A 57,671-nucleotide genomic window follows, 5' to 3' on the forward strand; every position below is an offset into this window, starting at 1 on the left:
CAGAATCTCTTTGGCGGTCTCTTCGTTGTATGTATGCACTGTTCGATTTCGGTCCTGCAACATCGCCAACCAGGTATGACCGTCTGAGATCAACTCACGCTTAAAGCCTTCTCGGATTGCATCGCGGGAACCCGATATCGTCTCAATCCCCTGCCAAACCAGAAAGTCCCGTAGTACGTTCCACGCCAGCTCATAGGTGAATTCGAAAGCCTGAATCGCACCTTGCTTTTCGATATTACTCAGCTCACGGGCAGCCATCAGATCCAGAGCTTCCTGCAGCTGACTGTATGCTTTTTTGAAGTGGTTAAAACGCTGAGACCAGCGAACATCTGTCATAACAGGCCTATTTTTAGTTGGGGTAACGATGTGTAGAGTCTATCAGATTTGGGATCGTCCAAGTGAGTTGCAAGGACTGGAGCGATGTAGTTTGATTGTCGCAATTATCAGATAGACAGGGATGACTATGAATTGGTCTAAAGCAATGGCAGTGGGTTATGTTGCATCAATCGTTCTTGGTGCCGTTATCGGAGGTTCATTTGCACCGGCGTGGTCTGGCTATGTTGTACTTACTGGTTTAGCTTTGCTGCCCCTCATTATTTTCCTCAAGCCCGAAGCACTACAATCAATGTCACGCCATCACTTTGCTGAAAAATTCAAAATGGCTTTTGGTGGAATTTCAGCTTGGCTATGGGGAATTGTCATATTTTCCACAGCAGGCTCAGTATTACTTGCTGTAACGGATACAGAAAAAAGCGGGACTCATGAGTTGGTAACACCTATTCTCCAGTCTATCGTGGCTGCATTTGTTTTCTATGTAATTGATGTGAACTATAGTCGAAACCAAAAGCAAAAACATGCCTATAAGCTGTCATACAGATTCCTAAGAAACATCACTCATCACGCAAAATCCCTTATCGTTCACCTTTGCGAGATCCAAGAATTTCCAATTGAAATTTACGATGGGTATCTAAAAAACAAACTAATCTGGAAGCCTGAATTTGATATTTTTTTCTCTATACTTGATGGCGCTAAAGAGCATAGATACTGCGCTTACGACCGAACCGTGACCCCGCACAAAATGTGTAATACTCAAGAACTTCTCTGGCGGCACTATCAGTCAATCCAAAAGAATATCGCTAAATCAAATCGCTGGTATGGTAGTGTCATTGGCGATGAATATATTCAAGTGCTGATGGAAATAGATTCATGCTACTTGATACAAGAATATATTCCGACGTTTTGCGACCCCGAAAGCCCATATAGAATCCCCCCAGAAAAAAGCAACCCGTCAATTCCACAATACTTTTGCGAATACATCATACTTTGCCAGAAGCTAGAGCAGCTTTTAGATAAAGATATTGTTGATTAATCCCTCTAATAATAAAAACCCGCTGCGATCTCTCACAGCGGGCTTTTAAGGTTCTGCATCTTAGCTAGGCTATTAGTCCAGCTGAGACAGATCCCGTACTGCGCCTTTGTCGGCGGAGGTGGCGAGCAACGCGTAGGCTTTCAGCGCGGCAGAAACTTTACGCGGACGATCTTCAGCCGGTTTCCAGCCCAGTTTGTCCTGTTCGGCGCGGCGTTTTGCCAGCTCTTCATCGGATACCAGCACGTCGATGGTGCGGTTCGGGATGTCGATGCGGATCATATCGCCATTGCGTACCAGACCGATAGCACCGCCAGCGGCTGCTTCCGGTGAACAGTGGCCGATAGACAGACCAGAAGTACCACCGGAGAAGCGACCATCGGTCAGCAGAGCACAGGCTTTACCCAGACCTTTCGATTTAATGTACGACGTTGGGTACAGCATCTCCTGCATACCGGGGCCGCCTTTAGGGCCTTCGTAGCGAACAATAACGACTTCTCCCGCAACGACTTTGTCATCCAGGATATTAGCTACGGCTTCGTCCTGAGATTCTGTCACATGGGCCGGGCCTTCAAACACCAGAATAGATTCATCCACACCGGCGGATTTCACCACACAGCCATCCTGTGCGATGTTACCGTAAAGTACTGCCAGGCCACCCTCCAGCGAGAAAGCGTTTTCCAGCGAGCGGATACAGCCGTTTTCACGGTCACCATCCAGTGTCGGCCAGCGGGTCGCCTGACTGAAGGCGGTCTGGGTCGGGATTCCGGCTGGGCCTGCTTTGTAAAGCTCGACCACCTCTTCCGACGGGTTACGCATGATATCCCACTCGTCCAGAGCGTCTTTCATAGTGTCGCTATGAACGGTTGGTGTGTCGGTGTGTAGCTTACCGGCACGATCCAGCTCACCCAGAATACCCATGATGCCACCGGCGCGATGCACATCTTCAATATGGTATTTCTGAGTATTAGGCGCGACTTTACATAGCTGCGGGATCTCCCGGGATAAGCGATCAATATCCTTCATGGTGAAGTCGATTTCCGCTTCCTGAGCGATGGCCAGCAGGTGCAGAATGGTATTGGTGGAACCGCCCATAGCGATATCCAGCGCGATAGCGTTTTCAAACGCTTTAAAGCCTACAGAGCGCGGCAGAACACGTTCATTCTCCTGCTCATAGTATTCGCGGGCCATCTCAACGATGCGGTGACCGGCGCGCTGGAACAGTTTTTCACGATCAGCATGGGTTGCCAGCACCGTTCCGTTACCCGGCAGCGCCAGACCCAGAGCTTCAGCCAGGCAGTTCATGGAATTGGCGGTAAACATACCGGAGCAGGAACCACAGGTGGGGCAGGCAGAACGCTCAACGGCATCAACCATCTCATCAGTGGCGGTCGGGTCTGCAGCCAGTACCATGGCATCCACCAGATCCAGCTTATGTTCAGCCAGCTTGGTTTTACCGGCTTCCATTGGGCCACCGGAAACAAAGATCACCGGAATATTCAGGCGCATAGCCGCCATCAGCATCCCCGGAGTGATCTTGTCACAGTTAGAGATACAAACCATGGCGTCAGCGCAGTGGGCGTTAACCATGTACTCCACAGAGTCAGCGATGATGTCCCGGGATGGCAGTGAGTAAAGCATGCCATCATGCCCCATGGCGATGCCGTCATCGATAGCGATAGTATTAAACTCTTTAGCAACACCACCGGCTTCTTCAATCTGACGGGCAACCAGCTGGCCCATATCTTTCAGGTGAACATGGCCCGGCACAAACTGGGTAAAGGAGTTGACAACCGCAATAATCGGTTTCTGAAAGTCATCATCTTTCATACCGGTGGCGCGCCACAGGGCACGGGCGCCAGCCATATTGCGGCCTGCGGTGGAGGTCTTGGAACGATACACGGGCATGGGTAGTCCTCAGCAACTTGGTGCGGGTAAAAGCCTTATCAGAACAGGGGGTTTACCCTTCTTCATAGGTTAACTCTTGCAAGCCACTTTTTTACCATTGTGACGCCGGTATGGCTAGGCATAGAGGATGGAAAAACGGACTTAAAACAGAAATTTTCACTACAAAGCCTGTTCTATACTGGTAATAACAGACTATTTATATTGGATTTTACTGGCAGAGCCTTGTTTTTCAGAATCCAAAACCGGGTTTTGGTTCTTAGCAGCGCCTTTTCTCCTTTTGGCATCAGGGAAACTGTCGGTCAACCTGAGCAGAGCGTACAAGGAGCATCTTATGCTTATCGGCGTACCAAAAGAGATCAAAAATCAGGAATATCGCGTAGGAATAACACCAGCAGGTGTCAGCGAACTAACCTGTACCGGTCATCAGGTGATGATTGAGCACAATGCGGGGGAATCGATCGGTTTCCCTGATAGCGCCTATCAGGCAGCGGGGGCCAGCATTGAGACCGATGTTGCTGTTCTCTTCGATAAAGCCGAGATGATTGTAAAGGTAAAAGAACCTCAACCGGCAGAGTATGCCCGCCTTAAGCCTGGTCAGCTATTGTTTACCTATCTTCATCTGGCACCGGACCCTGAACAGACTAAAGGACTGATCAAATCCGGCTGCACCGCCATCGCCTATGAGACCGTCACGGATACTCACGGTGGCCTGCCTTTATTAGCTCCCATGAGTGAAGTAGCCGGTAAACTTTCCGTGCAGGCCGGTGCCCGCTGCCTGGAAAAATCCATGGGAGGCCGAGGTGTTCTGCTCGGCGGAGTACCTGGGGTGGAACCAGGCCACGTTACCATCATCGGTGGTGGTGTCGTTGGTGAAAATGCAGCTCGGGTGGCGATGGGTTTAGGTGCAGAGGTGACCATTCTGGATCGCTCTGTCCCTCGCCTTCGGGAGCTGGAAGCCCGCTACGCCGGTCGCCTGAAAACACTCTACTCAACTCAGGAAGGGCTGCTCAACTGTATTCGCCGTAGCGACCTGGTGGTGGGTGCCGTGCTGATTCCGGGGGCCGCAGCGCCTAAACTGATCACCCGTGAGATGCTGAAAGAGATGCATAAAGGCAGTGTACTGGTGGATGTGGCTATCGATCAGGGCGGTTGTTTTGAAACCAGTCGGGCAACAACTCACGACAAACCTGTGTTTATCGAAGAGAGTATTGTGCACTACTGCGTCGCCAATATGCCTGGGGCTGTTGCCCGCACGGCAACGCTGGCACTAACCCATGCAACCCTGCCCTTTGTACTTGCACTGGCTAATAAAGGTTGGCAGCAGGCGATAAAAGACGATATCCATCTGATGAGAGGACTAAATATCCATGCAGGACAGGTCACAAATCAGGCCGTAGCAGAAGCGCTGAATTATGCTTACATCAAGCCAAGTGGCCTGATCGGGTGATTCAGGCCCTTGCTTAGAGTCTTATACGCAGGCAAGGCGGGAGCTTCCTCGGAGCTAAGAAAGCCCTGCCTTTTCCAACAGCCTCAGTTAAAGCGCCTTCACAAATACCTTAGAGTTACGCTGCCAGTTGTACAACTCCTGGCGGGCCCGAGGTAAAGCATCAACATCGGCAGGCTCAAAGCCTCGCTCACGGAACCAGTGAGCAGTATGGGTTGTTAAAACAAACAGGCGATTTAAACCAATACGGTTAGCGCGTTTCTCAATATGCTGCAAAATCAGATCACCCCGCTGCCCACCCTGATATTGCCGATGCACCGCGACACAAGCCAGTTCGCCGATACCTTCTTCCCCAAAAGGGTACAAGGCGGCGCAGCCGATCATCATGCCATCCAGTTCCACCACGGTGAACAGATCAATCTCATTTTCTAAACGCTCCCGTGAACGTCTTACCAGTACACCCTGCTCTTCAAGGGGTCGGATCAGCTCCAGAATACCACCGACATCTTCAATGGTGGCATCCCGTACCTGCTCATACAGCTCTTGGGTGATCATGGTGCCGCCGCCATTGCGGGTGAACAGCTCCTCGATCAATGCACCATCCTGCTGATAACTGATCAGGTGAGCACGATTGACACCAAAGCGACTGGTTTGCCATGCCGCATGAAGCGCAGCATAACCGCCGGAGGTCTCATCCAGCGTTTCAAGCCGACGACCAGCCTCACGGGGCGGCATCACCCGAATCACCTCTCCGGTATCATCCAGCAAGCCCTGCCTCTCACTGAAGACCACCAACTTATCGGCTTTCAGCTCAATGGCAGCGCGGGTGGCCACCTCCTCGACACTTAACGAGAACACCTCTCCGGTAGGCGAAAAACCTAGCGGAGGTAGCAAGACAATAGCTCGATCATCCAACTGACGATTAATCGCGTCACAATCTACCTTACGCACCTGTCCGGTATGGCCAAAATCTTTGCCATCGATCACACCAACGGGGCGCGCCGTTATCATATTGCCTGTCGCGACACGAAGTGAAGCTCCATGCATCGGAGAGTTTGGCAGCCCCATGGATAAACGGGACTGAATATCGATACCCGCTGAACCTGCCGCATCTTTGACCGCTTCCAAAACCTCATTGGTGATCACCGGACGAGCACCGGCATACTCCAGCGATAAGCCCCGTCGCTCCAGTCGCTCCATGATCTGAGGGCGGGCACCATAAGCCAGCACCAGACGTACCCCCAGGCTATTCAGCAAGGCGAGGTCGTTGATGATATTGGCAAAGTTAGGGTGCTGAATCCCCTGTCCATCCAGCAGAACAACAAAGGTTCTGCCCCGGTGGGCATTGATATAAGGCGAAGAGTTGCGAAAACTGCGTACATAGTCACTAGTGGCCTGAAGACAGTCACGGGTGGATTTCAGGCAGTCATTTGTCGGTTGAGCAGTTGAGTCCAAGGTCGCTAATCCCAGCAGATCAGAAAGGTAGAGTATGCTCTGGCTGATAACTGCAAACCAGAGTCAGGCGGTACAAACGATTGTAGTCGGGCAGCACGCCAGAGAAAAGAGATGAAACTTAAACGATTGAAATCACGGATAGCAGAAACAACAATGGCCGCAAAAAGCGACCATTGTGAACGGAGTTGTCTGAAATCTCTGCCTAGCCAAAAATTCCCTTCAGCATAAAGAAGAAGAAAATCGACAGTGCCGCACCCGCAGGTAGTGTAATAATCCAGGACATAAAGATCGTTTTAACGATATTCATATTCAAAGCGGCCATGCCACGGGCCAGACCAACACCCAGAACAGCACCAACCAGAGTATGTGTTGTGGAGATCGGCAGCCCTGTGCCTGAGGCGATCACAACCGTCGCAGCCGCCGCCAGCGTTGCGGCAAAACCACGACTTGGCGTCAGTTCCGTAATATTCGTACCAACCGTTGCGATAACCTTATGGCCATACATAATCAGACCAGCAACAATACCGCCGCCGCCCAGCAGCAAAATCCATGCAGGCATAACCGATTTACCAGCGACAATACCGCCACTTTCAACAACGGCAACAACCGCGGCCAACGGACCGACAGCATTTGCCACATCGTTGGAACCGTGTGCAAATGCCATGGCGCAGGCGGTAAACATCATCAGAACGCCAAATACTTTTTCGACACTGGAGAAGTGAAACTCTTTATCTGCCTTCTCGTCCCGCTTAACCGACTTCAGCATCCAGACACCGATTAGCAGCACACCAATACCCACAGCAACCGACCATAGGGTCGCTTCAGGAAAGCTCAGGTGCAGGCCCACATGCTTGAGCCCTTTCAGCAGCGTCACCATCGCGATGATAAAGCCCACCAGAAACATATAGAAAGGGACATAACGTTTTGCATTTGCAAAAGGGTCATCCTTTTCAAGAATCAGCCCCTGAACACTACGGAACAGTGCAAAGGCGATCGTACCGGCCAATAGCGGAGAAACAACCCAGCTGGCTGCAATCTTACCGACTTTGCCCCAGCTAACGGCATCCATAGAGATACCCACCGCAGCAAAACCGACAATCGCCCCTACAATGGAGTGTGTGGTGGAAACCGGCCAACCAAAATGAGTGGCCACCAGCAGCCAGATACCAGCCGCCAACAGAGAGGCCAGCATACCGTACACCAGTAGTTCCGGTGTCCCGGAGAGCAGACCGGGATCGATAATGCCTTTGCGGATCGTTGCTGTCACTTCACCACCGGCAAGATAAGCACCGGCAAATTCAAACAGAATCGCAATCACAATCGCCTGCTTAATCGTAATTGCTTTAGAGCCAACAGAAGTACCCATGGCATTCGCCACATCGTTGGCACCTACGCCCCAGGCCATAAAAAAACCGAAGACACAGGCCAGGATAATAAATACATCAGTGTACTGAGCTAGAATCGACATAAAATAACCATTGGTTGTCTGATATTAAGTGGTTACAACAGGCATTATTTCGCCAGCAGAATCTGTAAGCGGCTACCCACACGCTCAGCCCGATCAGATACATCACCAATCCAATCGATGATCTTATACATAAAGATCGCATCAACCGGTGGTAACTCGGTTTCGAGACTGAACAGCTGGGCACGCAGCGTAACCTGCAGTTTGTCAGCTTCGTGTTCGCAAACATCAATCTTGTGGATCTTCCTCTTCACCTGTTCAGATTCATGGCGACCAAAACCGGTTTCAATTAACTCATCGATCTCATGCAGCGCACGACTGGCATATTCTGCGGCTTTAACCGCTTTTTCGACATAGGTCATCATGGCGTCAGCTAATGAGGCAGGAATCCGCATACGGCGACCCAGCATGATACCGGCGATGTCTTTTGTCTTATTGGCGATTTTGTCCTGAACCGTCAGCAGTTCCAGCAGATCGGAACGAGGCACAGGCATAAAAAGACTCTCCGGCATATTCATGCGGATCGCTGTTTTCATATCATCAGCTTCGTTCTCCAGGACAGCGATCCTTTGCTGCAGTTTTTCAGCGTGTTCCCAATCTTCTGCTAATACCGCCTGAAAAAATGGAATCAACTGTTCAGCACAGTTGAAGGACTTGGACATATGATCCTGCATCGGACCAAAGGGGGAGCGCCCAAAGAGCTTGGAAAATGGATTACTCATGTGGGTATCTGCCTTGGAGTATGAATTTGCGCGAAAGTATAAGAGCTGTTTTTCGCCGTGTCATAAAAAAATCTCAGTTTTGTCATCTTTATTTGACTTAACTGTCACGATTTCTTGGTAGGAGCAATTTATATGTCAGTTATATTACAGCTTTATGACACAGAGACCGACGTTAGCCTTTTTATGCAAACCGGTAATGCTAAAAGCTCCTGAGGGGCTGGTATACTCGTACAATGCGCCATATCCTGAGCGGAAACCAGGTATCTCACATCTCTGATAAGAGAAGCATCATTAAATCATTCGTCACGAGGAAGCTATGGCCAAGGAAATTGAACTGAAACTGGCGATCCCCATGCAGGCCGGAACCTTGCTTCGCGAGCACGTCGCTCTTGGTCAGGCCGTAAGCTTTGACAGCAGGCTTCTGCAAAACATCTACTACGACACCAAAGACCTGCTGCTGAATCAAGCCCGGGTTGCATTACGCATCCGTAAAGTCGGTGATCATTTTATCCAGACGTTAAAAACCAGTGGCAGCGGCAGCGGAGGGCTTCATGAGCGGGGCGAGTGGGAATGGGAGCTGAGTAAACCTGAGCTGGATCTCAGCCTGATCGACGACACCCTTCTGCCGGACACACTGAACCTGACAGAGCTGAAAACAACGCTGGAGCCCGCATTCGAAACGAACTTTACCCGCCAACGCTGGCTGCTGAATGTCCAGCATGAACATCTGAAAGCAGAGATAGAGCTGGTACATGATCAGGGGAATGTGGTCGCACAGGGTCAGAAAGACCCCATTAGTGAAATTGAACTGGAGCTTAAGTCCGGCGATACAGACCTGCTGTTTAAAGTTGCCCATGATCTTTCAGACACGGTTCCCCTCCTGGTAAGTAATATCAGTAAGGGGCAGCGCGGCTTCCGGCTTTTTGCCCCTAAAAAAGCCGGGCTTATACCTGATCGTGTCCCGGCATTTGATCATCTGCACGGCCTCATTCGCGCCGCTCAAAACGAGCTGGACCACTTTATTGCTGCCCGGGATCAACTGGCATTCAACCGTAGCTGGGCTCTGCTGGAAAAACTGTATAACAGCCTGCGCCAGCTACGCTGGTGCCTTTTACACCTGAGTCGCCTGGCGGATATTCCTGAGGCACTGCGTTTACCGACAGCCCTGCGCTATAAGCTACGCATGTTCAGCTATGCGCTGGAACATTTGGTCACGCTATACCAGCAGAAAGTAAGCTGGGAGCGTTTGGAAAGCTGCCCACCGGCACTGCGCAACTGCGCTGATTTCGCCGTACTGAATGAGCAATATCAACGCCTGATGGCTGCCCCCTGGGTTGGTCAGACACTATTGGAGGTGATGCAATGGCTTTATCTGATGAACCGCGAAATGCCGGAACGCCAAATAATCGACAGTGAATCTGTATTTCAGTCTTTATTAAGCCGAGTACACCTTCCCCGCTACCCCACCGACAAGGTACTCTGGTTGCGTCAGCTGGCTCCTCTTCTTCATTTGACTCGCTGGATTCACTATCAGCATCCTAACCCGGCGCTGGGGATTCAGAAACTTCAGCAGCAAGCCATAACGATACAGTCCTGCATTTTGCGACTTAGCGGGCTCATGTCTGAAGAGGTCACTCTGATAAGACTGCAGCAAGAGGATGAGCTCAAAGAGTATGAATCCCTGCTGAAACGTAACCAGGATGATCAATATGAGCAGGTGCTGGAGCTGGGTCGTCATGAGCTCAGCTTCAATAGTCTGCAACAAAACCTGCAGAGCTGAGGTTCAATGCAGGAAGTGACATCACTCAAGAATATCCGACACAGCGTCATACGGGAGCGATCTCCCGCTGACGTTCAAGACTGATGATGCAGAAACCATTGTAAATGAATACGGATAACAACAAAGCCCATAACACAGATGCGGACAACAGTGCCGTACCGGAAACCCTGAAACAGAAGATCTATCACATCATCTTCGAAGCCAGCACACCGATGGCAAAAGGGTTTGATCTGTCTCTTATTGTACTGATTCTGCTTAGTGTCGCGCTGGTGATGCTGGACAGTGTTCAGGCAATACATGAACAGTGGCATCGCGAGCTCTATATTATCGAATGGGGCTTCACCATTATCTTTACCATTGAGTATCTGCTGCGGCTTTACAGTATTGGCAAACCTCTGAAGTACGCCACCAGCTTTTTTGGACTCGTGGATCTGCTTTGTATTATCCCCACCTATCTCAGTTTGTTTATCGTCGGTGCAGAAGTGTTTCTGGTGGTTCGACTGCTGCGGGTCCTGCGGGTATTCCGCATATTGCGACTACTGCATTACGTAGGAGAGGCCACAGCATTGGCCAAAGCGATGCAGGCCAGTCGTCGTAAAATCACCGTATTTATTCTCACCGTACTGACAATGGTTACTGTTTTTGGCTCGCTGATGTATCTGGTGGAAGGGCCGGAAGGAGGCTATACCAGTATCCCACGCAGCATCTATTGGGCCATTGTCACCCTTACCACTGTGGGCTACGGCGATATCACACCACAAACAAACTTTGGCCAGTTTCTCTCTTCCATCGTAATGATCATGGGTTACGCCGTAATCGCCGTACCCACAGGTATCGTTACTGTAGAGCTGTCCAATACCATGAGACGCCACATGCACTTGGTTTGTCACGGCTGTGGCGAAGAGGGGCATGATGCCGATGCGGATTACTGCAAACTCTGTGGGACAGAGCTTAGCCGTAGGGATGGCCGTAGCCGTCACCTGAAACCTATGCCGCTACCGGACCGGCAGAATTCGCAGCCGGATGAGGAAAGCGGTGAAAATAATCCAGATGCGGCCTCCAAAGATGAGCCACCCACGACTCAGAAGCCTGTTTGAGCAAAGCGCTAAAAGCGCCGGCACAGACTGTGCCTTTTAAGCTTCAGGCCATCTATACTCTGTAGAATTTCTTGTGTCCGGGCTGTCCCGGGTTTACCGACCGTCATAACAGATCCGGCTCCAGTAAAAATACCGTTTTAATCCGCATACCGTTTGGCGACGGCTTCGATAAATTCCGGTTGAAGATCTATTAACGCTTCTTCTTTAAGGGGCTCAGACAAACCTTCAATAAACACATCCCGCTCTTTAACCAGCTCAGAGTGACCGTATTCATTGCTTTCCAGGTAATAGACCTGCATCAGACCTTCATAGTAAAAGCGTAAAATACGCTGGGCATCGTTATCATCTGCCTCAGCGCCTTTTTTCAGCTTGTGCATCCGATTCGTCGTTCGCGCCAGCATCCTCTTCAGGCGAAAGACATAGAGCAGATCCGTAAGACGCGGGTCATTCTTATAAAATGAAAACAGCGCCCCGGAGATCAGAACCCCTATGATCACGCCGGAAAGATTCAGATAAAAATTACCACCCTCAGGGTTTCCCCACATAACAACCATAAACTGACCACTGAGCATCGCGGTAACCGCAAAACAAACCATCAGTACAACACTGACTTTTCGGCTCAGCTTTAAATAATGCTGCTTATCAACTTCTTGTATCTGCATGTTTCCCTCTGAAACCCGTAAATAGCCACCCCGTGTTCTGCCATGCTATTTTAGCCCTAATTTGTAGCCTTACCCAGCAAAGGTTTCTCAAGCTGATAAACATCAACGCTTTAAAAGGGTATAGATATTGATGACCCCGGAAAATCTGATGCACCTGCTGTCCAACGACCAGGCATCTCATATCCTGCTGGAACAGCTGACAAATGCCTGCCAGGGATCTTTAGTGATTGACCGGGAGTGTCGAATCGTCTGGATCAGCGAAGCCTACAGAAAGCTTCTGGCGTTATCGGAGACATTCGATGCCACCGGTTTACCCGTAGAGCGGCTGCTCCCAACATCTCAAATGCCCAGAGTCGTCCAGACCGGCAAACCTATGTTTGTTGACCTGATGGAAATCAACAATCACTGGTGCGTGGTGAACCGCCTGCCGCTGCGTAACGAAGCCGGTGACGTTGTCGGTGCTTTGGGGCTTATTTTCCATAATGACCTGGATGAACTTCAGCCCCTGTTTGATAAGTTTGCACGGCTCCGACGCCGCTTTGAACAGGAGAACCTGCTACGTACCAGTCGATACCAGCTGGATGATATTATTGGCCAGTCACCTCAGATAACTCAGATGAAGCGTCAGGCGCAGCGGGCTGCTCAGCTGGATACCACATTACTGCTGTTAGGCGAAACAGGAACAGGTAAAGAGTTGCTGGCACAGGGGATTCATCAGGCATCTCCCAGGAGTAATGCTCCTTTTGTTGGTATTAATATGGCTGCGCTACCGGAGCCATTGGCTGAAGCAGAGCTATTCGGCACCGCCGCAGGGGCATACACAGGTGCGGACAGAAAAGGGCGTATTGGCAAGATACAGCTGGCCGATGGAGGTACTTTATTTCTCGACGAAATCGCCGAAATGCCCCTGGCAATGCAGGCAAAATTGCTTAGGGTGCTCCAGGAGCGGGAAGTGGAAGCACTGGGCTCTAACCGCCTGATCAGTGTTGATGTGCGCATCATCGCCGCCACCTCAAAAAACCTGGCTGATCTGGTAGAGCGAGGGCTATTCCGTGCCGACCTCTATTATCGGCTGCACGTACTGCCCATCCACCTACCGCCTCTGCGCGCGCGCCAGGGGGATATCGCCTTACTGGCAGAGCACCTGTTACAGACGATTCAGCGCCAGACCCATCTGCCAGCACTTAAGCTTTCCGGTGCGGCGCTGGATTGGCTGAATGCTTACCACTGGCCGGGCAATGTCCGTGAATTACGTAACCGCCTTGAACGGGCTTGCGTCATGGCCGAAGGAGAACAGATCGGCCCCATGGATTTAGGTTCAGAAGACCCGATCTCAACCCTGAACAAGCTGAGCCTTGCATCAGCTCAACCTGATAAAGCGCCTGTATCGAAAACAGAAACCGTCTCAGCTTCTGATCTGAAAACCCTGCGACAACGCCATGAGTGCCAGCTTTTGGAAGAAGCACTGCATCAGCACCAGGGCAATCGTACCGCCGCAGCAAAGAGCCTTGGTATCTCCAGAGCAACTTTCTACAATCGTATCCGGCGCTGTAGAACCGACTAGAGCTGTCTAAAAAAAGACAACGTATAATTATTTAGACAAAAACACATAAATCTTAGACAGCATTGATATCAATCTGGACATTTACCTGACAAAGAAACCCATCAAAAACCTACAACCTATTGTTTTATAAGCAATTAATCAAACTGGCCCAAACCTTGTACTACCTCTCTCAAATATGGCCCCAAAGCAGCCTGCAATTTCTGAAAATAAAAATAATCTGAGAGTTCTGACAATGGACAAGTTAATCAGCGCCGAACAGGCAGCTAACCTCATCGATGACAATGCCACGCTTTCCACCGGTGGTTTTATCGGTATCGGTTTTGCAGAAACCCTGGCCAAAGCTATCGAGAAACGTTTTCTGGCAACAGGCCACCCCCGTAACCTCTCACTGGTTTACGCTGCAGGCCAAGGCGATGCCCAAACCCGGGGACTGAATCACTTTGCCCATAAAGGCCTCATAAAAAAAGTATTAGGTGGCCACTGGGGTCTTGCTCCGGGACTTGGCCGCATGGCGATGGATAATGAGATCGCCGCTTACAACCTGCCCCAGGGTGTTATCTGTCACCTATATCGTGATATCGCCGCCGGAAAGCCCGGCACACTGACCCGTGTTGGCCTGCACACCTTTGTTGATCCCCGTCAGGATGGTGGCAAGGTAAATAGTGTCAGCGAAGAAGATCACGTTCAGCTGATGCCCCTTAATGGTGAAGAATACCTATTCTATAAAAGCTTTCCCCTCGATGTTGCGCTGTTACGTGGTACCACCGCAGATGCAGAAGGCAATATATCCATGGAACGGGAAGCCCTACCTCTTGACGGACTGGTTATCGCCCAGGCGGTCCGTAATAGTGGCGGCAAAGTTTTTGTTCAGGTTGAACGCCTGACAGAACGACATCAACTGACCCCGGACCGGGTACGTATTCCGGCAAGTCTTGTAGATTACGTTATTGTCGCGCCAGCTGAAGATCACCCTCAGACCTTTGCAGAGCACTATAACCCGGCCTATACCGGAGAGGTCCATGCTCATCAGAAAGAGACCAACACCATCGATCTTGATGCCCGTAAGGTAATCGGACGACGGGCACTGCTGGAACTGAAAAAAGGCGGCGTGATTAACCTAGGCATCGGTATGCCAGAGATGGTGTCTCAGGTTGCGGCTGAGGAAGGCCTGCTGAACAGCTTTACCCTCAGCGTGGAACCTGGCGGAATTGGTGGCCAGCCTGCCAGTGGGCTAAGCTTTGGCGCTGTAACCAATGCCACGTCCGTTATTGATCAACCGGCTCAGTTTGACTTCTACGATGGCGGCGGACTGGATCAGGCTTTTCTGGGGCTGGCAGAAACCTGTCCTCAAGGGCATGTGAATGTTAGTCGCTTCGGACCGAAGCTTGCCGGGGCCGGTGGCTTCATCAATATTACCCAGAATACGCAACAGATTTTCTTTCTGGGAACCTTTACTTCCGGCAAACAGGAACAGACCTTCGAAGGGGAATCACTGCAGATTCTGAGTAACGGCAAACAGAAGAAATTCTGTCAGGCCGTACAACAGATCACATTTAATGGTGAATATGCTATCCAAAAAGGGCAGGAAATTACTTTCATTACCGAGCGCGCCGTATTCCGGCTGACGGAAAACGGACTTTTACTGGAAGAAATTGCACCCGGTGTAGATCTTGAACAGGATATTCTGGCCCAAATGGACTTCACACCGGAAATTGCAGAGAATCTGATTGAGATGGATCATAGGCTGTTTAGAAAAGGGCCAATGAATATCCGACATCCCGGAAGTGTTCCGGTAAAGCAACTACGCTCGATATTTCAAGGCGTCGCATCTTATCAGGCAGAGGCCAGGCCCACACATGATGGGCCGTCGCAAAACGCGGCACTGGTCGGCTAACACGACCCAAAAACATATTAACGCTACTCAAAAACATAAAGGCTGGTTAAAGCTTCTCATGATGAGATAGCCACCAGCCTTTATTGTTTAAAACGTTAAATTATATCCAATGCAGGCTCTGCCTTGCAGATATTAATGTGTCGTATCGCCTTGCAGAGGCTGACCCGTCATTAGCTTGGTCACATACTCCGCACGGCTACTGCTGTTAACTGTGCGCTCTTTTTCATGGCACCAGCTGATCAACTCTTCAACATCCACCGGAACCTTCACCACATCAATTCCCTTGGCGGAAAATGTTTCAATCATCTCCTCGGTCTTTCTCACCCAGTCATGCCAGTCATTTTCCAGCATGTCGGCATCCTCGGTAACCTCCAGAAAACGCTGCCACTGATCTTCTTTAATCCAACAAATACCCGCCTGATGCTGTATCGCCATAATCCTGTCCTGTTATGCGCAAGGTAACTGAAACGCGCCCTGCAGCACAGCGGTGCCGCAGATCATAAACGCAAAATGAATACCAGACCCTAACACAGTTTAATCCGCGATTTCAGTGACCCTGTCCAGTCTTTCTGCACAGAGACTCTCTCAGAGCGCGACTCCGTACGACAATCAGCACAACAACCTGATACCTTGCTTTAATCGCTGTTTTGGCATTATCACTTTTTGAGGCACAATAGCAGGACATGATAAGAGAGCCATTATGAAATCAGAGACTCTGGAACCAACCCATCTGAAAGAATTGCTCACTCGCTGCCAACAGCAAGACCCCAAAGCACTGAAGTCGTTATATAAAGCAACGTCTTCGCATCTGTTTGCGGTTTTGCTGCGTATCTTACGCAATGAGAGCCACGCGGAAGATTGTCTGCAGCAAGTGTTCCTGAAAGTCTGGAATAATGCAGGGCAGTACAATCCCGACATTGCTCGTCCAATGACTTGGATGAATACGATCGCCCGTAATCAGGCCCTGGACTGGCTGCGCCGTTATAAAAATGACCAGCTGAACGACAGCGATGATGTATTGCTACAGCAGGCTGATCCTGCCAGGCAAACAGACTCACTGGCTCAGCAATGGCAAAATTCAGACAAGGTGCACCACTGCCTTAAGGAGCTGAAAGATGCCCAGCGCCAATGTATCGAGCTGGCTTATTTTGAAGGCCATAGTCATCAGGAACTATCCGAACGGCTGGACCAGCCGCTTGGCACTGTAAAAACCTGGATTCGTCGCGGTCTTGAGAGGTTGAAATCATGTCTGACCCCCATCATATAACCGAGCCTTATGACCTGACTCTGCCAGAGCAACGTCATCTTGCTGCCGGGGAATATGTACTCAATACCCTATCTCCTAAAGAGAAAGCCTCTTTTGAAGCTCTGATGGCCTTCAGTCCGGATCTGCAGGCTGATGTGCAGCAGTGGCGGGAGCAGCTGCAGGTTCTGGACACCAGTTTAAAACCAGTCCAGCCGCCAGCTCATCTGTGGAAAAAGATAGAACAGCAAATTAAGCCATCCAAGGCTGGTTTCAGCCTGAAATTCTGGCAACTATCTGCCATGGTTTCCTTCTCATTCTCCCTAGCATTGGCAACGGTTCTTTTAATTAAGCCGCCGATGATGAATGCAGACACGGCAGACCATCTTTATGTCGTAAACTCCCCTGAACAAAAACCGGCATGGCTGGTAAACACCAGCATGGACCGCAGTCATCTTATGGTACAGACCGTCAAACCTGCGTCTTTACCCGATGGCAAAGTATGCAAGCTCTGGCTTAAAGTTGGTGATCAGTACGCCATGGTCGGTGTTTTGCCCCATTCAGGCCTGAGTAAGCTGAGTGTTCCCCAGTGGATGCAAAATCAACTGGTTAATGCCCAGATTATTGTCAGTGTCGATCCGATGGATAGTGATAACAATCCGGATGAAATGGGACCGGTTGTGAATAAAGGCGGCTTTACGCCACTGGAGGGGTCCTTACGAAGGTTCTGACAGTCCTGGACGACCACAAAAAACGTATGATAAACGGTGCTGATAGCACCGTTTTTTTTGTTATTCAGAATCTGTTTTTATATGGCGCCAAAAACTGCCTCAGAGCAATTTTCTAACATTACACCAACCTGTTGAAACATGTAATGCAACAGAAAGTTTAAGGGTTCATTGCTAAAATGAGTGATTAACATCATAAGCCCAAATGCTTGCATATAGCATACGGCCAACAGCAACTGTATCCATCTGAGTATAGCCCAAAGAGAGTGTTATGAATCTTCAGGAATTTACAGTAAAGGCCCGCCTTTACTTTCTTATAGGACTGGCAGTGACGGCAATGGCCATCCTTGAGTTTATGTCCCTGCAAAACCAGCGTGATGCACTGTTTGAGAATTCCAACCAGAAAGTTAAAGCACTGGTGGAGTCAGCTCATACTTTGATTGAAGGGTATGCCAGCCTGGCAAAGACAGGGGAGATGACAGAAACCGAAGCTAAACTTGCCGCAAAACGCTCCCTGGAAAATATGAGCTATGCCAACGGTGAGTACTTTTTTATTCTTGATTACAACGCAGTCGTCGTTGCCCATGGTGTAGATGCCGACATCATTGGCCGGAATCTTTCCGACGTAAAAACAGAGGATGGGCAACGCGTATTTAAGGATATCGCCAGCCTGGGCCGTCAGGGTAAAACAGATGGTTTCTTCTCCTACCGCTGGCCGAAATCTGGTTTCGACGAGCCTAAAATGAAAACCACCTACGTTAAAACACTGCCTGAATGGCAGTGGGTTATTGCCAGCGGTGACTATGTTTTCGAAATTGAAGATATGTTTATCGAAGGGCTGGTTCACGCCGTCATTCAGCTACTGGTAATTCTTGCCATTATGATAGCGGTAGCCATCACCATCACACGCTCTATCATTAACCCTTTAGACCAGGTTAGCAAAACCATGGATCAGGTAGCTAAAGGTGATTTAAGGGTGCGAGTGAATATGAAGGGCAAAGATGAACTGAGCCGCATGTCCCGCTCCGTCGATCATACCCTGCAGACCTTTCAGGACCTTATATTCCTGCTGACCAGTTCTGCAAATCAGCTACAGGGTGCTGCAGAAGAGTTGGCAGCCACAGCCGAGCAAACCAGCACAGGTATTCGCCGCCAGTCTGAAGAGACTGATCTGCTCTCAACTGCCATGAATGAGATGTCAGCCACCGTTCAGGAGGTCGCACACAATGCCAGCGCCAGCGCCCAGGCGACGAATGCCGCGGATGAAGAAGCAGACAAAGGCAATCATGAGGTTGAAGATACGGTTAATAAAATTACTCACCTAAGCCATGAGGTTGAAGAAGCCTCCAGCGTAATCCGCGCTCTGGAAAGCGATACTGAAGAGATCGGCACTGTACTGGAAGTTATTCAGGGAATCTCAGAACAAACCAACCTATTAGCCCTTAATGCAGCCATTGAAGCTGCCCGTGCCGGTGAAACGGGCCGCGGCTTTGCCGTTGTTGCCGACGAGGTACGCCAGCTTGCCCAGCGTACTCAGGACTCTACCAAAGAGATTCGGGATATGAATGACCGCTTGCGCAGCGGTGCCCGCAACGCTGTGGAGGTTATGGAACGCAGCCGCAAGCAGGCGGAAGAGTCTGTCGCCGCAGCAACCCACGCCGGCGAAGAGTTAAAAATGATTGTGGAACAGATGCAAACAGTGCGGGATATGACGGCTCAGGTCGCAACCGCCACCGAGGAACAGAGCGCTGTAGCAGAAGAGATGAACCGCAATCTGGTGAATATTGTGAATGTCTCTGCTGAGGCCGCTACCGGCTCCGATATGGTTGCAGCCAGCAGTGAAGAGCTTTCACGGCTAGCCGTTCAGCTACAACAGAACATCGCCAAGTTCAAATGCTGATCAACTGACGGGTCTTCCGGTAACCGGAAGACCTGCCTAAATAACAAAGCCCCGCTTCAGAGCTCCATTCAGTGCTATAAAGCGGGGCTTTTATCTCTTACATCCGGCCTTACAAGTCAGCAATCAGTCTTTACTCAATAGCTGAGAATCCAGACCCTTTGGTTTTTCGTTTGGCCAATGCTGATGTCGGTTAAAATAACGCTCCAACAGGCGGAATATAAATATAATCAAGGCACTGATCATCAGATACATAACACCGGCCGCCAGGAAGATCTCCAAAGGCGTATAGGTACGGGCGATCACAGTACGGGCCATACCGGTCAGATCCAGCAGAGTTATCGTAGACGCCAATGCACTCCCCTTCAGCATCAGAATCACCTCGTTACCGTAAGATGGCATCATAATGCCAAAAGCCCGGGGCAAGGTGATACGACGCAACATCTTCGGATAGCTCATACCCAGCGCTTTAGCGGCTTCAATCTCACCTCTTGGGATAGATTGAATAGCACCCCGCAACAGTTCCGCGATATAAGCGGCAGTATGTAAGCCAAACGTGATAACAGCACACCAGTATGGTTCACGCAGAATAGGCCAAAGAGACGATTCCTTAACCCACTCAAACTGAGAAGCACCGTAATACACCAGAAAAATCTGGATCAGAAGCGGTGTTCCACGAAAGAAAAAGATATAAGCATACGGCAAGGCACGCACCCAGATATTGCCGGATACACGCAACAGAGCCAAAGGAATAGCCAGTAAAACACCGATTAAACCAGAGAAAAATACCAGCTCCAGCGTCAGCAGTGCACCATCCATCAGTTTTGGCAGATTCTGCCAGATAACCGTCCAATCCCAATTCATGAGCGAGCCCCCTGATAACCACGATTAGCGAAGCGTTCCAGATAATACAGGCCCGCCATTGAGATTGAGGTCAACAGCAGATAGACACAGGCAGCAGCCAGATAAAAGGTAAACGGCTCTTTGGTATAACCTACCGCCACAGCGGCCTGGCGCATCAACTCATTCAGGCCAATAACGGAGACCAGAGCAGTGTCTTTCAGCAATACCAAAAAGAGGTTTCCCAAACCCGGTAGGGCGATTCGCCACACCTGAGGAAGAGTCACTCGAATAAAAGTCTGATACTGGGTCATACCCAGAGCAACTGCAGCTTCCTTTTGCCCTTTAGGGATCTCCTGCAAGGCACTACGAAAAACTTCTGTGGCATAGGCACCAAAAGCGATACTCAGCGCCGTTACCCCGGCAACAAAAGGACTAAGCTCAATATACTCGTCATAACCAAATTGACTGGCAATAGCCATCAATACGACTGATGAGCCAAAGAAAATGGTCAGAACCAGCAGTAACTCCGGCATACCCCGGACAAAAAGGGTGTAACCATTACCGATTGCTCTGAGCGTTTTAGAAGAGGACACCTTGGCGGATGCACCCAACAAACCAAAAACCAGGCCAACCGCCAGACTGCATAATGCCAGTTGCAGCGTAACCCAGGCACCGCTGATAAGCAGATGACCAAAACCTTGCAGATCCATAGGAGATACCGATGACGTAAGGAGTAGGTTGAAAAAATAATGGCCGCATGGCGGCCATTACAGATCAGACGAAATACCCGGACTTAGTAGATAGAGAACGGGAAGTACTTCGCATTGATACGGTCATAAGTGCCGTTTTCTACAATTTCTTTCAAAGCTTTGTTCATTTTCTGGCGCAGCTTGTCATTTTTACGAACCGCGATACCGATCTTGTCATCAATATCAATCTTTTCGCCTTTGAACTCAAATGCCTGACCTGCATCTGAACGTAACCAGTCATAGGCCGGCAGCTGATCAGAAACAATAGCGTCCAGACGGCCAGAAGACAGATCCAGATAAGCATTATCCTGAGTGTCGTACAGTTTAACGCTTACTTTATCACCCAGGTTATCTTCCAGGTACTGGCCTGCAATTGTAGCTCGCTGAGCACCAATGGCTTTCCCTGATACGCTCTCCGGAGAAAAACTACCCTTCTTAGGAGCCACAAAAATCAGGCTATTGGAGTAGTAGGGGTCAGTAAAATCAACCACACGGCTACGCTCAGGAGTGATCGACATACTGGCAATAATCGCATCGTACTTACGCGCCATCAGGCCGGAGATAATGCCATCCCAATCCTGAGCAACGATAGTGCAATCCGCTTTCATTTGCTCGCACAGAGCGTTTGCGATATCAACGTCAAAACCTTTCAGCTCACCGGATTCATCGATGAAGTTAAAAGGCGCATAAGCACCTTCAGTAGCGATACGGACTTTATCCGCAGCCATAGAGAAAGGAGCAGCCAGGGTTGCTGCAACAAGGGCCACACCGGCCAGTGCATGTTTCAGATTCATTGTGGATTCCTCTTGGGATTTATTTTAATTATGACTGGATACCTGACCGGCTGTTAACCAAAGCAACAGGTACCCTTTTTAACGCCATGGTAAGGCACCATAAGCAGATAAAAACTTACAGATGGCTACTCAAAAATTCCCGACAACGGTCGGAGTCAGGGTTACCAAACACTTTATCCGGCGACCCTATCTCTTCAACCTGTCCCTGATGCAGAAACACAATCTGGGAAGACACATCCCGGGCAAAGCGCATCTCGTGGGTTACAATCAACATAGTTCGGCCTTCAGCAGCCAAATCACGCATCACGGCCAAAACCTCATTGACCAGCTCAGGATCAAGTGCTGACGTCGGCTCATCAAACAACAGAACCTGAGGATCCATCGCTAATGTTCGGGCAATTGCAATCCGCTGCTGCTGTCCACCAGAAAGCTGGCTTGGGTAATTGTGACGCTTATCAAATAGCCCTACTTTTTTTAACAAGCCTTCAGCACGGGCGATCGCTTCATCTTTAGTACGCTTTAGTACATGTATAGGCGCTTCGATGATATTTTCCAGCACAGTACGATGGGGCCAGAGGTTAAAATTCTGAAAAACAAAACCGATCTCTGAGCGCATACGTTCCAGCTGTTTCTGATCCGCCGCTTCAAGCTCGTTATCTTTGTTTTTCTTAAGTTTAAGGGATTCTCCGGCTACAGTGATTGTACCGGATGAAGGGGACTCCAACAGATTGATACAGCGCAGAAAAGTACTCTTTCCTGACCCGCTGGAACCCAGAATAGAAATGACGTCACCGTCACGGGCTTGCAGGGAAATACCTTTTAAAACTTCTAAGGAGCCATAACTTTTATGGAGATCTCTGATTTCCAGAGCAACAGGCGCGTCGGGCATGGGGTGCGCTTCCTGGTAACAAATGAATTGTGGATGTTTATTTTAATTTTTGTTCGGCGTATTAGACCAAGGTGTCATTTTTAAAGCAATCGTATGAAATTTTCCAGTCAATTTTCCTGACAGGTCCGCTGAGTGAAAGCTAAATATCGTAACTTCCCGAAAAAAGACAGGATAACCTTACTAAATTTAAGCGATCGGTCACAAACTCGACAATCAACAATCATCTGTAAATCATAGTTTACACGCGACGATAACTCGCCCGATAGACACCACAACCTCTGTGCCATAACCCTCATACTGCCAGGGATTTCACTCTTACGCCCGCGTTCTTTCTCTCCAGCCACCTCCCTTAAGAAAGGGATCATTTTGTTCTCTTTGCAGTCAAAGCTGTTAACAGATGTAAACCTATTGCCTCTTTGGCCGATAGAAGAGTAAGTAGGTTAAGGGCGTTACGTCAGAACAGGCCGCCAATATCAGCCTGTGTCAGGTTTAGGAGAGAGCTATGGTATTTGCAGTTTATGAACAAGGGATGCGTATCCACACACCACGGAAAACACTTCTCGGCCGCCGGGGAATTGATGCACTCCAGGAAACGCAAAATACCCGGCGACTGGCGGATACTGACAGTGACTCAAGCCATCTGGAGCGGATGGCTGAGCGCTCTTTTGAACAGGTTCAGAATGCCGCGGTAAAACGTCGTCTTGAGAATCTTCCGGAGCAGGAGCAGGACGAGCAAAACCCGGAGCAGGCGCAACAGGACAAATCAGATAGTCCGGTCGATATCTCTAAAAAAGCGCTCAAAGCATACTCCTCTACGGAGCAAAGCCATACTCATGGTGAGCGCCCTGCCGTCAGTGCAGCCATGATTATGTCGACGCCTATCGTATCTGCAGAGTTCGATCAGAATCTGCAGCAGGGTTGGAATATGATGCAGCAACATAAAGTACAGCACCTTCTGCTGCTTAACCGGAAAGGCGCCTTAATGGGGCTGGTATCGGATAAAGATATTCTGAAGGTCACGTCCGGTGTCGGTGATATTGAGCTTGAAGGGCGCACCGCAGCTGAAGTCATGCTGGGCGACCTGATCAGCCGCAAACTACTGACAGTGAATCCTGATGCCAGCTTACTGGATATTGCACATGCCATGCTGGAGCAAAACGTCTCCGCTATGCCAGTCGTCACAGACAATGATGAGCTTAAAGGCATCATCACAAGAACAGACCTGCTGCAGGCGATGATCAATGGACAATTAGAAACCTGGTACTAAACCAGGGCAACCTTGTGGCCTATTGTGAAAAACAGGTTTCACAGGTCGCATTAGTGAAAAAAATAACCCTCAATATCGGGTATCAGATTATTGAGGGTTATAGCTTTAACAGGAATTGTTAAACGTTAACTCAGGCTATTTCTTAGTCAAGAGCTGAGACAGCTTGCTGTTAAGCCGTTTTTTCTCTTCTTTTTCCCGAACTGCTTTCTCTTTCTGCAAACGCTGTTGGCGGATGCCCTCCAACTGCTCTTTTGCATGGCCAGCTTCTTCTTCCGTCACAAAACCGGCATTATTTCCCGACAGATCCATCCGTACAGCACCGGTTTTCAACACCCTCAGATAGCGGGGACTTCTGACATACCCGGCAAGAGCACGGCGAATCCAGTGATCAGGAAGAGCCTCATGCTCTGCCAGATCCTCATGGATGCCGATCTTAAGTGGCTGAATAGTAACCGTAGAAAAAGCCTTCGGATAACGCTCACTCCAATGTGCCAAAATAGCTTTGGCATCAAATTTTTCCATAACAGGCTCATGTGGTGCTTCATCCTGATCTGCAGTCTTCTCCGACAGCCATTCAGTAGGATCAAGAGTCTCACGAATTAACGCACGAACGGCATCAGAGCTTTCCAGCAAAGAACCATCCAGCAGATCTTTCAGGCGCTGCTGCAAACTGCCCAATTCCTGGCTAAGGGAGAGGTGATCTGTTTTCAGGGCGTCAAGCTCCGACACCAAGCGTTCATTGTCTGCTTCCAGTTCAGAAACACGCTCTGAGCCTTCATCCACACTCTGTTCTGCTGATGCTGGCTCTTCTGCCGCAGTCACATCAGCCCGAAGAGCAGCTTCCTGAGCAACACTCAGTTCTGCTTTGGTATTCTCAAGGGTGCGCTCCAGATAGTTACAGTGCTCCTGTAAACCCTGGTTTCTAACCTTAAGCTCACTGCAGAGCTGATTTAACTCTGTCATTCTCTTATGGTGACTTCTCAGAGTCTGAAAACTATTATCCGCACGCTCATTCAGTTCATTGAACAGGTGATCTAATGTATTGGCTGATGAATCACTTGGCATGGGCAATACCCTATCCTTCATAATCTACGGCGATCTTACCGGCAGTTACGCCATGTTACCCTGCTGGCTGATAAATATAAAAGCCATAATCATACTCACCGGTGCCTTCCTTCTTGCACTCTTCGCAGGAGACCTCCTGCCACTGGCTTTCATCATACTCAGGGAAAAAAGCATCTCCCTCAACGTCTGCGTGAACCTTAGTAATATAAAGTTTATTGGCATACGGCAGCGCCTGTTTATAGATCTCGGCCCCTCCCATAACAACAATCTCTTCACCACCATCAATCAGACATTGCTGATCTGCACGCTCCAGAGCATCCTCCAGCGAATGTACCACCACACAACCGGTTGCAGTGAAACTGGTATCACGGGTCATAATAATATTAGTACGTCCCGGCAGCGGACGCCCTATCGACTCGTGGGTTTTACGTCCCATAATCACAGGCTTCGCCCAAGTGCACTGTTTAAAGAATTGCAGATCCTTTGGTAAATACCAGGGCAGTTTATTATCAACACCGATAACACGATTTTCGGCCATCGCCCAGATCAGGGCAACCGGGGCATCCAATTCTAAAGACATAACTTGATCTCACTCACGCACAGGCCGGTCAGAACGCAGGCTCTCGCACCGGCAAAGAATTAAACCGAAAAAGGGTACTGAATCGCTTCATGGTACTGGTAGCCCGCCACATCAAAGTCATCCAGAGTAACCCAGGTTTCCAGATCTTCCAGGCTCTTAATTTCAGGATTAATCTTCAACTGCGGTGATGGGAAAGGCTCTCGCTTTAACTGAACATCACGCATCAGTTCCAGCTGATCTTCATAAATATGGGCGTTAACAATTTTGTGGTACGCCCTGCCCGGCTTGTGACCAGTGATCTGCGCCATTAGCGCCAGCAGGGTGAATACCTGTACCTGATTAAAGTTCAGACCTAAAGGAACATCACAGCTGCGCTGGGTACTGTTCAGATACAGCTTACCACCCAGTAACGAGAAATGATGGCTGTACATGCAGGGGCGTAAACAGCCCATCTCGAACTCGCCGGGATTATAAAAATTCAGAATCTCACCCCGGTCATCCAGTCCACGGCTCAGATCATCCACAATCTTTTTCAGCTGATCCAGATAAGTGCCATCGGGTTTCGCCCAACTCCGCCCCTGCACACCATACACGCGGCCCATATCGTCCTCTCCGTTACGGTGAGGGTTGTTCAGCCAGCTGGGGTTTTCATTGGCATTAGCATTCCAGGTGTTGCAGCCGATAGCACGGAACTCTGCAGCACTACTGTAACCCCGCAGATAGCCCAAAAGCTCAGCAATAGCGGCCTTCCAAAAGCTTTTTCGGGTGGTAATCAGCGGGAACTGATTATTTTCCACATCATATTCCAGGTCGGCATTGATAACCGTCAGGCAGCGCTTACCGGTACGTTCGTTATCAACCCAGATACCTTCTTCGACAATTCGACGGCTGAGATCAAGATACTGCTGCATGCGGGTTCCAAAGATTCAGAAATAAAAAGGTTGGCAGTTTACGCTACCAATAGGCCAATTGCAGCCAGAAGCGTCTAATAAATACAGCTCTGCTGAACCGCAGTATTAAGTTTTCTGATCAGTTTTTAACCTGATCAAAGCACGCCTGCTTTCTGCCCCAGGCGACCAGCACCAGACCAGCCAGAATCATCGGCAATGACAACAGCTGCCCCATGGTAAGCCAGTCAAAAGCCACAAAACCGAGATGAGCATCCGGCTGACGGACAAACTCCATCATAAAGCGGAAAATTCCATAGCAGATAAGGAAAGCACCGGACAATACCCCACGGGAAGGCAGTTTACGGTCCAAAAGATTCAGAATGACAAACAGAGCCACGCCTTCCAGTGCAAACTGGTAGAGCTGTGAAGGGTGGCGGGCCAGGTTATCCACATGGGGGAACACCATACCCCATGGCAGATCTGTTGGGCGACCCCAGAGTTCACCGCCAATAAAGTTGCCCACACGCCCGGCGCCAAGGCCAATAGGTACCAGCGGGGCGATAAAGTCGGTTACCGTCAGCATACTGGCCTGCATGCGGCGGGCAAAAATAATCATCGCAACAATCACGCCCAGCAGACCGCCATGGAAGGACATTCCTCCTTCCCATACCTGAAATAACCAAAGCGGATCGGCCAGAAAACGGTCAAAGTTATAGAAGAAGACATAGCCAAACCGACCACCGAGTACCACCCCCATCGCACCGTAGAAGATCAGGTCACCGACATCATCACGACTCCACCCCAGACGGTGCGCTCGCTGCTTAGCCAACCACCAGGCTCCGGCAAAGCCAATCAGGTACATCAGGCCGTACCAGTGAATTTTCAGGGGGCCTATCGCCACCAGTACAGGGTCAATCTGTGGGTATTGCAGCATGAATAAACCTTAACGTCTGCTTTGAATAAGCTAGCTCAGTAAAAAACGGATGCCGATCAGCAACAGCAATACCGCAAAGATGCGTTTCAGGGTATCAGAAGGCAGGCTATGGGCCAGTTTTGCGCCGACCTTGGCAAAGATAACACTGGTGGAAACAATCCCGATAAATGCAGGCCAGTACACATAGCCCGTCGCATATTCCGGTAACAGAGGATGCCCCCAACCTTCTTCGATATTTGCCAGAGCACCCACGATGGCAATGGGTAAACCCACCGCAGCAGATGTCGCGACGGCGGTCTGCATCTTAACATTGCACCAGCTTAAAAAAGGCACCGTCAAAGAGCCTCCGCCAATACCAAAAATAGCGGAAGCCCAGCCAATAAAACCGCCAGCCCCTATAAGACCGGGCCGCCCGGGAATGGTTCGCCCAGGTTTAGGTTTCAGGCCAAATCCCATCTGAACAGCAATTAAAAGCGCAAAAACACCAATTACTTTCTGCAGTAATTCACCGCTCATCATACCAGCGGTTTTAACCCCCAGTACCGTACCAAAAACGATGCCAATAGCGATCCCGGTGAACCAGTCCCAACGCACAGCACCTTTCCCGTGATGCGCTTTAACAGAACTGACAGACGTCACAACAATTGTCGCCAGAGATGTGCCCACTGCGAGATGAGTCAGCACTTCAGGAGAGATCCCCTGAGCAGCAAAGCTGAAAACCAACACAGGTACAATGACCAAGCCACCACCTATGCCAAAAAGCCCTGCCAATGTTCCGGCAACCCCCCCTAAAGCAACATACATTAAAAGCGTTACCATAAAACCAGCTCACTCCAGAAAAAAAGACAGCAGGTATCTGCCCCCCGCTGCCAACATTATACATTTATTATCCGACCAGCCCCTCAGGAGGGCACGCGTCCTTCTTCATATTGCTGACGCCAATGATCCACCTGGGAGCGAAGCTCTGAAGGATGGTAAGGTTTGGCAAGATATGCATTCATACCCGCGTCGAAGAAGCGCTGCCGCTCTGTTTCCAGTACATTTGCAGTAACTGCGATGATAGCCGCCGGCTGCAATTGCATCGCTTTTTCACGCTCCCGCCAGCGAATGGTCGTTTCGATACCATCCATATCAGGCATGAATATATCCATGAGTACAACCTGATAGGTTTTCTCAAGCATCTGTGCCAGGGCATCCTGCCCACTATTAACGACGTCGACATCATAACCCACTTTTTGCAAGGCTGATTTTGCCAGCATAGTATTTACAGGGCCATCATCAACCACAAGAACCTGGGCCTGCGACAAGCTTCCCCGCTTCTGCTTTTCATTGGTTTCTGCAGCCCCGGCCAACCAGTTATCCCGGGTCAGGTACATAAGCGCGTCTACCTTTTCTTTCAGCTGCAAACTCAAGCGTTCACGTTGCTCCGGGTGAGCCTGAATCTGCTCTGTAAGGCTCAGAATATTCTGCAAGGGCTTTTCCAGTTCACGGCGCATCGCCTGAAGATACTCAGTCTGCAGTTTAGAAGCTTCAAGCGCCCGGTCACGGTCAAACTTCATCTGATCACGGATCTGGTACTGTTCAGAAAGATCAAACAGCAGCCCTACTAAAGTACGGCCCCGGGCATCACGGCTGCGCGCCGAATCCGATGAGCGGGATAGAACAACCGATACAGGATGGTTCTTATCATCCGCACTGGCCAGAACCAGCTCTTTAACAAAAGTCCCCTCATCCACGGGCGTTACAGGGATAAACTCTGTCAGAAGATGGCCCCGAAGCTCCTCTTCAGTTTTGCCAAAGAAGCTTTCAAAGGCACGGTTGCAACCCTGTATCCGAAACTCACCATCAGTATCAAAGACAGGAAGAGGGATGGTGTTAAGCAGGTTACGGAAGTAATCATTCAGCTTATGGCAACTGGCCTGATATTGTGCCATTTCCTGCTTAAGAGTATCGTTTTCATGTACAAAACGATGCAACAGACTGGCCAGGTGATGAATCTCTTCTACCGGACTGCTCAGATCTTTTTTCGATGAAGTCTTATCCTCCAGAGAGGTGCGGGCAACCTCATCAAAATACTCCAATGGCCCCTTAATCTGGCGATAAAGCTTATGGCTCCGGGCCTTGTGAACCCCCATGTGCAGCGCCAATAATATCAGAATCAACAAAAGTACAAGCAGGCCAATATCCTGCAGATAATCTGCGAAGTTATCAGCGCCTAAATATAGCGCCCGCTCCGGTGTAACCGCTAACAGTTTCCATCCGGTGAGGGGCACAGTATTCCAGGCCACAACACTCGGCTCACTCAGGTTAACCTGGGCTAATCCAGCCTGCTGATGAGCCACCAGGCGGGAAAGATCTGTCATTCCGGGACGCTTATAAAGATTGAACAGCTCCGGCTTAAACTCATTGGTCGTTACATGGCGAAAGCTGTACTGGCCATCCGTCAACTCTTTAAGGCCAAAGTCCTCCTCTCCTTCCGGCGGTAAGGCCAGAATATTGCCGTCTTTACCAACCAGGATTGCATAACCAGACCATGGCTGAGGCAACGCAAACAGATGGCTGATCAGAGCTTCTACGGTCAAATCAAGACCCACAACCGCTTCAAGACTGTCACCATCATAGACAGGAGCAATATATGAAATAATCCAGCCTAAACCCGCAGGGTCCAGATAAGCGTCGGTCCAGACAGGTAGCCGCTGAGGGTTGTGGGTTTTATCAGCCAGATAATAGAAGCTGAAAGAAGTGAGATCCAGATCAGGGGCAAACTGTTCATGTACATCCCGATAAGGGTAGAGCAGATTGAGCTGATCCGATGTATTCAGATAAACCTGTTTAACCAAAGAATTAGCCTGCTGAAGATCGGCAAACAGATAATTCAATGGCAATAACTGACGGGCCTTTGTCTCACGGGAAGAAAGATCACGGGATTTCGTGGAGTAGTAAACAGCAACACCGCCGTCGTCCACTGGCTTCATCAGCACATTGTCCTGAGTTAACCCAAGAGGAGTGCGAAGATCACCGGGCAGGTCTGAGGTCAATGTCCGCTCTGTCTGGCGGCGCAATATATGAAGCTGACTCTGCACTGATCCCAGCTGAGCGTTAACCCAGTCCGTTTTGGACTGCAGGGCAGCGATCAGCTGCTGCTCATACTCTTTTTTCGCGGCATTCTGCTGGTTGAGTCCCAGCAAAAAAAAGCCCCGAAAAGCGCAAACAGAAAAGCCGCATTGACTAATATCAGCTGAATCATGCCCGCACGCATGTACGTTTTATAGATCCAGGTCTTCAGCGATATACGCAATGGAAGTTCAGTTTCTGTCATGAGCGTCCCTGAATAAACATACTGGCAGAATTCATTTCTGGAGAGAAAGTATCATACACTGTCTGGCAAGGTGATTTCATCCCTGCATTTTAGCCTGAAAACCTCCCAGGCTCGTACCCTGAGCTTTATAAAACGGAAACCCAGTATGTGTATTATTCTTTTTTCATGGCAAAAGAACCGCCACTTTCCTTTGGTTGTTGCAGCCAACAGAGATGAGTTCTATCAACGGCCAACATCAGAGCTATCATATTGGGAAAACAGCGACATTATCGCGGGCCGGGACCTTCAGGCTGGGGGAACATGGCTCGGCATTACACCGTCAGGTCGTTTTGCTGCTGTGACCAATTTCCGTCAGGTAGCGGATATGCATAACAGCTATCCACTGAGCAGAGGTAAGCTCTGTCAGAATTTTCTTGAGGGGTCTATGTCACCTGAATGTTATCTCGAAGAGCTTGCCGATATAGCCATGGAGACCGGCGGATTTAACCTCCTGGTCAGTGACAGCAAAACACTGGGATATGGCTGCAACCGATTTGGCACTGAAGAAGGCGAACCTTATTACGATTTCAAACCTCATCTGCCAGCGGGTATTTATGGCTTAAGCAACCATCGGCTGGATACGCCCTGGCCAAAAATCCGGCAAAGCAAACAGCTGATGACTGAGTTTATCGCCTCACTAGCTGAATCTGAGCAGGAATCCCTTCTGAATGAAGAGCACCGGCCTCACCTAATCAACGAAGAACATCTTCTGCCCGTTATCACCCATAGCAAAGAAGCTGCAGATCACGAACTACCGGACACAGGTATCGGTTTAGATAAAGAACGCTTTTTATCTCCATCTTTTATAAATTCCAGTATGGACTATGGGACAAGGGCCAGTACAATACTGATCCGCAACGACTCCGGCCAACAAACAATAATGGAACAAACCTGGCACCCCGGCGGACAAACAGGGGTAAGAACTCTGGTCTGCCTGTGACTGAGCAGAGTTTTAATCCAATATCGCGACCGTTTCAAAGGGCAGTCTTTTGACCAGATTTCACCTGTTCACCACATCAGGCAACCGTCCCCTAAACCGCATTATACTGCTGCTTGCCAGCCTGTTATCACTGTTGCTGGCTCAGACCGTAAAGGCCAACCTCATATCTCCCGAGCAACACCAGACAACCTCTATTGAGAGTGCCTGGATTGGCGTAACCCTGCTCAGCCGGTTTGATAATACCAAGGCGGACTTTGCACCTCAGATTGCACCAGCCTACCTGGATAATGATTTTAAGCATATTTGGCTGAACGCCGCCGGAGAACCCGGGGCTGCAGCTAAAGAGCTGACCCGACTGGTTAAAGTTTTTGCAGCCATGGATCTCCCGCGACAACCCCATCCGTGGTTGCAGCCCTATCAGAATTTTCTGACTTTACAGCAGCAACCCCTGGAGCTGCCTCTGCCCCGATACCTGTTAGCTACAGACCTGCTCTATAGTGAGATGTATGCCCGACTACGCCATGACATTGCCACCCAGCGCTTTATTCAGGCTGATGAAGATGATGATCACCAGGAGTACCGCTATGGCGGCACTGCCCTGAGCGGTTTCAGACCTACAGCTAAGCCCTGGATGGCTGACCTGGAGCTGGAGCTGAAAACGGCATCAACACTACCGGATGATCAGCGGGAAAATTACCTGCAGCGCCAGATAAAAATGCTCTACCCGAAAAATGATCAGGTGCCTGTCATTCTTGAGGCACTGAACTACTGGCAGCAGCAACAGAGATCCCCATGGCCGGAACTATCTTTTGACAAACACCTTGCGCCCGGAATGATTCGGGAAAGCTGGATGCCGGTATTAATTGAACAACTGCAGCGCTTACGGGTTCTCCCGGAGGATTACAGCCCTGTCATCCCCGGGCGCTATGACGATAAGCTGGTTGAGGCTGTTAAAAAAGTTCAGGCCCGGCATGGACAGACGATAGACGGGATCATCGGCCTGCAAACCCGTCGTGTACTCAACCTGCCGCCTGAAAAACGGGTACTCAGGCTCGCCCATAATTTTCGCAGGCTCTACCACCTGCCAGAACATTTGGGTGATCGCCACATCATGATCAATATGGCGGATTACAAGTTGGAGCTGGTGGAAAAAGACAAGCCAACAATGGGGATGCGGGTGATCATCGGTTCGCCTGAACATCGCACACCCATTATGAAGCAGATACTAACCTCCGTCATTCTCAGCCCTCGATGGAACATCCCCCAGAGCATCGGTGTTAAAAGCATTCTGCCCCGGATCAGAAAAAACCCGGATTACCTGAAAAGTCGTGAGATGCAAATTATCGATGGCTGGAGCTCTCCTGCGAAAGAAGTTCCTTTGGAGAAAATTAACCTCAATGACTTTGCCAACAACCCGGAGAAGTTTCCCTATCGGTTTGTCCAACTACCGGGAGAATATAATCAGCTGGGCTATGTCAAATTTCGCCTGTCCAACAACAAAGCGATCTACATGCATGACACACCTGCCAAGCACCTGTTCAATCGTCGTGAGCGGGCAATGAGTAATGGCTGCGTCCGGCTTGAGGATGCCCTTTCACTGGTTGATCGTCTGCTGGCACAGGAGCCCTGGGGTTGGAATAAGAGACGTGTGCAGGATGTACTACGCTCTAAAGAGGAACGCTATCTGAAGATAAAGCTGCCAGTTTACCTGATGTACTGGACCGTCTGGCAGGATAAAGATGGTCATATCCAGTGGCGGGATGATATCTACAACAAAGATCGACTACCGGGACCGGAAGAGGTCAAAAAGCTGCTCATTGCAGCAAAGAAAAAGAATCTCTGAACACCCGGTCGTCAGGCAGTCTTTGATCCGGGCCCGCTTAAGGCAAGAGTCGGCTGCAGCAAAGCGCTAAGCCCTAAATTGCTCATGGTTTCAGCCATACTGGCAACAACTTCTTCTGAGGTATTCAACAGTAATACCTGGTTCAAGAGGTTTTCCGCATCGGTTTTCCGCAGCTTGCGAATTGCCGACTTCACCCGGGGTAGGTTAACGGCGTTCATCGACAGGGTGTCGTACCCCATCGCCATTAACAGAACAGCTCCTCGGGGGTCACCAGCCAGCTCACCACAAAGACTCAGGCTACAACGACTGCCATGGCAGGCCCGAGCAATAGTATTCAGGGCATTAAGAACCGCCGGATGGAAGCTGCTGTACAGATCAGCGACCCGGGGGTTGTTGCGGTCTACGGCCAGTAGATACTGAGTCAAATCATTGCTGCCAACAGATAAAAAATCCACCAGTCGGGCGATTTGAGGCACCTGATAAATCGTTCCCGGCACCTCAATCATAACCCCGATATTCGGACGTTCCAGCTGTAGCCCTTCGCTGCAAAGCTCTTTATAAGCGCGCTCGATCAGGGTTATCGACTCAGCAACCTCCCTCAGATTAGAGATCATAGGCAGCATGATATTCAGGTTATTCAAACCTTCACTGGCCCGCAACATCGCCCTTACCTGAACAAGAAAAACCTCTGGGTGATCCAGGGTGACACGGATACCACGCCAGCCCAGAAAAGGGTTCGCTTCATTGATCGGAAAGTAGGGCAGCGCCTTATCACCACCAATATCCAGCGTACGCATAGTCACCGGCTGCGGATAAAACGCCTCTAACTGTTCACGATAAACCGCCTGCTGCTCACTTTCTGATGGAAAGCGCTCGCTGACCATAAAGGGGACTTCAGTACGGAATAAACCAACCCCTTCAGCGCCATGATTCAGAGAGTGGGTGATATCCTGAGCAAGACCGGTATTTACCATTAAAGGCATCTTGAAACCATCCAGGGTTTCACTGGGTAAGCCCGCCAGATCTTCCAGACCCTTTTGCAACTTTTGCTCAGCCCGCATCAGATTACCGTATTGGATCTGAAGCTCATCACTGGGGTTGTTAAAGACCACCCCTTGGTAACCATCGACAATTAACAACTGGCCATTGAGTAAGCCCAGGGGCAGGTCTACCGTCCCCATCACCGCAGGAATACCCATCGCCCGGGCCAGAATTGCCACATGTGAGTTACTGGAACCCTGAACTGAAACCAGGCCAGCCAGCTTCTCTTTCGGAATTTCACCCAGCATCGCAGGGGTCACTTCTTCACTGACCAAAACAGCTTTCTGAGGGTATTCAACCTCGTCCTGGTCAACCTTCTGCAGGTAGGCCAAAACACGGCGTCCCAGGTCACGAATATCGGTGGCCCGCTCTTTCAGATAATCATCCTGGGAGAGTTCAAAGAAGCGGGCATGGCGGGTAACAACCTGACACAACGCGCCTTGCGCCCAGTTGCCTTCCCCGATTTTATTGATCACTTCCTGACCAAGAGCGCTGTCGTCCAACATCCGCTGATACGCTTCAAACAGCGCCCGCTCTTCCTCACTCAGACGCTGAGCCAGACGACGATTAACTTCATGGATATCATTACGTACCGCCGATAAAGCGCTGCGGAACTGTTCAATCTCAAACGCGGGGTCCTCTGGCACTCTATCAGGCACAGTATCCAGATTAGCCACCGGCAGAATAACCACAGCAGAACCAATAGCGATACCGGATGTACCGGCAACGCCCTTAAAACAGCTACCATGGATATTGTTCTGGGCAAGGCCAGATAGACTGGAAGAGCCGGTTGCCAGCGAGTGTGCCAGCAAGCCTGCCAGCTGGGCAGATACCGTCACCAGAAAAGCTTCCTCGCCTTCATCAAAGCGGCGCTTCTCTTGCTGCTGAACAACGATCACCCCAAGAATACGGCGCCGATGAATAATCGGCACACCAAGGAAGCTGTGGAATTTCTCCTCACCGGTTTCCGCAAGATACACGTAACTGGGGTGTTGAGTCGCACCATCCAGATTAACCGGCTCTTCACGCTCACCAACATAGCCAACAAGCCCTTGTCCGGCACTCAGGGAAACCTGTTTGATGGACTCTTTTTTGAGACCCATACTATCCATCAGAACATAACGCTGCTGGTCCTGATCCAACAGATACACCGAACAAACATCCGTTTTCATCGCCCGCCGAACCCTGCGCACAATAATGGAAAGCGTCTCATCCAGTGTTCTGGCTGAGTTCACTTCCTGAACAATGCGCTGCAAGGTTTTGAGCATAATCTCCCCTTTCCTTAAATGGGTTTGTCAGACAGGTAGTTGTCCTGACGAATATTGACTGTTAATGGTGTAAACAGATTTCTGTTATAACGGTGAGAAAGTTCCTTTAATGCCCTGCGGTATACTTCCCGCTTAAAAGAAACCACCTGGCCGAGTGGATACCAATAACTGACCCAGCGCCAGCCGTCAAACTCAGGCGAGGGTGTATGATCAACACAGATACTATTTTCCGCACAGCGAAGCTGCAACAAAAACCATTTCTGTTTTTGACCAACGCATAAAGGCTTACTATGGCGACGGATCATTTTGCGCGGCAACCGATAGCGCAGCCATCCCCGGGTGCAACCGAGCACATGAACATCATCAGCGTTTAAGCCAATCTCTTCTTTTAACTCACGATACAGGGCCTGCTCAGGTGTTTCATGTTCTTTGATTCCACCTTGCGGAAACTGCCATGCGTCTTGACCCACACGGCGTGCCCACAGCAGCTGCCCATACTGGTTCGTCAAGATTATACCGACATTGGGCCGGTAACCATCAGCATCAATCACGCAGATCACCTTGTATTTATATTAGGGCTATTGTTTCACAAAGCACCTGAGTTCTTCAATCAGACAACAGATCCATTGCTTTAGCAAATCAATCCTGTCAGAACAATCCTTTACAAGCTTCCGGGCTCTGGGATAATTGAATGTTTCAAGGCAATGCCTCATATTTCATCCCGAAAACCGCCCTATGCAGACTGGAGAACAAAACGTGAATCTGGCTATTTTTGACCTGGACAACACCCTTATCGCCGGAGACAGTGACCATGCCTGGGGAGAGTTTCTGACTGAAAAAGGCATCGTTGATGCCAGACTCTATAAAGAGGCCAACGACCGGTTCTACGAGCAGTATCAGAATGGCACCATGGACATTATGGAGTATCTGAACTTTTCTTTAAAACCTTTGGCCGAACATGAACCCAGCCAGCTGAAGCAATGGCACCACGAGTTTATGCAGGAAAAGATTGAACCCATTTTGCTGGATAAAGCCTTTGCCAAACTGGACTGGCACCGCAAGCAAGGGGACTATATTCTGATCATCACCGCCACAAACCGCTTTATCACAGAACCCATTGCTGAAAGACTGGATGTACACGAGCTGATCGCCATCGAGCCAGAACAGGTTGATGGTCGCTACACCGGCAAAGTAGCCGGTATTCCAAGCTTTAAGGAAGGTAAGGTCACTCGCCTGAATAACTGGCTGGCAGACAAAGACTTCAGCCTGTCTGACACCTGGTTTTACAGTGACTCCCACAACGATTTACCACTCCTGCGTTTAGTTGGTAAACCGGTCGCAGTTGACCCTGATGACAGTTTACGGGCAGAAGCCCAGCAAAAAGGCTGGCCTGTTGAGAGCTTTCGTTAAAGACCCAAAAGGCGTACCGGCATGGCCGATACGCCTTTTGGTTAAACCGCTTTAGGTTCGTAAAACTCCCGAGTCAGAATTTGGGCAATGTCGCCAAAGATGCTTTTATCGCCTCTTCCGGGTACTCATAGTCTTCCAGTTCACCCTTAAAGAAGCGATCGTAGGATGACATATCAAAATGGCCATGGCCGGACAGATTAAACAATAAAGTTTTCGCCTCACCCGTCTCTTTACAACGCAGAGCTTCCTGAATCACTGCGGCAATCGCATGGTTAGACTCAGGTGCCGGCACGATACCCTCTGTTCGGGCGAAGAGAACACCAGCTTCAAAGGTTTCTGTCTGACCCACCGCCATCGCTTCCAGTAACCCCTCATGGTGCAACTGACTCACCAGCGCCGATTGCCCATGATAACGCAGCCCCCCGGCATGAATACCCGGCGGCATAAAATCATGGCCCAGCGTGTACATCTTCATCATAGGTGTCAGACCGGAAGAATCACCGTAATCGTAGGTATACTCCCCCTTGGTCAGAGATGGACACGAGGTTGGCTCAACACCCACTAACCGAACATCTTTACCCGCTGCTTTATCAGCAAAGAACGGAAAAGCCAAACCACCCAGATTAGAGCCACCGCCAGATGGTGCAAACACCATATCCGGGTACTCCCCCACCATCTCCAGCTGTTTCTTCGCTTCCTGACCAATAATCGTCTGATGCAGCAGGACATGATTCAGTACAGAGCCCAGGGCGTAGTTCGCTTCAGGATTACCTCCAGCCTCCTCAACAGCTTCAGCAATGGCGATACCCAGAGAGCCCTGAGAGTCCGGGTCTTTCGTCAGAACATCACGACCCACCTGCGTCATATCCGTCGGACTTGCAAAAACATTACCGCCCCAGGTTTGCATCAGCAAACGTCGATAGGGCTTCTGATCATAACTGACCTTCACCATGCAGATACGAACATCCAGATCAAACATATTACCTGCCAACGCCAGAGAACTGCCCCACTGACCGGCACCGGTTTCAGTGATCAGGCGCTTAACGCCTTCCTGCTTATTATAATAAGCCTGCGGAATAGCCGAGTTTGGCTTGTGGGAGCCCGCCGGGCTTACCGCCTCATTCTTAAAGAAGATTTTACAAGGGGTTCCCAGTGCTTTCTCCAACTCAGTGGCACGTACCAGAGGCGTAGGACGCCACAGTAGAAGTTTTTCGCGGACTTCGTCAGGAATCTTAATCCAGCGCTCGGCGGACATCTCCTGCTCAATAATCGCCTGCGGGAAAATGGCGCTCAGTGCATCAGGGCCAACAGGCTGACCATCAGGCCCCAGAGGTGGTGCAGGGGCATTCGGCATATCAGCAACCACATTGTACCAATGGGTCGGCATCTCATTTTCAGGCAGCCAGATTTTCTTTTGCATATATCCTCCAAATAATGTCAGGGTACTTATGGCTGTTTCTATGCCAACCCGTTCAGGGTAAAACGGTTAAACGACAGCCTTATCTTAGTATCCGATAACCACGATCTTATGCTCTGTTACAAACGATCAGTCACAAATCACAGCGGAAACAGGAACAAACAAGTTTACCCTGTTGCTGCGTTAGCCCAAAGACCAGCAGCCTGTCTCCGTACATGATCCATCAAGCGAAAAAAAACCTGCCGCAAAGGGCAGGTTAAAAGTACGGTTAGTCTAGCAAGCTAAGGGCGATGACGACGACCGAACACCGCCCGGATTTCTAACCGTAGGACACAGAGTGTGCTTCACACAGGGGGCAGATGCCGCTGAGCTAGCCAAATGCCTGAATACCGGTCTGGGCACGCCCCAGAATCAGGGCATGAATATCGTGAGTACCTTCGTAGGTGTTCACCGCTTCCAGGTTCATCGCGTGGCGGATTACATGGAACTCGTCAGAGATACCATTACCACCATGCATATCACGGGCAACACGAGCGATATCCAGAGACTTACCGCATGAATTACGCTTAATCAGAGAGATCAGCTCAACCGGGCAGCTGCCCTCATCCATCAGACGGCCAGCCTGCAGACACCCTTGCAGACCCAGGGTGATTTCAGTTTGCATATCGGCCAGTTTTTTCTGTACCAGCTGAGTTGCTGCCAAAGGACGATTAAACTGGATGCGATCCAGTGAATACTGACGCGCCGCGTGCCAGCAGAATTCCGCCGCACCCAGCGCACCCCATGCGATGCCGTAACGGGCTTTGTTCAGACAACCGAACGGGCCTTTCAGGCCTTTCACGTTTGGCAACAGGTTCTCTTCCGGTACAAAGACATTGTCCATAACGATTTCGCCGGTGATCGATGCGCGCAGGGAGAACTTACCCTCAATTTTAGGCGTCGTCAGACCCTCCATACCACGCTCAAGAACAAAGCCGTGGATCTCGCCATCCAGCTTTGCCCATACCACCATCACATCAGCGATGGGCGAGTTAGTAATCCACATTTTTGCGCCAGTCACACGGAAACCACCGTCAACGCGCTCGGCGCGGGTTTTCATACCGCCCGGATCAGAGCCCACATCCGGCTCAGTCAGACCGAAACAACCCACCCATTCACCGGTTGCCAGCTTTGGCAGATATTTCATACGCTGCTCTTCAGAGCCATAAGCGTAGATCGGGTGCATCACCAAAGAAGACTGGACACTCATGGCAGAGCGGTAACCGCTGTCTACGCGCTCAACTTCCCGTGCTGCCAGACCGTAGCAAACATGATTTACTTCCGCACAGCCATATTTCTCCGGTAGAGTACTGCCCAGAAGACCCATTTCACCCATCTCGTTCATAATTTCACGATGGAAGATCTCATTACGGTTTGCCTCAAGTACCCGCGGCTGAAGCTTGTTCTGGCAGTATTCACGGGCCATATCGCGCACCATGCGCTCCTCTTCCGTAAGTTGCTGATCCAGGTTGAAAGGGTCTTCCCAATTAAATGCGGCGCGTTGGCTCATGTTAGTAACCTCTGTCTTTCTTTGGCTTTTAGAATTATTCGTTTACGAGATTCGATAGAGAGATCTGATATGACGACGTTAGCGAGGGAAGGACGATAAGTACAATATATGAATTATATAATTTCTATAACGAGGGATTATCAAGGTGACGTATGGGTCACAGGAAAGCCGCTTAAGACATCTCATGTCTCTGTGGAAACCATAAGACGATCAGGAGTCAGGAGTCAGGAGTCAGGAGTCAGGAGTCAGGAGTCAGGAGTCAGGAGTCCTGATCGTCTCGCATACCATTAGAGCGACAACATAATCATTCCAAATGCGGCTACACCACACAGAATAGGCAGCCCCATGGATCGGGTGCGAGTCCAAACAGCAAAAGTAACAAGCGTTCCGGCACCTGTTGCCAGCCAGGATATGGTATCAAGATGGGCAGGTACTAAAGATGTACCAAACATTGCTGCGATCATTGTTGGCCCTAATATCGTTAACCAGGACGGCATTGCACTGATACCACCCTCCATCTGTTTCTTAGTTAACGCCGCCTTCATCCAAAGGTATGGCAAAAGACGAAGCAAATAGGTACCAAGAGCAATACTGGCAAGAGCCAGCCACATAGACGTCTCCATACTTAATGCTCTCCCAGAAAGCGTTGGTTTTTCAGCGCGTAAAATAAAGTTGCACCACTAATCGCAGCTAATGGAATAGCCATGTTCGGATACCCCATAATCTTCAGAATTAAAGCAGTGGCAGCAGACAAAATAATCGTGATCGACCATAGACGGTTATTACAACGAGGAATAATTAAAACCAGAAACAAGGCGGGAAGTGCAAAAGGTAATATCTCGTTAACCAGTGGCCAGCGCTGGGTCAATTCTCCTCCGGCAATTGCCCCAAGTGCAGTCCCCCCAATCCAGCTAAACCAGGCAAGAGTTGCAGCCCCGCTATACCAGCCCAACCGTTCCTGCTCCGGAAGCTGCGGTAAACGAGCGTGAGCTAACGCAAATATCTGATCTGTCAGACCATGCATCAGTGGTATCCACTTTTTATCTTCGCTCAAATAAGGTGCGAGATTCGGGCCATAGACAATATGACGAGCATTGATCAGCAAAGTCATGATCACAACCAGCCATAAGGGCGCACCGGAAGCAGCCATGGCGACAAAGAGAAACTGAGATGCTCCGGCATAAATAAAAGTGGAGATCAGAACCGTCTCTAATACGCTAAAGCCAGACTGAATCGAAATCAGACCAAACGAGATCGCCACAGGGATGTAACCACCCAGCAGCGGAATCGCGTCTTTTACACCTTGCAGCCAAGGTGCACCTGCCAGCGGGCGGATCAGGGTACTCATACTGAAACATCCTGTTTGGGATAGGTAATAACCATCATTAAGGTCGCCCATGTCTCATAGGTCTGATAACAATGCGGGGTATCTGCAGCAAAGGTATGGGCTTTACCAATCTCCAGGTCACGCCGATCATCGTTTTCCCCCGCCAGCAGCCTGCCACTGATTAATGTCAGGGTTTCTGTCGTACCAGCAAGGTGTGGTTCCGATTGCTTAACCGTATTGGGCGCGCAAGACATCCAATAGACATCAACACGCGGGTTATCGTCACCCTGCCCGATCAAACGTACCTGTACGCCATTTTCCCCAAACAGCGGCTCCTCACTGGCAACCAGATCACCAAAGGGCACCTCTAACTGGATCGCCAGGCGCCAAATAGTTTCGAATGTTGGATTTCCATTACCTTGCTCAATTCGGGACAGATTGGACTTCGCAAGTCCGGCATTTTGCGCAAGCTGAGACAAGGACAGCCCTTTGGCCAAACGCAGTTTCTGAATATTTCTCCCCAGCGAGCTGAGAACCGGTCTGTTCATGAACACCTCAATTTGTTCTTTATATAGAACGTTCTATATAAAGAACAAAATATTGTCAAACCATTAAATCCATAAACAGCAGGTTTCACCAATAAAAAACCCCGTAACCGGCAATCAGTTACGGGGCTGATGTTGCACCGACAAAGGGTGCACAGATTGGTAATCTGAAAAAGTGCTTACGCGAAAGTCGCTTCCGCTTCTTCCAGAATATGTTTGCCGATCGGAATCGCCGAGGTCGCCGCCGGAGACGGTGCGTTGCATACGTTGATGGTGCGCTTGGTTTTCACGAACAGGAAGTCATCGACCAGCTTGCCATCTTCGGATACCGCCTGGGCACGAACACCGGCCGGATACGCCCCCAGATCAGATTTCCTGATGATCGGGCAGTACTTATTCACTTCTTTCAGATAACCACCTTTGAAGATGGAGTTCTTCATCTCAATCAGGCCCGGCCTCAGGTTAGCTTTCAGCACTTTCAGAATGCCCGGGTAGGTCAGCGCTTCCAGGCTGTCTTTCAGAGAGATATCCGTCTTCTTGTACCCTTCACGTTTCCACGCCATCACCGCGTTGGGGCCAACAGTTACTGTGCCATCGATCATACGGGTTAGGTGCACACCCAGAAACGGCATACTCGGATCAGGAATCGGGTAGATCAGATGGTTCACAACCTTGTTGTGCTCCGGCTTCAGCAGGTAGTACTCTCCCCGGAACGGGCAGATCTTGAACTTAGGCTTGATACCCAGCATACGTACGATGCGGTCTGCCATCAGGCCGGAACAGGAGATCATATATTGACTGGTGAATGCCCCTTTATTCGTCGTGACGGTCACTTCTGAGTCACTTTCCTTCAGAGCTTTCACCTCGCAGTTAAACTCAATAAGGCCACCCGCTTCACGGACTTTATCCGCCATCACTTCGGTGACACGACGGTAGCTGACAATACCGCTGGAAGGTACGAAAATACCACCGATACCGGTAATATTTGGCTCCCGTTCTTTCAATTCATCGGCATTCAGCCAGTGGCGTTCAATACCGTTAGCCTCGGTACGCTCCCAAAGCGCTTTCATGCGCTCCATTTCGATATCATTGGTGGCAACCAGCAGTTTGCCGCACTCATCGTATGGGATGTTGTTCTCGTCACAGAAGGCTTTTGTTGCCTTGTTACCTTCTAGGCAAAATTTTGCCTTCAGGCTACCCGGTGTGTAATAAACACCAGCGTGAATCACACCCGAATTATGACCGGTCTGGTGATTCGCTACCTGAGCTTCTTTTTCCAGAACCAACAGTTTGGCATCTGGTTTTTGTTGCAGTAGTTGCATCGCAGTAGACATACCGACGATGCCGCCGCCAATGATGATGTAATCGTACATTCTGTTCCTCGCTTGGCGCGAATAGCTTCTGTAAGGCGACGTTCAGCATTACAGAAATGCAGTGTCTATAAGGCAATTTACCCCGCCTGGAGCATAGCGCATCCAGGCAGGGTAAGGACCGAAGGATAACCCTCAGGTCAGCTGGAAGCCATTATACTTCCAACTTCTGCAGCCACGTTGTTTCACTGTTGACAGATCAACCGTTGACCGGATTACTGGCGTGGTTTACGCAGCGTTTTCTTGTGGGTGAAATAACCCCGCTGACGCATCAGCTCACGACGCAGTTCAGGGTGTGGTGTGAATTTATCACGACCATGCAGCCAGAAGTGGTTATTGATCAGCAGGAAGCTACCTACCGGAACGCGAACCGACTGAGTACCTTTACTGGATTCAAAAGATTCACCCAGTTCAGACAGCCACACACCCTCTTCCAGGTTAGCGGGTTGTGCAAACTGATCAATGTAAGATGTAATTGGCTTGCCATCCACGTCCAGGTCGAATACCGGGTGATAGATATCTTTAGAAATATTCTTGCTCGGCGGCACAGCCCAGCGAATCGGGCGATAAGCCAGAGGGTGAGTAGAGAAGGTTTCCAAATCTTCCCAGTCATCCAGATGCAGCAGAAGGGAGTTACCACCTTCCATATTTTGCTCATCAACTTTTAGCATCAGGTTGAAGTCAGTATCTTCTTCAACGTAAGTACCATCATTGTGCAGCTCCATTACACGGTGAGGCTGGCGCAGATAGCTGTCAGACTTATCAACATTCACAACGGCGAAGCGGGCATAGAACTGTCCACTCATGGCATCAAAGTTAGAACGCCCCATCAGATGAGCAACGGCAGTACAGAACCGCACCATATCCTCAGCCTGGGACACATCGTCCAACCCTTCCGGCTTAATCAGTAATGCGCCGGTTTGACGATCTGTCAGCGTATCAACTAAAAATGCCTGCAGTTTATTACCGCAAAGATCGTCCAGTACTTTAGCCACACGAAAACGCAGGAAAGATTTATATTCCAGCGCCTGAATTGGCCACTCTTCGATGGCTGCCAGAAATTTCTCAACGGTTTCCTTGCTGAAAGTCAGGTCAAGGATGCGGCCATTACTCTGTTCAGAAACAGATACGGTGAAACCTTTATATTCAGTGCCTGCGGTCAGGCCATGACGTTCAATAACAGTGCTCATTGGGTGGCTCCTGCAGTGTGTAATGCTGCTATCAAATAGGGGTTTTGTTCAGTTCAGCTTCATTCTCAGAAGCTGGGAGGACACTTAAAATGTCTCGATACGGAAATAATATATTCATTATTTAAAAATATCTACATTTTTTACTAATAGCGATAAAATAAGGTTTCCAGGCAGGAAAGGAGCAGAGGGTGAGTTGTAAGGCCTGAGACTCTGTTTATAATCATCAGCACGCGCAACCGATGGAACATTACCTGAGAGATGAAAACATCAGTGATAAACAGCACACAGACCAGTGGCCAGGCTTACGGCGCTACCGATAAAGAGATAGAAAGCAGTAAGGCGAATCAGGCCACCATTGCGTATCGTTTGCTGAAGCAGGATATTATCAATGGTGCGTATCAGCCCGGAGACAAGCTGCTGATGAGTCATCTGAAAAGTCATTACGAGATTGGTGCCGGCCCAATGCGTGAAGCACTGTCACAGTTGGTAGCAGATCGTCTGGTCACTGCGATCAGTCAGCGAGGCTTTCGTGTCGCAGAGATGTCTGAAGAAGAGCTGACAGATATCTATGATGCCCGCGCTCACCTTGAAGCCCTGATTACCGGCCTTGCAGTAGAGCGTGGCGATGAAGACTGGGAGGCAGAAGTACTGGGCGAAGCCCATAAGCTGTCACGGGTAAATGAGGTCAACACACCGGAAGAGATGCTGGAGATATGGGATAGCCGACATAAGTCCTTCCACCAGTCCATTGTTAATGGCTGCGGATCGTCCAAGCTTCTGGAGCTACGCGCTTCGCTGCTGGACCAGGCGGAACGCTACCGTCAACTCTGGCTGAAACAAACGGTATTCTCTCAAAACGCACTGGAAGAAAAACGCCAGGAACATGCCGAGCTGGTCGATGCTCTACTCAACCGGGATAAAGCCAGAGCCGCTGAGCTGATGTACCACCATATTCTCAGCCCTATTGCGATTATCAAAGAAAGGCTTCCGGGCTAAACCTCCAACCTCTGTATTGAAGCAGAGGTTGAAGTGATCCGTTAAAGGGGCTTTAAGCCTACTTTTGTGATGATATCACCTTCAACTTCCACCACAATCCAGCGAATGCCGTGCCACTCAAACTGATCGCCAACGACTGGGTGACCACCAAAACGGGAGCACATCAGCTCCCCCAGCGTCATCTCATTCTGATCAGGGCTGATAGTCAGGCCATACAAGGCAGCAAGGTCCTTCAAAGGTGCATCACCGCTTAATGTGAAGTCCCCAAAGAAGCTACGGATTTTGTCTTTACAAATTCTCGGGGCTTCATCAAACATCTTATTCAATGCAGGAAGGTCCGCCTCACGACTGATAATACACACCATATCCCCCTGCTGGAGACGCGTGCTACCGGAAGGATGCACCAGCTGTTTATTACGAAACAGAGCGGCTATCCGCGCTCCGGAAGGAAAGCGTAGTCGCCGCAACTCTACATTATTCAGCGCTTCAGAACTCAGTCGATAGGTTAGCAGCTCATAATCCGTATCCGGATACACACCCAGTCGGGTGCGACGCTTAGGTTCAAAAACAGGAGGCAACTCCATCTTCAGCCAGCGCGCTGCCAAGGGTAACGTACTGCCCTGAATGAGTAGTGAGATCAGCACGACATAGAAAGCAATATTAAAGTACAGATTAGACTGCTCTACCTGAGCTATCACAGGGAAAATAGCTAATACAATAGGCACAGCACCACGTAATCCTACCCATGAGATAAAGCTGAGCTCTCTTATATTAAAGCGGAAAAAGGGCTTCAGGCAGAGAAAAACGGCTAAAGGACGGGCAACCAGAATCATACCTAAAGCAAGTAATGTTGCTGGCAAAGCAACAGCCCACATCTGATGAGGCGTGACCAAAAGTCCCAGAATCAGGAAAAGACCAATCTGACTTAGCCAGGCCAGGCCATCGTTGACCGGCAAAATATACTGCAGATGCGTCGAACGGCTATTACCAATAATCAGACCTGCCAGATAGATCGCAATAAATCCACTACCACCCAACAGGTTGGTCGCCGCAAAAAGGCCTAACCCGGCACCGGTAACCAGCAACGGATAGAGTCCGGGGGCAAGGTTTAATCGTTTCAAAAGACGCGCAAACAACCAACCGCCCACCAAACCAAAAGGCAAACCAATGCCAAATTGCTTCACAAAAATCAACAGAACAGACCAGACATCAGGGTCAGGGGCTGTCAGTAACGTGATTAGGGTAACCGTTAGAAAAATAGCCATCGGATCATTGGTGCCGGATTCAATTTCCAAAGTAGCACTGACCCGCTCATTAAGACGCACGCCCTGACCACCCAGCATTGAGAAAACAGCGGCGGCATCAGTTGATCCAACAATAGCACCAACCAAAAGACCTTCCAGTAAAGAGAGTCCAAACAACCACATTGCCAGCAAGCCTGTTAAACCGCTGGTCACAACCACACCGAGTGTCGCCAGCGATAGTGCAGGCCTGAGGCCAACCCGAAAGGTCGTCATTCGGGTTCTCATTCCGCCATCGAGCAGAATAATCGCCAAAGCCAGGTGCCCGATCACATAAGCTGACTCAAAGTCTGAGAAGTTAATACCGCCGAGGCCATCCTCACCCGCCAACATCCCGATACCGAGGAAAACAAACAATAATGGCATACCCATACTGGCCGAAATTCGACTGGCAAGAATACTGAGACACAGCAAAAGAGCTGCAATAAGAAAAATAAGATTCAGGTTGTCCATCAAAGTCTCCCAGGAGTGAAGGGGAAGTCACATCCCTTATATGCTACACACTTGATGGGAAAAGAAAAAATTCTCTTTTGAATTAAAAAGCTCCCGAGAGCGTTGAGAGCCAAAAAAAACTTTGCAATAACACGTTTCAAACTGCGGAGATAAAAAAACGGCCGCTTCAGATCACTCCGATACGGCCGTTTTTCCATGATCAACGCAGAATCAGAAACGGGCTACCACTTCTTCTCATCGCGTACGACAAACACCGAGCAGTTAGCATGACGCACAATCTTCTCTGCGTTGGAACCCAGCAGATAGCTGGAGAAACCGGGACGGCCTGCTGCAACAATAATCACTTCAGGTTTCATCTTATCCGCTTCTTCCAGCACAGTATCATACACAACACCGGACTTTACCCGGCATTTGCCGCGCAGATGCTCAGGTACATATTTTTTAAACAGCTTTTTCACCTGCTGTTTCATATCCCCAAGTGCCTGCTTCACCGCGTCTTCCGATAGAGAAAAGTTACCATGATGAACAAGATTCTGATCGACATAAACGGCGTGAATTTCACCTTTTTCATCACCAATCAGCTGCTGCGCCAGAGCAACCGCTTTCGGGAACATATCTTCGTGTTCCAGATCCATCGGGATCAATACCGTATTGTACATAATCTACCCCATTACCTTATTTGGCAGCCACATCACCAAATCCGGATTCAGCATACAGATGACCAGCACCATTAGTTTCAACAGAATGAAAGGCGTTACCGATTTGTAGATATCCAACATGGTGACATCCGGAGGGGCAATCCCTTTCAGATAGAAAAGAGCAAAACCATACGGTGGCGTCTGAACCGCGATCTCAATATTCAGGATCATCAGGATACCAAACCAGATCGGATCGAAGCCCAGGTCAACTACGATAGGTGTGAACAAGGGCGCACACATCAGCACGATAATAAATTCGTCGATGATAAAGCCCAGTCCGAGCATCACCAGCTGCATCAGGATGATGACACCCAGCGGCGGTAACCCCAAATCTTTGGTGAAACCCGCAATCATATCCTGAACCCCCATCAGCAGATGGAAATTGCTGAACAGAGTTGCTCCCAGAATGATCCACATGGCCACAGAAACCAGCATCGCAGTTTCCATACCCGCCATTCTAAACATGCCTAAACGGAAGCGCTTAAAGAAAAAGGCCAGAATAATCGCCCCTACGACACCGATAGCACCGGACTCTGTCGGGGTCGCAATACCGCTGATAATACTGCCCAAAACGGCAAAAATCAGCAAAACCGACATAAAGCCATCACGCAAGGTTCGTGCTTTCTCCTTTGGCGTCATTTTGGCTTCAGCACCGGTTCCCAGAGGAGCCCGGTCCGGATTCATTTTGCAGCTGATCAGGATATAAGCAACCATCACAATGATGGCAAGCAAGGCAGGGAAAAGCGCCGCGATAAACATCTTGCCCACAGAGTTCTGCGTTGAAGCCGCGAACATAATCATAGGCACACTGGGTGGAATCAGGATTCCCAGACCACCGCCTGCCATGATCACACCCAGGGCCAGGCGCTTGTCATAGCCACGATCCAGCATCGGTTTCAGAGCGATACTACCAGAGGTCATAATACCGGCTCCGATAATACCCACCATCGCACCAATCATGGAGCAAACACCGATGACACTGATCGCCAGAGAACCGCGCACTTTGCCGATAACCAGCTGGCTGGCATTGAACATTGCATCACCAATGCCCGACCGGGTCAGCAGCTGCCCCATATAGATATACAGAGGAATAGCCAGCAGAATAAAGCTGAACAGGGTCGCCTCAAAGGTATTGGGCAGGATATTGAAAATACCTTCCCCCCAGGTTGCATACCCCACCGCCATTGCGATACCGCCCAGCGCAAAACCAACCGGTGCACCCAGGGCAAAACTCACCAGAATACAGAGCAGCAGAACACCGCTGAGCAACTCAATTCCCATCTTCTGTGTCCTCTTCTTCCGGCTCAGAAATCAAAGCCTGGCCCGCAATAACGTAATAGATATCTTTCACCATATTGCTGCTGATCTGCAGTGTAATCAGCGCACCGGATATCACCAGCATCATCCAGAAATGATGCGTGTGTGGGGCCCAGTTACTCATTTTCCGGTAGTTGAACTGCAGGGCTTCGCCAAATTTTTCATAGGCAATCATCATCAGAACGAACATGAAAAATGCGGCGAGAATACCCGTCAGAACATCAAAAATGCGCTTTGTTTTAGGTGATACAGCCAAATAGAGGATATCTACATTGATATGAGTCTTTTTCTGATAGGCGTAAGCACCACCCAGGCCAACCAGGTATGCAAAAAAGAAGAGCGCAAGATCCTGAGCCCAGATAGTAGGTTGATTAAAGAGGTATCGGGAACCGACCTCATAGGCGATGACAATTGCCAATAGAGGCATTAAAACAGAAACACTTTTCCCTATAAAACGTACCAACCGATCAATCCATGAGCAGTAGGATATAAATATCTTTTTGACCATAACGCTATGCCTGCAATAAAAAATAAAGGGCGGAGTACGCCCTTTATTTAACAACGGAACCTGACATTCCAATAAACTCAGAGCTTATTGCTGTTTTTTCAGGATCTCAATCAGCTCTGCGCTGAATTTGTCAGCTTTCGCATACTCGTCCCATAGAGACTCACCCGCTTTTTTCCAGGCTGCTTTATCAGCTTCGCTTGGCTCTGGGCTCCATTTCATGCCTTTTGCTTCCATATCGGCAATCGCTTCCGCTTCCCACAGACGAGATTTAGTCATCTGCTCACGGGCATGGATCGTCGTTGCGGCTTTAACAATCGCTTTCAGATCATCCGGCAGTTTGTTCCAGGCCTTCTGGTTAACCACAACGGGCAGTACCTGAGCGCCAGCCAGTGGTAAACGGTACATATACTTAGCAACCTCTACGTGGTTACCATCGCGGTGATCAATAAGGTTAGAACCGATAGAGCCATCAATTACGCCTGTCGCCAGGCCTGTATAGATCTCGCTCCAGGTCATAGATACCGGTGATGCACCCAGGTTACGAACAAACTTGCCGTATGCACCTGGCGCACGCAGTTTCAGCCCTTCAAAATCTGCAACTGAGTTAATTGGCTTTTTGGTCAGCAGATAAACCGGTGGTTGGATGTAAGGATCTAAGTAAACAAGTCCCTGCTCACCATAAGCACGGGTCAGCACTTCGTTCCAACCGTCTTCGTGGAACAAAACACTCAGTTTAGCGACATCAGCAGTACCGCCGGGCAGACCCACTTCAACGATACCTGCAGGCAGTTCGCCGGCATTCATCGGCTGGAAATGCGCACCCATCGTGATCAGGCCGGACTTAACCGCACCCAAAATACCTGTGGTGGAAACACCTTCACCGGCATACATCATTTTTACAGAGATACGGCCACCGGACATCTTTTCGATGTTCTCAGCCATATTGCCGTAAACTTCACCGAAAGCAGTACCACGGGAGTACAGGTTGGCAAAACGCCAGTTATGCTCAGCAGCTTGTGCAGCGGTGGAAGTAACAGCACCCAGGCCCATTACGGCAGCCAGGGAACCCGTCAGAATCTGTTTCTTGAGTTGACCGATTTTTTTCAGCATCTTTTTGCTCACTTTAATTGTTATTTCAGTTTAGGGGCATCATCTGCACCGGGGTAACCATCTGAAGTGGTTTTTAACCGGTAATAGGGTCGACGATAAGAGGTCATCATCGGGACTACAAAGCGTGCGAAACAAACGGAGAACTTAACCCTTGCGGGAATCATCACCTTAAGCCACTAAAAATAGCAGGCTATATATTAGTGGTATGTCAGCATCGCGTCGCAGACTAAGGGTGAAGGTATATAGACACGTTAAATAAGTAAAGAATATGACAATTATACTTATGATAATTTTTTTTGATACATAAGTATCTGCTGTATTGATGAGCAGACCATCATAAATCTGCACCAGATTAGCTCAGAGAAAGGAAATAAGTGATTATTTTCAATAAGATAGCTTTTATTTCATTTTGAAAAATTGATCTGACTCAGGGTAAGGTCTAATAACCATACGCCTTCTAGGACTTTCAGGAAAAAAACTATGGGGGAACAGTGGCTTCTTTTTGGGGCATTTTTTCTTTTTTTCCCAGTCACTGAAAAGGCTTTTCAGGCCCGATATTTAGAGTGCATAGCCAAAAAAAGCCTGAAATAAGCCAAAAAAAAAGAGAGCACGGCAAAAGCGCTCTCTTTAGACTAAAGACTGACACACATGCTGATATCAGCAGCGACAATATAACTATCTCTCAGAGATAACCCCTTTTGCTAACAACTGCTCTATCTGCTCAACCGTCAGACCCGTTTCCTCCAGTACTTTACGGGTATGCTCTCCCAGCAGAGGTGCAGGTTTCTCATAGGTGATAGGCGTACCGGACATTTTCAACGGGTTAGCTACGGAAGGCGATCTGCCATTTTCAGATCCCTCATGGGCAATCTCGACTTGCATTTGACGGGCTTTAATCTGAGGGTCATCAAAGGCTTCCCCAATATTGTTAATAGGTCCGCAAGGTACCGAAAGAGCCTCCAGGGCAGTAATCCAATCCAGGGTTGTTCGCATCTGAATCAGAGGTTCAAGAATACCCAGCAACACTTCGCGATTGGCGACCCGCTGAGCATTCGTCATGAAACGCTCATCCTGTGCCAGGTTTGGCTTGCCGGCTTCCTGGCAGAATTTAGCAAACTGAGCATCGTTACCCACCGCCAGAACCATATAGCCATCAGCAGTTTTGAAGCTCTGATAGGGCACAATATTGGGATGGGCATTACCAAGACGTGTAGGTGAGTTACCGGACACCAGATAGTTCATTGCCTGATTGGCAAGGCAGGCAACCTGCACATCCATCAGTGCGATATCAATATACTGACCCTGGCCGGTTTGCTCCCGTGATGCCAACGCTGCCAGCACACCCGTTGTGGCATACATTCCCGTCAGAATATCTGTCAGGGCCACCCCCACTTTCTGCGGGCCGGCGCCGGGACGGCCATCTTTCTCACCGGTAATACTCATCAGGCCACTCATCGCCTGAATCAGAAAATCGTAGCCAGCACGTTTAGCATAGGGTCCGTCCTGGCCAAAACCAGTAATAGAGCAATAGATTAACCGAGGGTTAACTGCTTTCAGGCTTTCATAATCCAAACCATATTTTTTCAATCCACCGACTTTGTAATTCTCCAGTAAAATATCACTCTCTGCCGCCAGGCTTCTAATGATTCCCTGCCCCTGAGGGCTGGTGATATCTAACGCTAAGGAGCGCTTACTACGATTTGCACACAAGTAATAAGCAGCTTCGCCGCGGGGGTCATGAGTAACCGGCATCCACGGAGGCCCCCAGCTACGGGTATCATCGCCGCGTAATGGTCGCTCGATTTTAATCACATCAGCTCCCAAATCTGCCAACACCTGGCCAGCCCAGGGGCCGGCCAGAATACGGCTCATATCCAGTACCCGAACATGAGATAGCGCGCCCATAAGAATCTCCCTAATTCGCACGCTGCTCCTGAATTGGAGTAGCTTTTCGCTTTATTATTTATTTTATCTTTAGCAAATTAACGAGACGGGAATGATAATTACAATATATAGTAGGTATAGTTTTAATAACTAACATGAATGGTGAGGCATGGATATTAAGCGCCTGAAGTATTTCTGCGCACTGGCACAGATTGGTAACTTCACTCACACGGCAACCTACCTTGGTATTGCTCAGCCAGCATTGAGTATGGCGATCAAGAAACTGGAAGAAGAGGTTGACCTGAAACTGGTCAACCGGGCTGAACGTAAGATGGCGCTAACCTCTGATGGTAAGGTGTTGCTGCGTCACGCTCAAAAAATTCTTGCTGCAGTAGGCGATGCCGAACTGGAACTACAGGAGCTGAAAGGCTGTGAAACCGGCACCATTCAGTTTGGTGCATCCAGTATGCTCAGTTCCTATTATCTCCCTGAAATACTGGCTCAGTTTAAACGCCAGTACCCAAGAGTTCGGATCAATCTGGTGGAGGCCGGCACTGCATCTCTGCAGCAGATGCTGCTTGAGGGTGAACTGGATATCGCTCTGGTACGGCTGGACCGACCCCACGAACAGATCCGCAGCGTAGAGCTGTTTCATGAAGAGATCGTCGCTTGTGTACCTGATGACCATCCACTAGCCAATCATGCCACAATCACATTAGATACTTTTTGCCGGGAACCACTGATTCTGTTTCGGGAGGGCTACTTTCTTCGGGAAGCGGTCAGTAAATACTCCAAGCAGCAACATATTAAGCTGGATATTCGCTTTGAAACTAATCTGATTGAGTTGCTGAAGTCGATGGTGAGCAACGGAGTCGGTATCAGTACAGTACTGTCTGGTATTATTCGGCCGGAGGATAACCTGAAGGCGATCCCGTTTGATTCAAGAATCCCGTTGAATATCGGGCTTGGCTGGAAGAGAAATCACTATCTCTCCAAGGCAAGCCGTGCTTTTGTTGATTTTATGCAGGAGCATCTGACTGAAAATCTGATCAGCGAATCCAGTAATACGGCCACACCAACCAGACCTGTGCCTCATATCCTGCCACTCCCCATCAGGGAGGAGCCCTGACAGGCGCTAGCCGATGTAGCGCAGGCGACAATTCCGGCCCTGCGCTTTACTGCGATACATAGCCACATCTGCATTTTTAATCAGCTGTTTGGCATCGATACCATCATCCGGATAGATGGTCAGGCCTATACTTGCAGAGATATTCAGTGTTACACCATGGATGACAACAGGCACAATGACTGCCTGTAAAACTTTATCAGCTACCCACTCTGCAGCCTCATAACCTGCGATGTCCGGCAGGATGATATTAAATTCATCCCCCCCAATCCTGGCGATAACATCACTCTCACGAAGAGTGCTTTGCAGGCGGACAGCAACCTCTTTCAGCAGCTCATCTCCCACCTCATGGCCGTGGTCATCGTTCACCGACTTGAAGTGATCCAGATCCAGATACATCAGAGCCAGAGACTGCTGCTGCCGTTGCGCCTGTTTCAGGGCAATATCCAGCCGATCCTTGAAGAGGCGCCGGTTGGCTAATCCCGTCAGTGCATCATAGAAAGCCAATCGCTCCATGCGCTCCTGCTCCTGTTTCAGGGCTGTAATATCTTCACTGACATAGACCAGATGAGTCACAGCATTCTCACCATTACGAATCGGTGCTACAGAACTCATGACCCAGAAAGACTTTCCGTTACAACCTTTAATTCTCCGCTCTCCGTGCCAGACATCACCGGCCTGAACAGTGTCACGGATATTATTCTGTAGCTCCGGCTCCTCGTCATCAGTTGACAGCAACCCTACATGCTGTCCTTTCAGCTGGCTCGCACGGTAGCCGGTGGCTTCAATAAGGCTATGGTTGACGTAGTCAATCTGCTGATCACTATCCGTTATCATGACAAAGCTGGCTGAATGCTCCACCGCCTGAGAAAGCTGAGACAGCTGCTCATCCATTTTGGCGGCTTCAATCGCAATGGCTCCCAGATGAGCATTGACCATCATAAGCTCCATCTGATCGCGAGTTGGCTCAGATGGTGATGAGTAGTAGACAGCAAATGTCCCCAACACTTTGCCCTGACGATTCTTAATCGGCATCGACCAACAGGCAGCCAGCCCCGCCCGGGAGGCAAGATCAGCAAAACCAGCCCAGTAAGGATGCTTTCGGATATCTCTGACAATAACAGGGCGGCCTGTATAAGCCGCCGTACCGCATGAACCGGCACCTTCACCTATCGACAGGCCACTCACCGCCTTATTATAGAAACCTGGTAAGCTAGGCGCAGCACCCAGCTGAAGCGTATTGCTAAGCTCGTCAACCAGCAATACAGAGCAGTAAATCCCCGGATAAAGTGTTTCAGTAAAGGTTACCAGCTCAGAAAAAATATCTGACAAGGGGGACCCTTCCGCCAGTTTTTCCAACACCATATTGCGATGCGTATCGATCTGCTGCATGCGGTTATCCGACGTTATATCCTCACTTATTGTTAGCACCCCACCAAACCGGTCACAGCAGTCCAGCAAGGGGAGTTTCAACGTTTCAATTAAATGGGATTCACCACTCACTCCTGTCAACCAGCGCGACTGTGAGTGTCGGGCGTTAGATAAGCGAACCTGCTCATCCTGCTGCTCCATGGAGAGATAAGTCTCTTTATCCGCAAAAAGATCCCGTGCATGTTTGCCTATCACCTCATTCCGGGAAAGCCCCAGAAAATCCAGATAACTTTGATTGCATTCAATGTAACAGCCATGCTGATCCTTAGCGGCAATAAGTAACGGCAGGTGGTCCATCAGGTTTCGTAGTACCTGATGGCTTTCCGACAGGCTCTGACACTCATCCTCTTTCAGTCTAAGCTGAGTAAGATGTTTCTGTTTAAATTGCTGAAGGCGCCATAGCTGAACAGTCAACACAACGCATAAAATACTGGTCAGCACCAGCCCGCCAAGCAGAAGACTGTTACCCCCAAATGTTCCGGGTGAAGCGATAAAACCTGAGATATTCAATGATGTTATCTCTTATTTGGGAGTCGGTGACTGACTCGTTAAAGCCATATAGAAAAATCGTCATGCCCCCTGCAGGTATGAAGCAATTACCACGATCTATTCTTACTGATTATATATTAGTAATGTTTTCCCGGTCTGTGATATCAATCTAAAAAAACGTACCAAGTAGCCCATAGCGGCACCTTCCATAGCAGCGAAAGCCACGACCGGTTCACGCTCAGATACAAGATAGCTCAGCACAACAGGAATAGATGGTCTACCCTTTCTATCAGATACGGTGATTTACAGCATCCGAAGGAGGTCTTTATGTTTCAACACCTATTTGGGGTGATCTATCACCCAAAAGCCCAGTGGGAGGAGATTCGTGAAGAGAAATACACTTGAGTTGACTGCTATAAAAACGATCTGGTTTGGCTGGCAGCTATACCTCCCCTGTGTATGTTCATTGGCACCACTCAGATGGGTTGGAGTGTTGGTGGTGGCGAATATATAAAAATGACGCTTGCCAGTGCATTCCCCATATCCGTCGCCTTCTACTTTGCTTTGCTGACCGGCGTTTATGTGATGGCTAAATCTGTGCACTGGATGGAGCAAACCTATGGTGCCGACACCAGCTTTGACCGGTGCATGGTGCTGACAACTTATACCTCAACCCCCTTATTTATAGCCGGTTTTTCAGGGCTCTGGCCCGTTCTTTGGTTTGTGGTATTTGCAGGACTTCTCGCCATGGCTTATACCATTTATTTACTCTATAACGGCGTAGAAACTGTAATGGATATCCCGGAAGAACAGGCATTTATGTTCGGAACATCAATTCTGACCGTTGGTCTTGTGGTATTGGTGGGTATGATCGTGACCAGCGCTGCACTCTGGGGGATGGGGATGATGCCTGTCTTTACCCAGTAGCAGGAAATCCTGCCTTCCTGTTATCTCCCAAACACCTATCTCCCAAACACCCCACACCCCGTCACATGGATGTGACTCCCCTGGTTTCGGGCTCTGTTTTTTTGTGTTCCCTGTTAATCCTTTCATGACCTTTACGGATGAATTACCTACAATTCAGCCTAACCGTATCAATAGCCTCTGCCCGTACCGGAATTCGCATGACCCGAAAGAAACAAAGTATGACTTCGAAGAATTCACCTCTGCCCTACCGGGACGGAGTACCGCCAAGCTACCTGATTTTACCCTGTGATGAAGAGCACCCTAAAGGTCGCTGGCCAAATCTGCTGAGTTTTCTGCAACATCGCTTTCCTCATATAGATCCCGAACTACTGCGCCAGCGCTTAGCAAAAGGCGATCTGATGAACAATAACGGGGAACCCCTGTCCGAAGATGCGGCGTTTATCGCTGGTATGAAAATCTGGTACTACCGCGAAGTACCGGATGAACGGCCGGTGCCTTTTCAGGAAGACATTATTTATGAAGATGACCTGATCGTCATTGCTGATAAACCGCACTGGCTATCAACGATCCCTTCGGGACGTCATCTGAAAGAAACCCTGCTGATTCGCCTGAGAAACAGACTGCAACTGCCCGACCTGGTTCCGGCTCATCGACTGGACCGGGAAACCGCAGGTCTGGTACTTCTCTGTAAGCAACCGCAACACAGAGGCGCATATCAGACGATGTTCCAACAGCGGCAAGTAAAGAAAACCTATCGTGCTGTAGCAGGTATCAATCCAGAGCTGAAGCTGCCACGGATTCACCGGAGCCTGATGGTGAAAGGGGATTACTTTTTCACCATGAAAGAAGAAAAAGGCGAGCCTAACAGCGAAACAGCCATCACACTGCTGACCAGACAAGGAGATAGAGCACTTTACGAAATGAAGCCACATACCGG

50 protein-coding genes (2 of these 50 running past the window's edge) are annotated in these 57,671 nt (G+C 49.6%); 17 read left to right on the top strand and 33 right to left on the bottom strand.

All coding sequences use genetic code 11. The features are described from left to right. Positions 1-336: the 5' portion of a nucleotidyltransferase substrate binding protein gene (locus BTA35_RS08535; RefSeq protein WP_078319398.1), read on the bottom strand. The gene continues 90 nt to the left of window position 1, outside the view; only the first 336 of its 426 coding nucleotides appear in the window; its start codon is at positions 334-336; its stop codon lies off the left edge, out of view. 127 nt (positions 337-463) lie between these two features. On the opposite strand from BTA35_RS08535, the gene BTA35_RS08540 reads away from it, so the two are divergent. Further along, entirely contained in the window at positions 464-1,369 is a 906-nt protein-coding gene (locus tag BTA35_RS08540) for a hypothetical protein (protein ID WP_078319399.1), read from the top strand. 72 nt (positions 1,370-1,441) lie between these two features. Here the strand turns inward: BTA35_RS08540 and ilvD are convergent, their stop codons facing one another. Beyond that, positions 1,442-3,274: a dihydroxy-acid dehydratase gene (gene ilvD / locus BTA35_RS08545; protein ID WP_078319400.1), complete on the bottom strand. Its 1,833-nt coding sequence runs from the start codon at positions 3,272-3,274 to the stop codon at positions 1,442-1,444. Between the two features lie 331 nt (positions 3,275-3,605). Here ilvD and ald point away from each other — a divergent pair, with 331 nt between their 5' ends. Next, positions 3,606-4,721, top strand: coding sequence for an alanine dehydrogenase (gene ald / locus BTA35_RS08550; RefSeq protein WP_078319401.1), 1,116 nt, complete (start codon positions 3,606-3,608; stop codon positions 4,719-4,721). Between the two features lie 87 nt (positions 4,722-4,808). On the opposite strand, the gene argA is transcribed toward ald, so the two are convergent. The 3 genes from argA to BTA35_RS08565 all read right to left on the bottom strand — a co-directional run bounded on the left by argA (position 4,809) and on the right by BTA35_RS08565 (position 8,360). Continuing rightward, positions 4,809-6,173, bottom strand: a complete 1,365-nt coding sequence (gene argA / locus BTA35_RS08555; protein ID WP_238377538.1) for an amino-acid N-acetyltransferase — start codon at positions 6,171-6,173, stop codon at positions 4,809-4,811. Positions 6,174-6,375: 202 nt separating this feature from the next. Further along, positions 6,376-7,641, bottom strand: a complete 1,266-nt coding sequence (locus BTA35_RS08560) for an inorganic phosphate transporter (RefSeq protein WP_078319402.1) — start codon at positions 7,639-7,641, stop codon at positions 6,376-6,378. A 44-nt stretch (positions 7,642-7,685) separates the two neighbouring features. Then, a complete protein-coding gene (locus tag BTA35_RS08565; RefSeq protein ID WP_078319403.1) occupies positions 7,686-8,360 on the bottom strand; it encodes a TIGR00153 family protein in 675 nt (224 codons plus the stop codon). A 316-nt stretch (positions 8,361-8,676) separates the two neighbouring features. Between BTA35_RS08565 and BTA35_RS08570 the strand changes: the two genes are divergently transcribed. Further along, on the top strand, positions 8,677-10,140 hold the full coding sequence (locus tag BTA35_RS08570; RefSeq protein ID WP_078319404.1) for a CYTH domain-containing protein: 1,464 nt from the start codon (positions 8,677-8,679) through the stop codon (positions 10,138-10,140). A gap of 104 nt (positions 10,141-10,244) precedes the next feature. Next, positions 10,245-11,237, top strand: coding sequence for an ion transporter (locus BTA35_RS08575; RefSeq protein ID WP_078319405.1), 993 nt, complete (start codon positions 10,245-10,247; stop codon positions 11,235-11,237). 137 nt (positions 11,238-11,374) lie between these two features. On the opposite strand, the gene BTA35_RS08580 is transcribed toward BTA35_RS08575, so the two are convergent. Next, entirely contained in the window at positions 11,375-11,899 is a 525-nt protein-coding gene (locus tag BTA35_RS08580; protein WP_078319406.1) for a DUF3087 family protein, read from the bottom strand. A gap of 130 nt (positions 11,900-12,029) precedes the next feature. Here BTA35_RS08580 and BTA35_RS08585 point away from each other — a divergent pair, with 130 nt between their 5' ends. Then, complete coding sequence (locus BTA35_RS08585) at positions 12,030-13,463, top strand: sigma-54 interaction domain-containing protein (protein ID WP_078319407.1); 1,434 nt, start codon at positions 12,030-12,032, stop codon at positions 13,461-13,463. A gap of 232 nt (positions 13,464-13,695) precedes the next feature. After that, a complete protein-coding gene (locus BTA35_RS08590; RefSeq protein ID WP_078319766.1) occupies positions 13,696-15,357 on the top strand; it encodes an acyl CoA:acetate/3-ketoacid CoA transferase in 1,662 nt (553 codons plus the stop codon). Between the two features lie 132 nt (positions 15,358-15,489). On the opposite strand, the gene BTA35_RS08595 is transcribed toward BTA35_RS08590, so the two are convergent. Next, entirely contained in the window at positions 15,490-15,792 is a 303-nt protein-coding gene (locus BTA35_RS08595; RefSeq protein ID WP_078319408.1) for a hypothetical protein, read from the bottom strand. 265 nt (positions 15,793-16,057) lie between these two features. On the opposite strand from BTA35_RS08595, the gene BTA35_RS08600 reads away from it, so the two are divergent. The 3 genes from BTA35_RS08600 (at position 16,058) to BTA35_RS08610 (ending at position 19,228) form a co-directional block, all read left to right on the top strand. Then, positions 16,058-16,624: a sigma-70 family RNA polymerase sigma factor gene (locus BTA35_RS08600; RefSeq protein ID WP_078319409.1), complete on the top strand. Its 567-nt coding sequence runs from the start codon at positions 16,058-16,060 to the stop codon at positions 16,622-16,624. Beyond that, positions 16,603-17,331: an anti-sigma factor gene (locus BTA35_RS08605; RefSeq protein WP_078319410.1), complete on the top strand. Its 729-nt coding sequence runs from the start codon at positions 16,603-16,605 to the stop codon at positions 17,329-17,331. The genes BTA35_RS08600 and BTA35_RS08605 overlap by 22 nt, the downstream gene beginning before the upstream one ends. Positions 17,332-17,599: 268 nt before the next feature. Next, complete coding sequence (locus BTA35_RS08610) at positions 17,600-19,228, top strand: methyl-accepting chemotaxis protein (protein WP_078319411.1); 1,629 nt, start codon at positions 17,600-17,602, stop codon at positions 19,226-19,228. A 123-nt stretch (positions 19,229-19,351) separates the two neighbouring features. Here BTA35_RS08610 and BTA35_RS08615 read toward each other — a convergent pair whose 3' ends face one another. The 4 genes from BTA35_RS08615 to BTA35_RS08630 form a co-directional block, all read right to left on the bottom strand. Continuing rightward, a complete protein-coding gene (locus BTA35_RS08615) occupies positions 19,352-20,089 on the bottom strand; it encodes an ABC transporter permease (RefSeq protein WP_078319412.1) in 738 nt (245 codons plus the stop codon). Further along, positions 20,086-20,778 carry an ABC transporter permease gene (locus BTA35_RS08620; protein WP_078319413.1) on the bottom strand — a complete coding sequence of 231 codons (693 nt, stop codon included), beginning with the start codon at positions 20,776-20,778 and terminating at the stop codon, positions 20,086-20,088. Before BTA35_RS08620 ends, BTA35_RS08615 begins: the two co-directional genes overlap by 4 nt. 83 nt (positions 20,779-20,861) lie before the next feature. Continuing rightward, on the bottom strand, positions 20,862-21,611 hold the full coding sequence (locus BTA35_RS08625; protein WP_078319414.1) for an ABC transporter substrate-binding protein: 750 nt from the start codon (positions 21,609-21,611) through the stop codon (positions 20,862-20,864). A gap of 115 nt (positions 21,612-21,726) precedes the next feature. After that, the gene (locus BTA35_RS08630; RefSeq protein ID WP_078319415.1) at positions 21,727-22,500 is read right to left on the bottom strand and encodes an ABC transporter ATP-binding protein; all 774 of its coding nucleotides are present in this window, start codon (positions 22,498-22,500) and stop codon (positions 21,727-21,729) included. A gap of 502 nt (positions 22,501-23,002) precedes the next feature. Here BTA35_RS08630 and BTA35_RS08635 point away from each other — a divergent pair. Further along, entirely contained in the window at positions 23,003-23,767 is a 765-nt protein-coding gene (locus BTA35_RS08635; RefSeq protein ID WP_078319416.1) for a CBS domain-containing protein, read from the top strand. Between the two features lie 135 nt (positions 23,768-23,902). Here BTA35_RS08635 and BTA35_RS08640 read toward each other — a convergent pair whose 3' ends face one another. From BTA35_RS08640 to BTA35_RS08665, 6 genes are all read right to left on the bottom strand, one after another. Next, complete coding sequence (locus BTA35_RS08640; RefSeq protein ID WP_160054957.1) at positions 23,903-24,832, bottom strand: ProQ/FINO family protein; 930 nt, start codon at positions 24,830-24,832, stop codon at positions 23,903-23,905. A gap of 55 nt (positions 24,833-24,887) precedes the next feature. Continuing rightward, entirely contained in the window at positions 24,888-25,412 is a 525-nt protein-coding gene (locus BTA35_RS08645) for a dihydrofolate reductase (RefSeq protein WP_078319418.1), read from the bottom strand. 59 nt (positions 25,413-25,471) lie between these two features. Further along, positions 25,472-26,323 (bottom strand): thymidylate synthase, encoded by an 852-nt coding sequence (locus BTA35_RS08650; protein ID WP_078319419.1) that lies wholly within the window; start codon positions 26,321-26,323, stop codon positions 25,472-25,474. A 118-nt stretch (positions 26,324-26,441) separates the two neighbouring features. Continuing rightward, complete coding sequence (gene lgt / locus BTA35_RS08655) at positions 26,442-27,236, bottom strand: prolipoprotein diacylglyceryl transferase (RefSeq protein WP_078319420.1); 795 nt, start codon at positions 27,234-27,236, stop codon at positions 26,442-26,444. Positions 27,237-27,266: 30 nt separating this feature from the next. Then, entirely contained in the window at positions 27,267-28,055 is a 789-nt protein-coding gene (locus BTA35_RS08660) for a sulfite exporter TauE/SafE family protein (RefSeq protein ID WP_238377539.1), read from the bottom strand. Positions 28,056-28,138: 83 nt separating this feature from the next. Next, positions 28,139-30,424, bottom strand: a complete 2,286-nt coding sequence (locus tag BTA35_RS08665) for a response regulator (protein ID WP_078319422.1) — start codon at positions 30,422-30,424, stop codon at positions 28,139-28,141. Between the two features lie 276 nt (positions 30,425-30,700). Here BTA35_RS08665 and BTA35_RS08670 point away from each other — a divergent pair, with 276 nt between their 5' ends. Next, the gene (locus tag BTA35_RS08670; protein WP_078319767.1) at positions 30,701-31,534 is read left to right on the top strand and encodes an NRDE family protein; all 834 of its coding nucleotides are present in this window, start codon (positions 30,701-30,703) and stop codon (positions 31,532-31,534) included. 49 nt (positions 31,535-31,583) lie between these two features. Further along, positions 31,584-33,377 (top strand): L,D-transpeptidase family protein, encoded by a 1,794-nt coding sequence (locus tag BTA35_RS08675; protein WP_078319423.1) that lies wholly within the window; start codon positions 31,584-31,586, stop codon positions 33,375-33,377. An 11-nt stretch (positions 33,378-33,388) separates the two neighbouring features. Here the strand turns inward: BTA35_RS08675 and ptsP are convergent, their stop codons facing one another. Beyond that, positions 33,389-35,686 (bottom strand): phosphoenolpyruvate--protein phosphotransferase, encoded by a 2,298-nt coding sequence (ptsP, locus tag BTA35_RS08680; protein ID WP_078319424.1) that lies wholly within the window; start codon positions 35,684-35,686, stop codon positions 33,389-33,391. Positions 35,687-35,700: 14 nt separating this feature from the next. Continuing rightward, positions 35,701-36,237 (bottom strand): RNA pyrophosphohydrolase, encoded by a 537-nt coding sequence (locus BTA35_RS08685; RefSeq protein ID WP_078319425.1) that lies wholly within the window; start codon positions 36,235-36,237, stop codon positions 35,701-35,703. A gap of 205 nt (positions 36,238-36,442) precedes the next feature. On the opposite strand from BTA35_RS08685, the gene BTA35_RS08690 reads away from it, so the two are divergent. Beyond that, positions 36,443-37,096 (top strand): histidinol-phosphatase, encoded by a 654-nt coding sequence (locus BTA35_RS08690; RefSeq protein WP_078319768.1) that lies wholly within the window; start codon positions 36,443-36,445, stop codon positions 37,094-37,096. Positions 37,097-37,169: 73 nt separating this feature from the next. Here the strand turns inward: BTA35_RS08690 and BTA35_RS08695 are convergent, their stop codons facing one another. From BTA35_RS08695 to glaH, 7 genes are all read right to left on the bottom strand, one after another. After that, positions 37,170-38,516, bottom strand: coding sequence for a TrpB-like pyridoxal phosphate-dependent enzyme (locus BTA35_RS08695; protein WP_078319426.1), 1,347 nt, complete (start codon positions 38,514-38,516; stop codon positions 37,170-37,172). Positions 38,517-38,883: 367 nt separating this feature from the next. Beyond that, positions 38,884-40,062 carry an acyl-CoA dehydrogenase gene (locus tag BTA35_RS08700; RefSeq protein WP_078319427.1) on the bottom strand — a complete coding sequence of 393 codons (1,179 nt, stop codon included), beginning with the start codon at positions 40,060-40,062 and terminating at the stop codon, positions 38,884-38,886. Between the two features lie 287 nt (positions 40,063-40,349). Then, positions 40,350-40,673 (bottom strand): AzlD domain-containing protein, encoded by a 324-nt coding sequence (locus BTA35_RS08705; RefSeq protein WP_238377540.1) that lies wholly within the window; start codon positions 40,671-40,673, stop codon positions 40,350-40,352. 14 nt (positions 40,674-40,687) lie between these two features. Further along, positions 40,688-41,410 (bottom strand): AzlC family ABC transporter permease, encoded by a 723-nt coding sequence (locus tag BTA35_RS08710; RefSeq protein ID WP_078319429.1) that lies wholly within the window; start codon positions 41,408-41,410, stop codon positions 40,688-40,690. Continuing rightward, the gene (locus BTA35_RS08715) at positions 41,407-41,937 is read right to left on the bottom strand and encodes a helix-turn-helix domain-containing protein (protein WP_078319430.1); all 531 of its coding nucleotides are present in this window, start codon (positions 41,935-41,937) and stop codon (positions 41,407-41,409) included. The genes BTA35_RS08710 and BTA35_RS08715 overlap by 4 nt, the downstream gene beginning before the upstream one ends. A 176-nt stretch (positions 41,938-42,113) precedes the next feature. Next, a complete protein-coding gene (lhgD, locus tag BTA35_RS08720; protein ID WP_078319431.1) occupies positions 42,114-43,307 on the bottom strand; it encodes an L-2-hydroxyglutarate dehydrogenase in 1,194 nt (397 codons plus the stop codon). Between the two features lie 212 nt (positions 43,308-43,519). Continuing rightward, entirely contained in the window at positions 43,520-44,494 is a 975-nt protein-coding gene (glaH, locus tag BTA35_RS08725) for a glutarate dioxygenase GlaH (protein ID WP_078319432.1), read from the bottom strand. A 273-nt stretch (positions 44,495-44,767) separates the two neighbouring features. On the opposite strand from glaH, the gene csiR reads away from it, so the two are divergent. Next, a complete protein-coding gene (gene csiR / locus BTA35_RS08730; protein WP_238377560.1) occupies positions 44,768-45,490 on the top strand; it encodes a DNA-binding transcriptional regulator CsiR in 723 nt (240 codons plus the stop codon). Between the two features lie 41 nt (positions 45,491-45,531). Here the strand turns inward: csiR and BTA35_RS08735 are convergent, their stop codons facing one another. From BTA35_RS08735 to BTA35_RS08760, 6 genes are all read right to left on the bottom strand, one after another. Beyond that, the gene (locus BTA35_RS08735) at positions 45,532-47,244 is read right to left on the bottom strand and encodes a potassium/proton antiporter (protein ID WP_078319434.1); all 1,713 of its coding nucleotides are present in this window, start codon (positions 47,242-47,244) and stop codon (positions 45,532-45,534) included. Between the two features lie 221 nt (positions 47,245-47,465). Further along, positions 47,466-47,903: a universal stress protein gene (locus tag BTA35_RS08740; protein ID WP_078319435.1), complete on the bottom strand. Its 438-nt coding sequence runs from the start codon at positions 47,901-47,903 to the stop codon at positions 47,466-47,468. A gap of 3 nt (positions 47,904-47,906) precedes the next feature. Then, positions 47,907-49,223 (bottom strand): TRAP transporter large permease, encoded by a 1,317-nt coding sequence (locus BTA35_RS08745; RefSeq protein ID WP_078319436.1) that lies wholly within the window; start codon positions 49,221-49,223, stop codon positions 47,907-47,909. Then, positions 49,213-49,722, bottom strand: a complete 510-nt coding sequence (locus BTA35_RS08750; protein ID WP_238377541.1) for a TRAP transporter small permease subunit — start codon at positions 49,720-49,722, stop codon at positions 49,213-49,215. The genes BTA35_RS08745 and BTA35_RS08750 overlap by 11 nt, the downstream gene beginning before the upstream one ends. A 129-nt stretch (positions 49,723-49,851) precedes the next feature. Next, positions 49,852-50,877, bottom strand: coding sequence for a TRAP transporter substrate-binding protein (locus tag BTA35_RS08755; RefSeq protein ID WP_078319438.1), 1,026 nt, complete (start codon positions 50,875-50,877; stop codon positions 49,852-49,854). 675 nt (positions 50,878-51,552) lie between these two features. Then, a complete protein-coding gene (locus BTA35_RS08760) occupies positions 51,553-52,782 on the bottom strand; it encodes a CaiB/BaiF CoA transferase family protein (RefSeq protein WP_078319439.1) in 1,230 nt (409 codons plus the stop codon). Between the two features lie 148 nt (positions 52,783-52,930). On the opposite strand from BTA35_RS08760, the gene BTA35_RS08765 reads away from it, so the two are divergent. Then, positions 52,931-53,890, top strand: a complete 960-nt coding sequence (locus BTA35_RS08765) for a LysR family transcriptional regulator (RefSeq protein WP_078319440.1) — start codon at positions 52,931-52,933, stop codon at positions 53,888-53,890. A gap of 6 nt (positions 53,891-53,896) precedes the next feature. On the opposite strand, the gene BTA35_RS08770 is transcribed toward BTA35_RS08765, so the two are convergent. Next, on the bottom strand, positions 53,897-55,828 hold the full coding sequence (locus BTA35_RS08770) for a diguanylate cyclase domain-containing protein (protein WP_078319441.1): 1,932 nt from the start codon (positions 55,826-55,828) through the stop codon (positions 53,897-53,899). A 414-nt stretch (positions 55,829-56,242) separates the two neighbouring features. On the opposite strand from BTA35_RS08770, the gene BTA35_RS08775 reads away from it, so the two are divergent. Together BTA35_RS08775 and BTA35_RS08780 are read left to right on the top strand one after the other, a co-directional pair. Then, positions 56,243-56,734 (top strand): Yip1 family protein, encoded by a 492-nt coding sequence (locus tag BTA35_RS08775; protein WP_274378423.1) that lies wholly within the window; start codon positions 56,243-56,245, stop codon positions 56,732-56,734. Between the two features lie 218 nt (positions 56,735-56,952). Beyond that, positions 56,953-57,671, top strand: partial view of a pseudouridine synthase gene (locus tag BTA35_RS08780; protein ID WP_078319442.1) — the 5' portion only. Its footprint extends 217 nt past the window's final position; only the first 719 of its 936 coding nucleotides appear in the window; it begins with the start codon at positions 56,953-56,955; its stop codon lies beyond the right edge, outside the window.

It is taken from the genome of Oceanospirillum linum, assembly GCF_001995095.2.
Taxonomy (GTDB): domain Bacteria; phylum Pseudomonadota; class Gammaproteobacteria; order Pseudomonadales; family Halomonadaceae; genus Oceanospirillum; species Oceanospirillum linum.

Coding starts and splice junctions, on each gene's coding strand:
- BTA35_RS08710 (WP_078319429.1), bottom strand. CDS start 41,410: ATGAGTACCCTGATCCGCCCGCTGGCAGGTGCACCTTGGCTGCAAGGT.
- ptsP (WP_078319424.1), bottom strand. CDS start 35,686: ATGCTCAAAACCTTGCAGCGCATTGTTCAGGAAGTGAACTCAGCCAGA.
- BTA35_RS08620 (WP_078319413.1), bottom strand. CDS start 20,778: ATGGATCTGCAAGGTTTTGGTCATCTGCTTATCAGCGGTGCCTGGGTT.
- ald (WP_078319401.1), top strand. CDS start 3,606: ATGCTTATCGGCGTACCAAAAGAGATCAAAAATCAGGAATATCGCGTA.
- BTA35_RS08760 (WP_078319439.1), bottom strand. CDS start 52,782: ATGGGCGCGCTATCTCATGTTCGGGTACTGGATATGAGCCGTATTCTG.
- BTA35_RS08705 (WP_238377540.1), bottom strand. CDS start 40,673: ATGTGGCTGGCTCTTGCCAGTATTGCTCTTGGTACCTATTTGCTTCGT.
- lgt (WP_078319420.1), bottom strand. CDS start 27,236: ATGCTGCAATACCCACAGATTGACCCTGTACTGGTGGCGATAGGCCCC.
- BTA35_RS08595 (WP_078319408.1), bottom strand. CDS start 15,792: ATGGCGATACAGCATCAGGCGGGTATTTGTTGGATTAAAGAAGATCAG.
- BTA35_RS08755 (WP_078319438.1), bottom strand. CDS start 50,877: ATGCTGAAAAAAATCGGTCAACTCAAGAAACAGATTCTGACGGGTTCC.
- BTA35_RS08585 (WP_078319407.1), top strand. CDS start 12,030: ATGACCCCGGAAAATCTGATGCACCTGCTGTCCAACGACCAGGCATCT.
- BTA35_RS08695 (WP_078319426.1), bottom strand. CDS start 38,516: ATGCAAAAGAAAATCTGGCTGCCTGAAAATGAGATGCCGACCCATTGG.
- BTA35_RS08640 (WP_160054957.1), bottom strand. CDS start 24,832: ATGCCAAGTGATTCATCAGCCAATACATTAGATCACCTGTTCAATGAA.
- BTA35_RS08630 (WP_078319415.1), bottom strand. CDS start 22,500: ATGCCCGACGCGCCTGTTGCTCTGGAAATCAGAGATCTCCATAAAAGT.
- BTA35_RS08560 (WP_078319402.1), bottom strand. CDS start 7,641: ATGTCGATTCTAGCTCAGTACACTGATGTATTTATTATCCTGGCCTGT.
- BTA35_RS08570 (WP_078319404.1), top strand. CDS start 8,677: ATGGCCAAGGAAATTGAACTGAAACTGGCGATCCCCATGCAGGCCGGA.
- BTA35_RS08600 (WP_078319409.1), top strand. CDS start 16,058: ATGAAATCAGAGACTCTGGAACCAACCCATCTGAAAGAATTGCTCACT.
- glaH (WP_078319432.1), bottom strand. CDS start 44,494: ATGAGCACTGTTATTGAACGTCATGGCCTGACCGCAGGCACTGAATAT.
- BTA35_RS08625 (WP_078319414.1), bottom strand. CDS start 21,611: ATGAATCTGAAACATGCACTGGCCGGTGTGGCCCTTGTTGCAGCAACC.
- BTA35_RS08745 (WP_078319436.1), bottom strand. CDS start 49,223: ATGGGAATTGAGTTGCTCAGCGGTGTTCTGCTGCTCTGTATTCTGGTG.
- BTA35_RS08765 (WP_078319440.1), top strand. CDS start 52,931: ATGGATATTAAGCGCCTGAAGTATTTCTGCGCACTGGCACAGATTGGT.
- BTA35_RS08645 (WP_078319418.1), bottom strand. CDS start 25,412: ATGTCTTTAGAATTGGATGCCCCGGTTGCCCTGATCTGGGCGATGGCC.
- BTA35_RS08715 (WP_078319430.1), bottom strand. CDS start 41,937: ATGAACAGACCGGTTCTCAGCTCGCTGGGGAGAAATATTCAGAAACTG.
- BTA35_RS08605 (WP_078319410.1), top strand. CDS start 16,603: ATGTCTGACCCCCATCATATAACCGAGCCTTATGACCTGACTCTGCCA.
- BTA35_RS08660 (WP_238377539.1), bottom strand. CDS start 28,055: ATGGTAACGCTTTTAATGTATGTTGCTTTAGGGGGGGTTGCCGGAACA.
- ilvD (WP_078319400.1), bottom strand. CDS start 3,274: ATGCCCGTGTATCGTTCCAAGACCTCCACCGCAGGCCGCAATATGGCT.
- BTA35_RS08700 (WP_078319427.1), bottom strand. CDS start 40,062: ATGAGCCAACGCGCCGCATTTAATTGGGAAGACCCTTTCAACCTGGAT.
- BTA35_RS08735 (WP_078319434.1), bottom strand. CDS start 47,244: ATGGACAACCTGAATCTTATTTTTCTTATTGCAGCTCTTTTGCTGTGT.
- lhgD (WP_078319431.1), bottom strand. CDS start 43,307: ATGTACGATTACATCATCATTGGCGGCGGCATCGTCGGTATGTCTACT.
- BTA35_RS08575 (WP_078319405.1), top strand. CDS start 10,245: ATGAATACGGATAACAACAAAGCCCATAACACAGATGCGGACAACAGT.
- BTA35_RS08540 (WP_078319399.1), top strand. CDS start 464: ATGAATTGGTCTAAAGCAATGGCAGTGGGTTATGTTGCATCAATCGTT.
- BTA35_RS08580 (WP_078319406.1), bottom strand. CDS start 11,899: ATGCAGATACAAGAAGTTGATAAGCAGCATTATTTAAAGCTGAGCCGA.
- BTA35_RS08590 (WP_078319766.1), top strand. CDS start 13,696: ATGGACAAGTTAATCAGCGCCGAACAGGCAGCTAACCTCATCGATGAC.
- BTA35_RS08615 (WP_078319412.1), bottom strand. CDS start 20,089: ATGAATTGGGATTGGACGGTTATCTGGCAGAATCTGCCAAAACTGATG.
- BTA35_RS08670 (WP_078319767.1), top strand. CDS start 30,701: ATGTGTATTATTCTTTTTTCATGGCAAAAGAACCGCCACTTTCCTTTG.
- BTA35_RS08610 (WP_078319411.1), top strand. CDS start 17,600: ATGAATCTTCAGGAATTTACAGTAAAGGCCCGCCTTTACTTTCTTATA.
- BTA35_RS08650 (WP_078319419.1), bottom strand. CDS start 26,323: ATGCAGCAGTATCTTGATCTCAGCCGTCGAATTGTCGAAGAAGGTATC.
- BTA35_RS08740 (WP_078319435.1), bottom strand. CDS start 47,903: ATGTACAATACGGTATTGATCCCGATGGATCTGGAACACGAAGATATG.
- BTA35_RS08565 (WP_078319403.1), bottom strand. CDS start 8,360: ATGAGTAATCCATTTTCCAAGCTCTTTGGGCGCTCCCCCTTTGGTCCG.
- BTA35_RS08635 (WP_078319416.1), top strand. CDS start 23,003: ATGGTATTTGCAGTTTATGAACAAGGGATGCGTATCCACACACCACGG.